Here is a 55,877-nt window from a genome sequence, read left to right on the forward strand (position 1 = left end):
GGCCCGTCGACAGGCGGGTCATCGCCTGGCTGGTCATGGCCGCTGCCGAGTTCGAAGCGGCAGTGGCCTGAAGGGCGTTCACGTTGGTGTTGATAACAGTCATGGTCTACTCCGTTCGAAACCCGTTGGTGTTCTGTTCAGCCTGCCGACCCGTTTCGACCTGGCTGCCAGCCCCTAGAGCGGATGGCCGGGAGAAAATTTAAGGGCCCTGTTTCGCTCCGGGATCGAGATCGCCTGTCGAGCGTTGCGGCGACCGGTGCAGCCATGGGCCCAATGGCCAGAGACTGCCGGACATGCTCCGCCGGTCATATCGTGCCGGTCATACCCTGCCGGCCATCGTCTGCCGGTGGTCATGTGCAGGCCATTCCCCGGTCAGGTCTTGCCGGTCACCCTTTGCCGATCCTCTCAGGCAGCATCTGGCCGGGCAAGGCACGGGCCCATCGGCAACCGCGCAGAGTTCCCATGAAGCTCCAAAGGTTGGTGAAGTGGCGCCGCGCCCGAAGCGGCAGACGCAGTGGCAAGGTCTGGCCGGCAGGGTCCAGCCGCCCATCCGGAATCACGGCAAACGATTGCGTGACGATTCGTGCAGGGGCTTCCGGATGATTCTTGCCGCGCGAAAAAAGGGATCGATTCGCCCCGGACCTTTCCGCGGCGTTAACGATCATTACCCGTTCAGCCCCGCTTTACCCCCTCTCACCCCCGGCCCTCGCGGCGCGTACACACCTGAAACGGCAGGTTCAGGGGTTTTTTAAGGGCTAAAGTGAAAAAATTTCTCTTTGTTTTTCAGATAGATATAAATTTTTACATCTGAATCTTCGGCGCCCCGGGCAAAATCTGTAGTTATACGAGTATTTAATTTTCCGGCTCCTTGTGCGTTTCCGAGCGAAAAGACCTTCACTGAGATGGTTAATCAGGGGGCACACCGAACCATGGACGCGATCGAGTTCACCACGGCTACCGCAAAGGCGCATGCGCCACTGGTCCAGCGCGCAGCTGCGATCATCGCAGCGGTGGGCCGGGCACAGCCGATCTGGCTCGCCGACGCCGGTGAAGCCGCCACCATGGCCCCTGCCGGCCATCACCGCATCCTGCTGGACCGCAGCGCGCAGCCGGCCATCGCCGCCCTGCCCGCGCCGCGCGGCGAACGCCATTTCGCGCTGAGCTACACCGACCCTGTCAGTGACTCCAGCCTGGCCGCCCTGATCGCCTGCGCCACCCGCCCCGGCGCCCCCATCGCGGCCGATCCCGAAAGCATCTCGATCCTCGCCCTGGCCGAGCGCCTTGCCGCCAGCGACATCCCTGTGCTGATCGGCGGCCCCACCGGCACCGGCAAGGAAGTGCTCAGCCGCTTCATCCATGACCGCAGCCCGCGCGCCAAGGGGCCCTTCGTGGCCGTCAACTGCGCCGCCATGCCCGAGGCCATGCTGGAAGCGCTGCTCTTCGGCCACACCAAGGGCGCCTTCACCGGCGCCACCCAGGCCACCGAGGGTTTCTTCCGCGCCGCTGACGGCGGCACGCTGCTGCTCGACGAGATCGCCGAAATGCCGCTGACGCTGCAGGCCAAGCTGCTGCGCACCCTTCAGGAAGGCGAGGTCGTCCCCATCGGTTCGACCCAGCCGATCAAGATCGATGTGCGCATCATCGCCGCCGCCAACCGCGATCTGCCCACCGAAGTGGCCGAGGGCCGCTTCCGCGCCGACCTCTTCTACCGCCTCAATGTCTTCCCCCTGACCCTGCGCGCCCTGCGCGAGCGTCTGGACGACATCGCCCCGCTGGCTTTCGCTCTGGCCCTGCGTCACACGCCCAAGACCGCCACGGCGATGCCCTGGATCAGTGACGGCGCTCTGGCCATGCTGCGCATGCATGGCTGGCCCGGCAATGTCCGCGAGCTGGAGAATGTGGTGCGCCGCGCCCTGCTGCTGGCCGACAACGGCAGCAAGGGTGGCCGCATCGAGATCCGCCCGGAACACATCCACTTCGACAGCCCGGCCCGTCTGGTGGCCATGCCTGCCGCCGTGGCTGCTCCGGTTGCCGCGCCCGTCGCGCCGGAAAGCGCCTCGGTCACGCCGATCGAGGATGGCCGCTCGGGCCGCCGTCTGGCCGGCATCGTGCAGGCTTCGGAAGCCAAGGCGATCATGGAAACGCTGGCCGCCTGCAACGGCAGCCGCGTCGCCGCCGCCCGCGCGCTGGGGATTTCGGAAAGGACGCTGCGCTACCGCCTCGCCTCCTTCCGTGACGCCGGCATTCCCGCCACCGCCTTCGCTGGAGGCCGCCGGTGAGCAGCATCTCTCCCGTCGGCGGCGTCAGCTATAATGGCGGCGGCATTGCCGAGATCATGGCCCTGCGCCAGCAGATCATCTCGCGCTCGACCGTTCTGCAGCAGGTGCATGCCCCGCAGGCGGCATCGAATGTGCAGGCGGCCACCGCGACCAACGCCAATGGCTCGGTCAGCGGTTTCGCCAATGTGCTGAACAATGCGCTGGGCGGCGTCAACGCCACCCAGATGCGCGCCGAAACCCTGTCGTCCGATTACGAGCAGGGCAAAACACAGGACGTCGCCAAGGTGATGCTGGCACGTCAGGAAGCGCAGGTCGGTTTCGAAGCCACCCTGCAAGTCCGCAACAAGCTGCTGTCCGCGTACCAGGACATCATGAAGCTGGGGGTCTAAACCATGGCCGAGGCCATTCCTGCCAATCCCGGTATGGCGCTGGTTCCAGCGCAGCCGCAATCGCTGATGGGTACGCTTACCGATCCAGCGGGCGGCACGCCGCTGGAACGAGCGCGCGGCTTCCTGGCTCAGGGACCGGTGAAAAAGGCTCTGCCCTGGTTCGCCGGCATGGCCGTGCTGGGCGGCGCCGCCGTGGCCTGGTCCACGCTGGCCCCCGCGCCGCAGCGCGTGCTCTACGCCCAGCTTGACGATGCCGAACGCGCCAGCGTGGTCGGCGCGCTGGACAAGGGCAACATCCATTACCGCATCGACAGCAGCACCGGCGCGCTGACGGTGGATGAAGGCGATGTTTACAAGGCCCGCATGCTGGTCGCCCAGAATGGCGCGCTGGCCCTGCCCGACACCGCCAGCGACAGTCTCGACAAGCTGCCGATGGGCGCCTCGCGCGCTCTGGAAGGCGAACGTCTGCGCGCGGCCCGCGAACACGAACTGATGCTCTCGATCAAGGAGATCGACGGGGTTCAGGCGGTGCGCGTCCATCTGGCCGAGGGCGAGAAATCGGTCTTCGTGCGCGATCAGATCGCTCCTTCCGCCAGCGTGATGCTGCGTCTGGCCGATGGCCGCCAGCTTTCGGAAAATCAGGTTTCGGCCATCGTCAATCTGGTCGCCGGTTCGGTGCCGGGCCTCACGCCCGACGCGGTGAAGGTGGTGGATCAGCGCGGCCATCTGCTCTCGCAGAAGGGCAGCGTCGACTCCGACCGCATGGATATGCAGTCCCGCATGGAGGAAAAGCTGCGCGGCCAGGTCGCCACGCTGCTGACCCCGATGCTGGGCGACGGTAATTTCACCAGCGAGATCCAGGTCGATCTCGACATGGATCAGGTCACTTCGGCGCGCGAAAGCTACGACAAGCAGGGCGCGGTGCGCAGCGAGACCAGCCAGCAGAGCCAGCAGCCCGCTTCCGCAGCGGCCATCGGCGTGCCCGGCACCCTCTCGAACACGCCGCCGCCCTCCACCACGCCTTCGCCCGGTGCGCCCGGCGCGCCGCCGCCGCCCGCCCCCGGCACGCCGCCGCCTGCTGCCGGCGCCGCCGGCGCTGCGGCCCCCGGCGCCGCGGGTGCGACGCCTGCCGCCACGCCCTCGCCCACGGCCAGCGAAAGCTCGGCCACCAAGAATTACGAGCTGGGCCGCGAGGTCGCCGTCTCCAACACCGGGCCGGGCAAGATCAAGCGCCTGTCGGTCGCGGTGGCTTTGTCCGCCTCGGCGATGGCCAAGTTCAAGCAGAGCGACATCGACCAGATCAAGCAGCTGGTCTCCGCCGCTGTGGGCGCCGACACCTCGCGCGGCGACCAGATCGCCGTGGTGGCCCGCGCCTTCGACACCACGCCCGTCGCCAAGACGCCTTTCTATGAGACGCCATGGTTCGCGCAGGCCCTGCATTATGGCGGGGCGCTGATCGGCCTGCTGATGGTGCTGCTGCTGGCGGTCCGCCCGCTGATCAACGCGCTGAAGGGCGGCAAGCCCGCGAGCGGCAAGAAGGGCAAAACCTCGGCTGTCGAGGAAGCGCTCGCCAATGCGCCGATGGCCGCCCTGCCGCTGGCCGCCGGCGCACCGCCCATCGTCAACATTTCGGGCGCCGCCGCCGCTGCCGGTGAAGGCATGCCCGCCCTGCCCGGGCCCAGCATGGGCAACGGGGCCGAAGCGCTCAACCGCCATGTCGGTCTGGCGCAGCAGATCGTGACCGAAAAGCCTGACAGCGCGGTGATTGCTCTGCGCCAGATGCTGCAACCGCCCGCCGAGAAGGAAGACGCCTGATGAGCGCGATCGACGATGAGGCCCTGCTGGAAGAGGGCCTCGAAAACCTCTCCGACGCCGAGGCCGCAGCCATTCTGGTGATGCTGCTGGGCGACGATCAGGCCAGCGGTCTGCTGGGCCAGCTGACCCCCGCCGAACTCAAGCTGCTTGGCGAAAAGATGATGGCGCTGGGTGACATTGGTCCTCAGGCGATCATGAAAGCGGTCGAAGGCTTTGCCGCCAAGACCGAAAAGCTGGGCATCGACGGCTATGGCCGCCAGAAGCGCGTCCACGATATGATGGCGCGCGCGGTTGGCGGGGTGAAGGCCGACAATCTGATGCAGCGCATCGTGCCCGATGCGCCGCCCGCCTCCAGCCTGGAGATCGCGCGCTGGCTCAACCCGCCCGCGATCATTCCGCTGATCAAGGGCGAGATGCCGCAGCCCATCGCCGTGCTGCTGGTGCAGCTTGAGCCGGAAGTGGCCGCGCAGGTCCTGCATTCGCTGCCGCCCGAGGTGCAGACCCAGGTGGTGCATCGCGTCGCCACCATGGGGCCCGTCGCGCCCGAGGCGATCGTCATGCTGGAAGAGCTGCTGACCCGCCGCATCGACGAGCATCATGGTGCTGCCGCGCTCCATCTGGGCGGCGCGCGCAATGCCGCCGAAATCATCAACAATTCCGGCAAGGTCGTGGAAAAGCGGATCATGCCCGAGATCACCAAGATGGACAAGAATCTGGCCAAGGCCATCGAGAACGAGATGTTCAAGTTCGAGCATCTCTTCGTGCTGGGCCCCAAGGATATGGGCACGCTGCTGCGCGAGGTGGAGAACGATACGCTGATCAACGCCCTGAAGGGCATTCCGGAAGATCAGCGCGACGTGTTCTTCGCCGCCATGTCCAGCCGCGCCGCCGATGGCGTGAAGGACGAAATCGCCGGTCGCGGCCGCCTGAAGATGGCCGAATGCATCGAGGCGCAGAAGATCATCGTGAACGCCGCGCGCCGTCTGGCCACGGAAGGCACCATCTCCTTCGGCGCGGGTGACGACGAATATGTCTAAGGCTCCCATTGCCAAAGCCGCCGCCAAACCCGCTTCGCCCAAACCGGCTGCCGCGAAACCGGCGGCGGCGAAGAAAGCCGCTGCCGCCGCGCCCGAACCCGAACGCCGCGCCGATCTGGCCAGCCTGTTCGCCCGCCCCGGCGGCGGTTTCTCGCTCGACCAGCGCTATATCGCGAACCCGGTCGAGACGACAGCGCCGACAGGCTCGGGTCTGGCCTATTCCGATCTGCGCCCCACGCGGGTGATCGATCCGGCGCTGCCCTCCATGCCCTCGCTGCCCGAGGCGCCCCCGGTCGATCCGGTGGCTCAGGCTCGCGAGGAGGCCCATGCGCAAGGTTACGCCGAGGGCCATGCCGAAGCCGAGCATGATTTCCTGCAGCGGGAAGCCCTGCGCGCCCGCTTCGCCTTCTCCTTCGACCGCATCGACGGGCAATGCGCCGAGCAATTGCGCAACCGCCTGATGGATACGGTGATGGCCCTGTGCGAGGCCACCCTCGCCCCGCTGGCGCTGGACAAGGAAGCACTGGCGGCGCGGGTGAAGCGTGCGGTGGCGATGTTCGCGCGCGCCGATGACGAGCGCGTGATCCGCCTCAACGCCGAGGATCTGGAGCTGGTGCGCGAGCATCTGCCCGAGGACTGGACCTTCGTGGTCGATCCGGCGTTGGAACCAGGAGCGCTGCGGGTGGAAACCAGCAGCCGCGGCATGGAAGGCGGCGGCGTGGAAGACGGCCCCGCCCAGTGGCGCCGCGCCATCGCCGAGGCGCTGGACCTGACTTTGCCCGAGAACGACTAAAACAATTCAGTCGAAAGAGACGTTACCATGTTGAAACTCTTCGACGGGCTGCTGGCCGATACCGCAGCCAATCCCATCGATCTTACGCCGCGCCGCTATGGCACGGTGTCGAGCTGCGATGGCGGTTTGCTGGAAGTCTCCGGCCTTTCCGTTCCGGTGGGATCGCTGCTGCGCGTCTCGCATGGCATGTCGGACCGGGGCGGCAAATCCTTGCTGGCCGAGGTGATCGGCTTCCGCAACGGACGCACTTTGGCCATGCTGCTGGGCGACACGGTGATGTTGCGCCCCGGCGCGCGCGTCCGCCCCGAAGGCCGCCCCGGCATGCTGCCGGTGGGCGAGGCCTTTCTGGGCCGCGCGGTGGATGGCGAAGGCCTGCCCATCGATGGCCTGGGGCCGATCCATGCAAGGCATTTCCATCCGGCGGGCGGCGTGCGCGCGGGCGCGCTCGATCGTTCCCCGGTGCGCGTGCCCTTCGATACCGGCGTGCGGGCGCTCAACGCCATCACCACCTTTGGCGTGGGCCAGCGCATCGGCATCATGGCGGGGTCCGGCGTCGGCAAATCGGTGCTGCTCGACATGATCGCCCATGGCGCATCCGCCGAGATCATCATCGTCGGCCTGATCGGCGAGCGGGCGCGCGAAGTCTCCGATTTCGTGGAGCGCCATATGGTCGGGCCCAAGCGCGCCTGCACCGCCGTGGTCGCCGTGCCTGCCGATCATGCGCCCAATCTGCGTCTGCGCGGGGCGATGCTGGCCACCTCCATGGCCGAATATTTCCGCGCGCAGGGCAAGCGCGTGCTGCTCATCATGGATTCGCTCACCCGCGTCGCCCATGCCGGGCGCGAGATCGGGCTGCTGCTGGGCGAGCCCGGCGCGGCGCGCGGCTATCCCCCATCGGCGCTGGCCACCATCACCAAGCTGGTGGAACGCGCGGGCAATTCGGCGCAAAGCGGCGGCTCCATCACCGGCATCTATACAGTGCTGGCCGATGGCGACAGTCAGGACGATCCGGTGGTGGATACCGCCCGATCCATTCTGGACGGCCATATCGTGCTCAGCCGCGATCTGGCGCAGCGCGGGCAATATCCCGCCATCGACATCGCCGCCTCGCTCTCGCGCGTGATGACCGACATCACCAGCCGCGAGCATGAAGGCGCCGCCCGCGCCTTCCGCGCGCTGGTCGCCGCTTATGAGGCCAACCGCGATCTGGTGCTGATGGGCGCCTATCGCGCCGGGGCCGATCCGCAGCTCGATCGCGCCATCGCCATGCATCCGCATCTCGTCGCCTTCCTCACGCAGGAGGGCCGCAATCTGGTGCCGCTGGGGGAAAGCATCGCCCAGTTGCAGCAACTGATGGGAGGATAGGGCGATGAAAGCCGAACGCGCCAAGCTGGCAAGGTTGCAAAGGCTGGAAAAGCTGCGCGCCATCGCCAAGCAGAATGCCGTGACCGAAGCCGCCCGGGCCGAGACCACCCTGTCCCAGCTCACCACGCTGGTCGAGCGCACCCAGTCGCTCACGCAGGAATATGCCGCGCGGCGCGATATGGCCGATGGCGGCGATCTGGCGCGGATGCAGCGTTTTATCATGGGGCTGCAAGGCATTGCCGCCACCACCACCGCCGACCGGCAACGCGCCCATGCGCTGGCCGACCGGCGGCAGGCCGAACTGGTCGCTGCCGAGCGCCGCCGCGCCGCCGTGGAGGATCGCGCCAGTCAGCAGGCCCGTTTTATCGCCGCCAAGCTGCGCAATGCCGGTTTTTCCGGCAATTCTTCAGGGCGTGTCCCATCTGGGGACGATTCTGGCACGGACCATGCATAACTCCTGAGGCGATTGCCGCACGGAGTTTTGTTCATGTCCGATACCGCTGCCCTCTCTTCCATTCTTGCCGGTTCCGGCCTGACCTCGGGCAATGTTTCGGTAACCGCCAAGGGCAGCGTTGCCACCGCGAATTCCAACGGCAAAAGCAGCAAAGGCACGGATTTCGGGGCTGTGATGGGCCGCCAGAACGCTGGCGCCAGGCAAACCGTCGCAAAAGCGAACACATCCGCCAAGGCCGACAGCAGCGCCAACGACACCACCGCTGACGACGATCAGGACGACGACAAAGCGGCAACCGGCAAGAGTTTGCCGCTTGCCGGTCTGGTTGCCGCCGCCTTGCCGCTGCCGGTCTCGCTGGCGGTGAATGCGGTGGCCAATGTCGTGGCCCCCACCAATCAGTCCGCGAGCAGCGCTGCGGATCAAACAACCGCCGCGTCCACCGGCACCGATGCCGCCAGCGCACAGGCCGCCGCTTTGGCCGCGCTGTCGCAGAACGCCGCTCAGCCTGCCCCCACCCTGCCGCAGGTCGCCGCCACGACGACGACCGCCCAGCCGGTGGCCGCTGTGACGGCCCAGCTTCCTCAGCAGACCGCCTCGGACAATGCGCGTCTGTCGGCCCAACTGGCCGCCCGCCTGTCCACCGGCAACGCTGCCGCCCAGAGCACCACCTCCGCGACTGCGGCGCTCACGCTGAATGTCGGCGGGATCAACGCCACGGTCGATCCGGCCAGCCTGCCCGCCGCCACCGATGCGACGGCTGCCGCTCAGGCCGTCGCCACGGCGCAGGTGCCCGCCACCCCCATCCATGCCGTGCTGGCGCTGAACAACACGCCTGCCACCACGACTGCGCAGCCCACCACCACGCAAACGACCGGCGCGCAGACGACCGCTGCCGTCGCCCCCGTGGGCCAGACCGCTGTGGCTCAGGCCGCCGCCGTTCAGGCCGGTGTCGCCACTCCCGCTCTTTCCCAGACCACCGGTGCGCAGGCCGACGCCTCCGCCGATGCCGACACGCAGGTCGATGCGGCCAACGCCAAGCTGGCCGCCCGCACCGTGACCGCGCAGGGCAAGACCGCCAACGCCCAGAACACGGCGCCCGCCCGCGGCGACGCCGACAGCAACAATGACACCACCGGGCAGGACGCCTCGCAGAGTGGCGCACAAGGTGACTCCCAGCCCCTTTCCTCCTCCCGTCTGCCGGTGAGTGCATCGGCGGATGGCGTCAGCCTGCCGGACAACGCTCCCAATCATGTCCAGCTGCTGGCGTCGGCGGGTACTGTGGCCGCACAATCCACCGCAGCGGCAGCCGGTCCCGCCACCCCTTCCGCCACGCAGGCCCAGCCCGATATGGCCGCGCTGGTCGATCGCCTGGTCGAGGCGCGCGCCGCCGCCCGCTCGGGCCTTGGTTCGCAGAGCGTGCAGGCCGCGATCACCCATGCCGATTTCGGCAAGGTCTCGCTCAGCTTCAACCAGAATGAGGACGGGATGAGCGTCTCCATGGCGAGCAGCGATCCCGCCTTCGCTCCCGCCGCGCGCGCCGCCATGGCGCAGGCCTCCACCGTTTCGGCGGCGGGCAGCAGCGCTCAGGGCAATGCCACGGGCCAGCAGAGCAGCGGCCAGCAGCACAATCAGCAGCAGCAGGCCCCCACGCACAGCTGGGCGCAGAACAGCAGCCGCAGCGCCGACGCCAACACCGGCTTCACCGGGCAGCAGGGCCAGAACGCCCAGCAGGATCAGTCCGCCCGCAGCAACCGCCCCGCCTCGCAGGGCGCCCGTTCTTCCAAGGCCAGCAGCGACACCACCGTGCAGACGCCCGGCGGCATTCTGGCCTGATCGCGCCGATCCGGCACCTTCTACGGGTTTCGCGCCCGCCACTCCTTTTGACAGAGACCGACCATGAGCAAGGCTGAAGCAGCGACCGAAGAAAAACCCGCCAAGAAGGGCAAGAGCATGGTGATGGTGATCGCCATCGTGGCCGTGCTGATGCTGGCGGTGGGCGGAGGCGCTGCCTTTGCCATGGTCAAAATGGGCATCATCGGTGGCGGTGGCGCCAAGGTGAAGGAAGAGCTGGGCCCCAAGCTGGTCAAGAAGGGCGAGGTCGATCCCTATGCCCCCAAGGCCGAGGGCGGCAAGGAAGGCGATGCCGGCGCCGAAGTGGAAGGCGAAGGCGGCAGCCCCTACAAGACCAGCTATTACAACTTCAGCGAGGATTTCACCTCCAACCTGAAGGGTTCCGCCCAGCTGATCCAGGTCAGCCTCGCCTGCTCCACCCATCGCGATGGCCGCGTCCTGATGTGGCTGAAGAAGCATGAGCTGGCCGTGCGCTCCGCCATGCTCAGCGTGCTGGCCGACACCCCCGCCGACGATATCGAAACCATCGAAGGCAAGGAAAAGCTGACCAAGCGCCTGACCGCCGCCATCAACCAGGTGCTGGTCAAGGAAGAAGGCTTCGGCGGTGTCGACGATGTCTACTTCAAGACCTTCCTGGTCCAGTAATTCTCTTCCGCCGCCCCTTCCTCTTCTCTCGATAGCGACGGTCTGACCTGTATGAAACCCGAACGCGCCTTTATTGCCGAACGCACTCTGGCCCAACACGCACCCGAACTGCTGCGTCAGGGCCCGGGCGCCAGCGAACTGCTGCCCCTGCTCAACCGCCTTGGCGACCGTCTGGCCCGCCGCATGGCCGCCGCTCTCGCCCCGCTGCTGGGCGGCGAGGCCCCGCTGGTCAAAGCCACGCAGGCCAAGGAGGGCGACCTCTCCACCCTGCATGGCTCGATCGCCACGCTGGCGGCCAACAGCATCTTCGCGGTGGGCGGCAATGCGCCCCTGTTTGTCTCGGTCGAGGCCGAGCCGGTGCTGCGCATCGTCGACCGCGCCTTCGGGGGCAAGGGCGAGGCCCCGGCCCCCCTGCCCGAAAGCTTCCCCATGGCCGCCGAGCTGATGATCGGCCGCATGGAGGTGCTGATCGGCGATCACCTCTCTTCCGCGCTCACCGCCACGGCGGGCCGCGCGGCGGGCATGCCGGTGCCCAGCATCACGCCGCTGCGCCGCGACGGCAATCTGGCAATGCTGGCCCCCTTCCCCGAGGATCAGACGCTGGCCGTGCTGACGCTGGAAGTGGACGATGGCGGCACGCTACCCTGGCAGATCACCTATGCCATGCCCATCGGCACGCTGGCCCGCCTCTTCGGTTTTGCGGAAGGGTCGGAAGTGCTGTCGATTGGCCGCACCCACCCGCTGGGCAGCCCTTCGGACATGCCTTTCAGCGATCTGCCGATCGAGGTGCGCGCCATCGTCGTGGATATGCGTATTCCTTTTTCCACCATCGCCAATATGGCGCCGGGGGATGTTTTGCCGGTGTCTGTGGCGCGCGCGGTGCCGCTGCGCGTGGGCAACGCCACCTTCGCGCAGGGCACGATCGGCGCGGTGGACGAGCGCGTTGCCGTGCAGATCACCAAAGCCTTTGACGACACGATCTGAATTGACGATCTAGTTATCTAATTTTCCGGGAGCAAATGACCATGAACCTCAATCCCCGCGGCTTCGACTTCCTCAAGGATGTGGATGTGCGCCTCTCGGTCGAACTGGGCCGGGCCGATATGAAACTGCGCGATGTGCTGTCGCTGGGCGAAGAGAGCGTGGTGATGCTCGACCGCCTGACCGACGAACTGCTGGATGTTATGGTTAACGGCAAGGTCATCGCCAAGGGCGAGATCGTGGCCCAGGGCAACCGTTTCGGCCTGCGCATCGTGGAAATGGCCAATGGCGATGCCGCTCTGGACAGCGCCGCATAATGGTTTGGTACGTCCTCAAGCTGTTGATCCTGCTGCCGATTATTGGCGGCATGGTCTGGGGTAGCCTCAAGCTGTCTCAGGTGATGCAGAACCGCATGCAGGGGGGCGATGGGCGCCGCCGTTCGGTGAAAGTGGTCGAGACGCTGATGCTCTCGCCCACGATGAAGCTGGCGGTGCTGGAATTCCACGGGAAGGAGATCCTTGTCTCCACCTCGCGCCACGGGCTGACCCGTCTGGCCGAGGCTCCCGCACGGACCGCCACGATCATCGACCATGAACCCGATGACGGTTTCGACAGCGACTTTGACGGCGATTTTTCGGGCGACCATGATGGCCCCAGCTTCGCCCGCACCCTGCGCCGCACGCAAAGGTAAGATGATGCGCAAGTTTCTCGCCCTGCTGACGCTGCTGGCAGGTTCGTTCATGTCGGGCACCGCTTTTGCCCAGAGCGCGGCGTCCGCCGCCGCCTCTGCTGGTCCTGCCATGCCCAGCGCCATCCCGGGAGCGATGGACCGCGCCTTCCAGTCTATGAACGGCGGGCCGGGCGGAGGTTTAACCCTCTCGCTGCAACTTCTCATCATCATGGGCCTGCTGACGATCCTGCCCAGCCTGATCCTGATGATGACCAGCTTCACCCGCATCCTCGTGGTGCTGTCGATCCTGCGTCAGGCGCTGGGCCTGCAGCAGAGCCCGCCCAATCAGGTGCTGATCGGTCTGGCGCTGTTCCTCTCGCTTTTCGTGATGGCCCCCACGCTGGACAAGCTGAACACGCAGGCCATCGCGCCCTATTCGGCGGGCACGATCAACGCCCAGCAGGCGATCACGGCGGGCGGCGCGCAGTTCCATGATTTCATGATCCGCCAGACCCGCAAGACCGATCTGGGCATGTTCGCCGATATGGCCAAGGCGCCCAAATTCGCCAATGCGCAGGACATTCCCTTCTCGATCCTGCTGCCCGCTTTCGTGACCAGCGAGCTGAAGACCGCCTTCCAGATCGGCTTCATGCTGTATCTGCCGTTTCTGGTGATCGATCTTGTGGTCTCTTCCGTGCTGATGTCGCTGGGCATGATGATGATGAGCCCCACGATCATCTCGCTGCCGTTCAAGCTGCTGCTCTTCGTGCTGGTCGATGGCTGGGCGCTGTTGATGGGCTCGCTCGCCTCGAGCTTCGGTTAAGGAGCCGCGCGCCATGGACGACACATCGCTGATGCTCAGCCTGGCGGACCGGATGCTCTGGGTGGTGACGCTGTGCGCCGCCCCCGTGCTGCTGGGCTGCCTGGCTGTCGGCCTCATCGTCGGCATCTTTCAGGCCGCCACCTCGATCAACGAGCAGACGCTGACCTTCCTGCCCAAGATCGCCATCACCGTGCTGCTGCTGATGCTGCTGGGCGCCAGCATGATGGGGCTGATCGGCGACTTCACGAAAGACATCTTCGCCGCCATCGCCCGCCTCGGCGCGGGCACCGGCAACGTGGGCTAAAGGTTCATGCTGGGCCTCAACTTCGGCTTTGGCGACCTTGAGGTCGAATTCTGGCGTTGGGCCTTTCTGATGACCCGCATCGGCGCCGCGCTGGTGGCGGCACCCTTCTTCGGCACCGGCAATGTGCCGCCGCAGGTGCGTGTCATCATGGCCGGGGCCATCGCCCTGCTGGTGGCCAACAGCACCAAGGTGGCCGCCCCTGCCGACCTCATGTCGATGTCGGGCTATCTGGCGATCATCGGCGAGGTGGCCATCGGCACGATGCTGGGTTTTGTGCTGCAGCTCAGCTTCGCCACCCCGGCCATTGCCGCCGAACTGATCGGCGGCGGCATGGGCCTGAGCCTTGCCGCGACCGTCGATCCCAATTCAGGCGCGCGCTCGCCCATTCTGGGGCAATATTTTGCCGTGGTGCTGACGCTGATCTTTCTGGGCCTTGGCGCCCATCTGCAATGGCTGGCGCTGGTGGTGAAAAGCTATGAGGCCTTTCCCCCCGGCCATGTGCTGGGCTCGGCGGTGATGTCGGCCCCGCGACTGGGCGTGGTGCTGGGCTTCGCCTCGACGATGTTCGCCACCGCCGTGATGATGGCGCTGCCCGTCACGCTGATCCTGCTGCTGGTGCAGATTCTTGCCGGTCTGCTCAGCCGTTCGGCTCCGGCGCTCAACCTGTTCTCGCTGGGCCTGCCCGCCGGGATCGTGGCCGGGCTGGCCGCGCTGCTGGCCACCGCGCCGATGATCAGCGACCGCATGACCGACCTCTCGGCCGCGGCCATCGAGCAGGTCACGCAGGCGATGGCCCAGTGAGGGAGCACTGAGATGGCCGAGACCGCCGGTGAGAAAACCCAGGAACCAACCGACAAGCGCCTGAAAGACTCCGCCGAGGGTGGCGACGTCCTGCGCTCGCGCGAGTTGGCCGTGGCCGCCACCGCGCTGGTCGCCGCCGCCTTTATGAAAGCCTTCGGGCCCTGGCTGCTCTCGGGCATGACCAGCGCCATGCGCATGGGTCTGGTGTGGAACCGCGCCGACCTGGAGGATTTCCGCCCCGGCCTGCTGATGCTCAAGCTGGGCAGCGCGGTGGTGGCGCCTGTGGCGATCCTGGCGCTGATGGTGATCGCCGCCACGCTGTTCGTGCAATTGGGCATGGCCGGGAAATATGGCCGCTTCGTCGCCACCAACCTGCTGCCCAAGGGATCGCGGCTCGATCCGATCAAGGGCATGAGCAAGGTCTTCGGCCCGCAGGGCTGGATCGAGGTGGGCAAGGGTCTGCTGAAACTGGCGCTGCTGGGCACCATCGCCTGGTTCTGGGGCAAATCCCGCATCGAGGGCCTGCAAGAGCTGGCCGATGTGGGCCTGTCCGGACAGCTGAACTTTGCGTGGGAGGCGATCACCTCGCTGATGCTGCAGCTGTCGGTCGGCTTCGTCATCATCGCCATGTTCGACTGGCCGGTGCAATGGCTGCGCCGCCGCAACCGCCTGCGCATGAGCCTGCAGGAGGTGAAGGACGAACATAAGGAACAGGAAGGCAGCCCCGAGGCGCGCGCTCACCGCCGCCGCCGCCAGCGCCAGATCGCCATGGGCGCGATCGGCGCGGCGATGCGCAAGGCGGATTTCGTGGTGACCAACCCGACGCATTTCTCGGTGGCGCTGGTCTATGACCCGGATCTCGCCCCGGCTCCGGTGGTGGTGGTGAAGGGCAAGGGCGAAAAGGCGCTGGCGATCCGCGAACTGGCCGCCGAGCGCGAGATCCCCTGCCTTGAATTCCCCGGTCTGGCCCGTGCGCTCTATTACACCACGCGTGACAATCAGATGATCCGCGAGGAACTCTATGTGGCGGTGGCCGGCGTGCTGGGCTTCGTGATGTCGCTGAAACGCGGCGAGAAACGCGATGCCCCGATGGTGGACGTGCCGGTGGAACTGCGCTTCGACGCCGATGGCCGCCCCCAGCCCGAAGAGCCGGAAGAAGACGAAGGCTGATGGAGAGGTGGCGCACACGGATTGGGCGCCACTGCCGTAGCCTCGACGTTATCGGAGCGCGAGGGGGTAACACCCCCGCATTTATCTCCTTCCTTCCTGCCTCCCGCCAAAAGTTAATCCGCTTTCATCCTTAAGCCCCGGCGACAGGAGCCGTTCTAACCGTTATGACCACGACATCAGCCACAAGCTCCTCGACAGGGTCCACGGCAGCGACCACGACCACGTCGACGACGAGCACCTCCGCGAGCAAGTCAACGATCGGGTCCCAGATCCTGTCTTCGCTCGGTGTCAACACTGGGGCCAGTCTGACGGGTTTGGCGTCAAGCATCGCGGCGGCGCAATATGCCAGCCAGAACGATGCCTTGAACACGCAGCTTTCCACCGTGCAGCTGCAGATTTCCGAGGCTGGTCAGCTGAAAAGCGATCTGCTGTCGTTTCAAAGCTCGCTGTCGTCGCTGATCGACGGCGGCAATCTGCTGCCTTCGCCCAGCGTGGCCAACAGCTCGGTGGCCACGGCCACGCTGCCTTCGGGCAGCTCGGGCGCGACGAGCAGCTATTCGCTTGAGGTGACCCAGCTCGCCAAGCCGCAGACCATGGCGTCGAGCAGCATGGCCAGCAGCACGACCGTTCAGGGCGGCACGCTGACCTTCAACTTCGGCACGGTGACCAACGGCACCTTCGCCGCCGATTCCACCCATGCCGCCGCCACGATCACCATCCCCGACGGCTCTTCGCTTTCCGCGGTGGCCAGCCAGATCAACAGCGCCAGCATGGGCGTCACCGCCTATGTCACCACCAACACGGATGGTACGCAGCAGCTGGTGATGAAGGGGGCCGAAGGGGCCGCCAACGCCTTCACGATCAGCGCCAGCGGCACCGGAACCACCGGCACCACCAGCCTGTCGGCCCTGGCCTATGATCCCTCCACCGCTTCGGGCAATTATTCGGTGACGCAGCCGGCGACCAACGCCGCCTACACGCTGGACGGCGTGGCGCGCACTAGCACCAGCAACACCATCGCCAATGCCGCCCCCGGCCTGTCGCTGAAGCTGACGGGCACCAACACGGGCAATCCCACGACGGTGAGCTTCGGCGACGCCTCCTCGGGCATCACCACGGCGATGCAGAACATCACCTCGGTGCTGAACCAGCTGGTGGGCGAGATGAACACCGACACCGCCGCCGGGGCCGGTCTGGCCAATGACAGCGGCGCCAAGGCCATGGCACGCCAGTTCTCGCAGCTGGCCGGCACGGTGATCATGCCCAACGCCGCCGCAGGTGCGCCCAAGACGCTGGCCGATCTGGGTCTGGCCACCAACAAGGACGGCACCTTCACGCTGGACACCAGCAAGCTGGCGACCGCGCTGCAGAACAACCCCAGCGCCGTGGCGGCCATGTTCACCAAGAGCGTGAACGGCGTCTATGCCACGGTGAACAAGATGGTCAGCGCGCTGACCACCTCGGCTGACATCAATCCGGGGTCGCTGGCGGGTTCGGTGGCGCGCTACACCACGCTGCAAAGCTCGATCACCACGCAGCAGAGCAATCTGGCCACGTTGCAGAGCCAGTTGCAGACGCGCCTGACCACGCAATACGCCGCCACCGACGCCACGGTGGCCACCTACAACTCGACGTTGTCGTATCTCAAGCAGCAGATCGCCGCTTGGAACAACACGAACAGCAACAACTGAGGGCGATGAGTGATGCTCGCCCTGCGTGATCCTGCTCAGGCCTACCGCCGCGTCGATTTCGAGGCGCGCGTGTCTGGCGCCGACCAGCGAGAGCTGGTGCGGATGTGCTATGAGCGGGTGATCTCTTCGCTGGGCAGCGCCATTCACGCGCATGGCAAGGGCGACAATTCGGTCAAGAGCAAGGCCTTGACCCAGGCCCTGTCGGCCCTCACCGCGCTTCAGGTGGGGGTGAGCGGCGAGGATACGATGGCGGGCGCTCTGGCGCATTTCTACACCGCCGCGCGCCATGCCGTGCTGGACAGCGTGTTGGAGTTCGATGGACGCACGCTGCGCAATGTGCGGCAGGACATCATCGACATCGCCGCGCATCTGATGGGCGGGGACCACTAACAAGGTTTTTGGACCATGCGCTGTCGCGCATGATCGGCGCGGTGTGCCCGGCTTTCGCCGGACCGGTGTTCGCAGGGCTCTGGCGCTCTCGCCGGAATGGTTGGAAGCCGCCCTTCGCCGCAGTGCCACAAGGGGCAGCAGCCCTTGCGCAGCGCGGCATTCCGCGAGTCCCAGGGCCGTCAAGCCGCATGATGCGGATATTCCACAGGATTGGCCGGGCGTGAGTCGCCGCAGCCGCGAATTTTACATGCTGCGCCTGCAAAAATTCAGTCTTTGTTCATGGCTGATGCTGTCTAAGGCCCTCATCCACAGCGCCGCCGCCCCCCTCGGCAGGCAGGAGATAGCCCCATTATGGTAGGAATACCTCGGGGATTTTACTCAGATCTGGATCAAAACGGTTCAAAAAAGGGCCGATATGGGTATTTTTCCATAGCAAGCCCTCAACCCTTCAGTTTCGGACTGAAATGTATTCCGAAATGGAGGAGTTTACCGTCCAAAACCTAGGCAGAACTTGCTAGGCGTTAACCATGAACTCAGGGGGAGCCATCATGACCAACGGGACCAGTCTGTTTCTTGTCGATGGGGATGTTCGGCGTCGCGCGGCGATCTCGCATCTCCTCGCCGGCAGTGACATCCACGTTGAACCGTTTGAAGACGCTTCGGAATTGATCGCACGCTGGCCCAAGAACGGCCTGCTGCTGGTGCATGACGATGGCCGCTCCATCGCCGCTCTGCTGGCCCAGATGGGCCGCTCGGGGCAGTGGCTGCCGGTGATCGGCTTCGCTCAGGCGCCCGAAACCCGCATGGTGGTCCGCGCCGTGCTGGATGGCGCCATCGACTACATCGCCTGGCCCTTCACGCGTGAGGAAATCGGCCATGTCGTGTCCGAGGCGGAGGCCAAGGCCGAAACCTTCGGCAGCGCCAAGCTGCGCGAGGCGCTGGCCCGCAGCCGCGTCGACCGCCTGACCAAGCGTGAGCGTGAAGTGCTGGCCGGCGTGGCCGGTGGCCTCTCCAACCGCATGATCGGCGAGAAGCTGTCGATCTCGCCGCGCACGGTGGAAATTCACCGCGCCAACATGCTCACCAAGATGGGTGCCAATCACACCTCCGAAGCGATCCGCATCGCCATCGAGGCGGCGCTAGTCGACTGAGCCCGGAGCTGTTCGGCGCCGCTGCGGCCATAGCTGCAGCGGACTGCCGATCGCCCGGAACAGCATACAGAACACACTTTGCCATACGTGCTGAGCGTCCTCCCCCTGGGACGCCGGCCGCTGGCATCGGCAAAGCAGAGGCTTCCCTCATTGACCCCACGATGGGCCCGGCAACACCCTGTCGCCCCCATCGCCAAAGCTGTCCCATTCGCTTGCGACACGAATGGGATCACAGAACGGCACAGGCCTGATGGGGTCCATATGGGATGGGGCAACCCTTCCCTTTTCGCCCTTCCGGAAGCCATCCGCTCCGGGAGGGCGTTTCGTGTCCAGTTCCGTGGGCCCTGCCCGTTGCTTCCATAAGCGGGGGCAACCGGCGCGCGCCCGCTCGGCCCGATGGGCAGAACGCCGATCTCAAGCGGAGGGGCCTGCTGATCGCGAGCCCGGCATCAGGGATGATCCAGTCGCTCCAGTTTATTCCGCCGCGCCAACAGGCCCGATCCCTAACGCTGGTGGCACCCTGCGACAATCGCCTCACCCAGCGCGTCGAGCGGCAGCACCGTCTCCACCGCATCCGCCGCAATGGCCGCGGCAGGCGCCTCGCCCACGGTGGCGCTGGCCGGGTCTTCGGCAAAGGTGTGGCATCCCGCGTCGCGCATCAGCTTGAGCCCGCGCGCGCCATCGCTGCCCATCCCCGTCAGCACCGCGCCCACCGCCGGAACCCCGGCCCGCGCGATGGTGCCGAACAGCAGCGTTGCGGAGGGGCGTGCGCCATCCAGCGGATCGCGCAGCACCATGCGCAGATGCGGGAAAGGCGAAGGTTCGAACACCGCATGCTGCTCCGAATCGGAAACGATATGGATCGTGCCCGGCTCCAGCCGCGCGCCATCGGATGCCAGCATCACCCGGCCCGGCATGATCTCTTCCAGACTGTCCAGAAAGACCTGGATCAGCCCCGCCTCGCCCGGCAGCACGATCACCGTGGGCGGGCCATCCTCGGGAAAGCTTTCCAGCAGGTGCGGCAGCGCGTCGATCCCGCCCATCGAGGCCCCCAACGCAATGATCTGGCTGTGCCAGACCGACACCTCGGCGCGCGGCGTGGGCGCGGCGCGCGGACTCGTGCGACGGCGGCGGTTCACATTGGAATTGGCCGCGCTCAGCACCACCTTGCCCAGATGGCTGATGGTTTCGGCAAATTGCTCCAGCGTGGTCTTGAGCGGCTTGGGAAAGCATTCCACCGCGCCCAGCTCCAGCGCCCGCAGCGCGATCTGCGACCCCTCCTGCGTGCGCGAGGAGAGCATCACCACCGGCAACGGGTTGGTGGCCATGATCTCGGCCAGAAAAGCGATGCCGCTCATGCCGGGCATCACCACATCCAGCGTCAGCACATTGGGCTGCAGCAGGGCGATCTGCTGGCGGGCCTCGTCGGCATTGGCCGCCGTGCCCACCACCGTGACCTGCGGCGCGCGCTCCAGCACGTCGCAAAACAGCGCCCGCATCGCGGGGGAATCGTCAACCACCAGAACCCTGGCTTCCTTCATGCCCTGGTCTCCTTCATGGATGCCTATCCTCAAGTCGGCGCCGTCTTATGGCTCTCAAATGGCTACAACAGGGCGCCTGAACCTCTCCTAAACCGCAAGATCACAGTAAATAGCTGTCAGAGATTACGGAGTTCAGCGTAGGCAAGCCCCAAACAAAAACAAGCCACCGCATGGTTGACACCGAGTGACCAAAAGAACCTCAACCAACCGGCATCCATTCCGCAAACCTACGGAGGTACCCACAAACAGGACGTTGCGGCTCAGGCCTTAGGATTAACCACAAGTCATGGGCAGGATTCCGCCACGCATGCCCCGTGATCGTGGAGTATCGAATGTTCGACCGGTTCGAGAAAGACACCCCGCTCCCCGCCAAGCTGCACAGCCTGGCCTGGGCGGTGGTGGCCTGCGCGGCGCTCGGCTTGGCCGGCGCGATCGCTGCATGGCAGGAGATGGTGCCGGTGATCGGCGCCGTGGCGGTGTCCGGCGCGGCGCTGGCGGCCATCGGGCTGATCATGGGGTTGGGCGTGCGGATGATCGCCGCCCCCATCCCCGAGATGGTCGAACGTTTCGAGCTGCTGGCGCAAGGCGATCATGCCGCGCTGGTCGAACACACCGGGCGCGAGGATTGCATCGGCCGCCTCGCCCGCGCCTGCGAGACACTGTGCGGCCACGCCCGGCAGGCCGCCTTGCGCGCCGCTCAGGAAGAGCAGGCCGCCGGCATCCTGCGCGACAGCCTGCGCCAGCTGGCCGACAACCGGCTCGATTGCCAGATCACCGGCCAGCTGCCGCCGCATTACGAAGATCTGCGGCAGGATTTCAACGGCGCCATCGATGCGCTGACCCGGCTGGTGCTCAAGCTGCGTTCGGGCGTCGAATCCCTGCTGAACGGCGCCGACGAGATCCGCGTCGCCACCGAAGATTTCGCCCGGCGCAACGAGCAGCAGGCCACCACGCTGGAAGAAACCGCCATCGCCATGAACCAGACCACGCATGCGGTGCAGCAATCCACGCAGGACATCGCCCAGGCCAAAGGCTTCATGCAGGCCTGCGGCGGCAAGGCAGCGGAAGGCGTCGACGTCATCACCAAGGCGATCAGCGCCATGGTGGGGATCGAGGACTCCACCCGCAAGATCAACGATATCATCGCCATCATCGATGGCATCGCCTTCCAGACCAACCTGCTGGCGCTCAACGCCGGGGTGGAGGCCGCGCGCGCGGGCGATGCCGGGCGCGGCTTCGCAGTGGTCGCCGCCGAGGTCCGCGCGCTGGCCCAGCGCAGTGCGGATGCCGCCCGCGACATCAAGGGGCTGATCAGCACCTCGACCCAGCAGGTGTCGAGCGGTTCGCAGCTGGTGCGCCAGACCGGCGACGTCTTCGACAGCCTGATGGAGCTGGGTGACAAGATCACCGGCCTGATGACCGGGATCAGCACCAATGCCGAAACCCAGGCCAGCAATCTGCATCAGGTGAACAGCGCCGTAGCCGATATGGACCGCACCACCCAGCAGAACGCCGCCATGGTGCAGCAATCCACCGCCGCCGCCCGCAGCCTGGCCGATGAGGCGCGTGAGCTGACCACCACCGTCGCCCATTTCCACACCGCGCCCGGGGCGCAGGCGCCCTTCGCGCTACCCCGGCGCAATGTGCCCCGCGCAAGGCCCCAGCCTGTCACGCAGCCGGCCCCGCTGGCCGCCCCCGCGGCGATGCGCGGCAATCTGGCGCTGAAGGTCGCCGCGCCGCTTCCCGTTTCCACCGCCCAGAGCGCGCCCAATCCCGACGACTGGTCGGAATTCTGACGGCGCCCGAGGAAGGATCGACCATGCGCATCATCCAATTGCCAGCCCGCTGCGACAGGGCCGCCGCTCAGGCGATCCTGCCCGAATTGCAGGCCGCGCTGGGCTCCGGTCCGCTGCAGATCGATGCCAGCGCCACCGAGCAGGTGGGGCAGGCGATGCTTCAGGTGCTGCTGAGCGCGCGGCGCACCGGGGAAGGCGCGCAGATCACCCCCTCCCCCGCCCTGTTGCACACCGCCCAGCTGGCGGGGCTGGACGTGGCCCTTTTCGACCGGAGCGAGGCATGACCCCAGAGGACATTCAGGCGATCTTCTTCGTCGAATGCGAGGAAGCCCAGAGCGCCGCCGAAGCGGGGCTGGCCGCCTGCCGCGCGGGCACGCAGGATGCCGATACGATCCATGCCGTGTTCCGCGCCATCCACTCGATCAAGGGCGGCGCGGGGGCTTTCGGCTTTGCCGCGCTGCAGACCTTTGCCCATGGCTTCGAGACCCTGCTCTCCGAGGTGCGCGAGGGCAATGCGCCGCTCAACCCGCCGCTGGTGGATTTGTTGCTGCGCGCGCTCGACAAGCTGGCCGACCATGTGACCGCCGCGCGCGAGGGGGCGGCCTCGCCTCAGGATTCGGCGCTGCTGATGGAGCTGGAGGCCGCCGCGCGCTATGATGCGGCGGGGCGTTTCGATGCGCCTGTGGCCAAACCCAAGGCCAAGAAGGCCACCCCAAAGGCCGCCGCCCCCTCCCCGACGGACAGTGCGCGGGACGACAGCGCCCTCGATGCCTTGCTGGCCGAACTCTCCGCCCCCTCGCCTGCGCCCGGCGATCAGCCGCGCGAACAGGGCTGGCAGATCTGGCTGCGCCCGCTGGCCGGCGCCATGCGCAATGGCGGCGAACCCTTGCTGCTGCTGCGCGAGCTTTCCGAACTGGGCGCCGTCTGCCTGCAATGCGACACCAGCGCGGTGCCGGGCCTCGACGATCTCGATCCCGATCAGGCCTATCTGGGCTGGACCTTCGTGGTGCCCAAATCGGTCTCCGAAGCCTCGGTGCGCGAGATCTTCGATTTCGCGGGCGACGACTGCCCCATCACCATCGGCGAGGGCGACACCAAATGGGCCGATATGCCCTATCGCCCCGCAGCGCTGTCCCCGCCTCCGCCGCCGCCCGCCGCGGAAGCGCCGGGCGAGGCCCCGCAGATCGACACCGTGCCGGCCAAAACCCCGGCGGCTCCGCCTGTCGGCCAGTCGATCCGCATCGATCTGCTCAAGCTCGACAAGCTGATCGACACGGTGGGCGAGCTGGTGATCGCCCAGGCCATGCTGGCCCAGCGCCTGCACAATGACGGCGTGGCCGCCAATGAAGAATTCAACATGCTCGAGGGGCTGACGCGCGACATTCAGGACAGCGCCATGTCGATCCGCGCCCAGCCGATCGGCAGCGTGTTCAGCCGCGTGCCGCGCATCCTGCGTGAACTGGCGGCCAGCACGGGCAAGCATGTCACGCTGAAAACCTCGGGCGAGGCCACCGAACTCGACAAGACCGTCATCGAGCGTTTGGGCGAGCCGCTCACCCATCTCATCCGCAACGCCGTCGATCATGGCATCGAAAAGCCCGATGAGCGGCTCGCCAGGGGCAAAAGCGCCGATGGCACGCTGACCCTCTCCGCCGAGCATCGCTCGGGCCACATTTTGATCCGCATTGCTGACGATGGCGCGGGGATCGATCATACCCGCGTGCTGGCCAAGGCCGTGGAAAAGGGCATCGTCGCAGCTGACGCGGCACTGACCAAGGAAGAGATTGAAAGCCTGATCTTCGCGCCAGGCTTCTCCACGGCGGCCAGCATCACCAATGTCTCGGGCCGGGGCGTGGGGATGGATGTCGTCCGCCAGAATGTGAAGGAGCTGGGCGGGCGCATCACCATCGATTCCACGCTGGGCAAGGGCACCACCTTCACTCTCACCCTGCCACTCACCCTCGCCATTTCCGACGGCATGATCGTGAAAGTGGGCGACCAGACGCTGGTGGTGCCGCTGGCCCATGTGGTGGAAAGCCTGCGCCCCGCCCCCGCCGATGTGCAGGGCATGGGGGTGGAGAGCATGATGCTCAACGTGCGCGGGCGCTTTATCCCGGTGGTCTCTGTGGCCCATGCGGTGGGCGCGCTCGGCGCCGTGGAGCGGCCAGAGCAGGGCGTGCTGATCGTGGTGGAGACCGAAAGCGCCGGGCAGGCCGCGCTGCTGGTCGACAACATCTGGGATCAGCGGCAGTTCGTCATCAAGAGCCTCGATACGCATTACCGCAGCGTGGAAGGCGTGGCGGGCGCCACCATTCTGGGCGACGGGCGCGTGGCGCTGATCCTCAATGTCGACACGCTGGTGGCACGCGCCGCAGGCCCGCGCCTGACGCTTGAACCCATCGGTCTGGAGGCGGCATGACGGGCGAGACCGCCCCTGCTGTTCCCAAGGCCTCCACGCCGCCTGCGCCTCTGTTCGAGGCGCTGCCCGGCGTGAGCCCGAACGTCTATGGCGAGAAGGACTTCCTCGCCATGGCGCAGATGATGCGCGCCGAAGCCGGGATCATGCTGCCGCCCGGCAAGGCCATTCTGGTCTATTCGCGGCTGGCACCGCTGGTGCGCGCCAGCAATCTGGGCACCTTCGCGGCCTATATCGTGATGATCGGCAAGAATGCCGAGGAGCGCCGCAAGGCCGTCTGCGCGCTGACCACCAACCACACCTTCTTCTACCGCGAGGCCCATCACTTCGAGCATTTCGCCCGCGAGGTGCGCCCGCAGCTGGTCGAGATGCTCGACGCCGGGGAAGCGGTGCGCCTGTGGTCGGCGGGCTGTTCCAGCGGCGAGGAGGTGTTTTCGCTGGCCATGGCCATGCTGGGGCCGGACCGTTCCGAGGGGCGGCGGCTGGCGAAACTCGATCTGCGCATTCTGGGCAGCGACATCGCCGATCCGCCGCTGATCAAGGCGCGGCAGGGGCGTTACGATCTGCGCGATGTCACCCATCTGCCGGGAGCGCTGCGCACCGCATGGGCCAGCGCCGACGCCACCCATCTGGAGGTCGGCCCCGAACTGCGCGAGATCGTGCAGTTCAAGCGGCTCAACCTGCATCAGGACTGGCCGATGCGGCGCAGCTTCCAGCTGATCCTGTGCCGCAATGTGATGATCTATTTCGACCAGCCCACCAAGCAGAAGCTGGTGACGCGGCTGGCGCAGCAACTGGTGCCCGGCGGCTTTCTCTACATCGGCCACAGCGAGCGGGTCAGCGGCCCGGGCGAGGCGCTGCTCGAACATGTTGGCCCCACGATCTACCGCAGGAGGGAAACGTGACCATCCGCGTGCTGATCATCGATGATTCGCCCACCATGCGCGCCGTGCTGGGCGCCCGCCTGTCGGGCCTGCGCGACATTCATGTGGTGGGCGTGGCCTGCAACGCCACCGAAGGGCGCGCCGCCATCAAGGAGCTGGAGCCCGATGTCGTCACGCTGGACATCGAGATGCCCGGCATGAACGGCCTCGATTTCCTCGACAAGATCATGACCTTGCGGCCCATGCCGGTGATCATCGTTTCGGGCCTGACGCGTGAAGGATCGGATGCCACGGCGCGCGCTTTGGCGCTGGGCGCGGTGGATTGCTACTGCAAGAGCGACCATGCCGGCTCCGCGCTGGAAGACGGCGGCAGGCTGGCCGAGATGGTGCGCAATGCCGCCAAGGTGCGGGTGCGGCGGCATGATACGCCCGCCATCTCGCAACCGGTGCGCCGCGCGGCCCATGCCGCCGAGACCGATCTGATCGCCATCGGCTCCTCCACCGGCGGGGTGGAGGCGCTTCAGGTGCTGCTGCGCGGCTTCCCCGAGGATTGCCCGCCCACCATGATCGTGCAGCATGTCGACAGCCGCTTTGCCCCGGCCATCGCCCGCACGCTGGATGCCGCCTGCCCCGCCAGCGTGCTGCTGGCCGAGCCCGACATGCCGCTGCGGCGCGGCCACGTCTATCTGGCGCCGGGCAATGACCGGCATATGATGATGGCGGGCAAGGCATCGATGTATATCAAGATGCGGCCCGGCGACCCGGTCTCGGGCCATCGGCCTTCGGTCGATGCACTGTTCCATGCGGTGGCGCAGCATGCCGGATCGCGCGCGGTGGGCATTTTGCTGACCGGCATGGGTGCCGATGGCGCCAAGGGCCTGCTGGCCATGGCCCGCGCGGGCGCGCTCACCATCGCGCAGGATGAGGCGACTTCCACCGTCTTCGGCATGCCGCGCGCGGCCATCGCGCTGGGTGCGGCCCAGGTGGTGGCGCCGCTGGCGCGCATCGCCCAGCATGCGTTGACGTGAGGGGGGGAGCAGCGATGTCGATGCATTTCGCCCCTCCGGTTTCCTCCATCACGCGGATCAGCATTCTGCAGGGACAATCGCAGATCTCGGACCAGCCGCTGGCGGAGTTCTCCACCCTGCTGGGCAGCTGCGTGGCGACCTGCCTGTTCGATCCGGTGGCGCAGGTGGGCGGCATGAACCATTTCCTGCTGGCCGAACCGCCCGCCTCCGCCTGCCTCGCCGATTTCGACGAGCATTACGGCGTCTATCTGATGGAAGTGCTGATCAACGACATGCTGGCCCATGGCGCGGCCAAGGCACGGCTGCGCGCGCATCTCTATGGCGGCGCCAATCTCAACGCCGGGCTGGAGCGCATCGGCCTGCGCAACGCCGAGTTCGCCCGGCAGTTCCTGACCCATGAAGGCATCACCATCGCGCGCGAGGATCTGGGCGGCATTCACGCCCGCCGCGTCGATTTCCGCCCGGCGCGCGGTCAGGTGCGCTGCCGCATCGTTGAAAACACGCTGGTTTCTCCCACCACTCCAACCCCGCGTCCGCAACGTGCGGACGGCAACGTCGAACTTTTCTAGAAAGCGAGCCATCCATGACCACCCGAATTCTGACCGTTGATGACAGCGCCAGCATGCGCGCCCTGTTGAACCATGCCCTGACCGGCCATGGCTTCGACGTGGCGCAGGCCGAGGATGGCGAAGTCGCCCTCGAATGGCTGGCGATGAACGAGGTCGATGTCGTCATCACCGATATCAACATGCCCCGCCTCGACGGCTTCGGCCTGATCGAGCGCCTGCGCCAGGGCAGCCGCCACCGCGACCGGCCCATTCTGGTGCTGACCACCGAAAGCAGCGAGGAAAAGAAGGCCCGCGCCCGTCAGGCCGGGGCCACCGGCTGGATCATCAAGCCTTTCGATCCGGAAAAGCTGGTCGCTGCGGTTCGTCGCGTCGCTCACTGAACCGGGGCATTCATCGCCTCGCTCACCGAATCGCAAACTTTTGCAGGGCAGGATAGCATCCCATGCAGCGCGAACTCATCACCTTCGAAGTGGCCGGGCAGGTCTTCGGCCTCGACATCATGGCGATCCGCGAGATCCGCGCATGGACCCCGACCACCCGCCTGCCCCATGTTCCCGCCTATGTGGCGGGCGTGGTCAATCTGCGCGGCACGGTGCTGCCGGTGGTCGATCTTGCCGCAAGGCTGGGCTGGGAGCCCACGGCGCCCACTCCGCGCCATGCGATCATCGTCACCCAGCTGGGCGGCAAGTCCTGCGGGCTGATCGTCGACGCCGTCAGCGATATCGTCACCATCGATGGCGACACGCTGCAGCAGCCGCCCACCACCAGTGGCGATCCCATCGTCAGCTTTCTGGAAGGACTGGCCGCCATCGACGAGCGGATGGTGATGGTGCTCAATCTGGCGGCGCTGGCCGAAGACCATCAGGCAGGTGAAGCGGCATGACCGATGAACGCCATATTGCGGCGCATCTGACCACCGTGGCCGATGTGCTTCACGAACTGGCCGCCGAGATCGAGGATCTGGGCACGGTGCTGTGCATCGACCCCGCCGTGATGAGCAGCCATCTGCGCACGCTGCAGTCGATCGATCTGATTGCCCAGAAGCAGCGCTGGCTGGCCACGCTGCTACAGGCCGACTGCCCCTTGTCCGCCGTGAACACCATCGGGGTGGAGGCGCTGAAGGCGCGCTTTTCGCCGCCCAGCGGGCCGAACTAACCAGCCATCAATGCAGGGCAATGCCTGCGGGGCGGCGATAGGGATCGTCCCGCAGGGGATCGGTCGCGGCCAGAGCCGTGTCGCCGGCCAGAGGGGCATCGCCAAAGGCAGAGGCCTCGCAGCGAATCATCGGCGCCTCAACCTCCGGGGCGAGCGAGGCCAGCGCCGCAGCCAGCGCCGAAACCAGCGCCAGCGCGGGGGTCGTGCCCTCGCTGGTCATTTCCTCTTCCAGTCCGGGCAGCAGCACCGAGGCCAGGCAGGTGCCATCGCCATTGCGGCTGAGCAGGAAGCTGCCGCTTTCGGGAATCAGCGCCAGCGCCGCCGTATCATGCGCGCCGGCGGACAGCAGCGTGTCGAACTGAGCCAGCGGCGGCAGGTGATCGCCCAGCAGGCTGTCGGTCTCGGGCAGGCAGGCCAGCAGGTGATAGGCCATGCGCAGCATCGCATTCTCATCCTGCACGGGCGCCAGAGCGCTCATCCGGCACAGATCGGTCAGGCGCAGCCGCCATTCGCGGATGGTGATCGGCATTCTGGTCAGCAGCGAAGCGGTCATGAGCATATTCCTTGTCGTCACGACAAGCGTGCGCCCGCACAGTGCAGGCAATCAACACTGCAGTAACGACGACCCGACAAGAAAGTGTCCCAAAAAGGGGAAACCGGCGAATCCCCGCAAGCCGATTCCGCCTCCCGTGCGAAATCGGCACAATGTCTGGCGCAATTCTCGCAGTTGCAACATCCGTAGAATCCCGTGAAATTTAGGTCTATTTCCGTAAACGATTGCAACTGCTTGCCTACTTTCTGGCCACAACTTAGCCTTTTCTATGCGCCGACTGCCACGCCGCCTCCCGGCGACTCGGCGCGCTTCAGGGACAGCCCAAGGACACTCATGCCGCAGCTCTATTTCAACCACCTTCAGACCGGCTTCCTGCGCGCTCTGGCCGAAGCGCTCTTCGACGATTTCACCGAGATGGCGATCACCACCGATCAGGTGGTGGACAATCTGCAGACCATCTTCAGCATGATCGGCGGCACCAAGGCGCAAGAGATCAGCACCGCCGTCACCCTGGCCGATATCGCCATGGGCCCGCTGTTCACGGCGCTTTCCATCGAACACCGCAAGGAGCGCATCGAACACCGCATGCGCGACACAGAGTTCTATCTTTTCAAGGATATGGCCCGTCTGCGCGCGTTGCTCTATTTCAGCTATTACGGCTATTGGCAGGACGCCGAGGACGGCGACGCCATGATCGAGGGGCAGAAGGCCAATCAGGACAATCCGGTCCATCGCCAGATCGACTTCACCCTGCCGCTGTATCGCGAGCGCACGCCGGAAGAACGCCCCCTCACCCGCATCGCCGGGCGCGACATCAACCCGCGCCATGTCATCAACCGCGAGATGGTGGCCGATGATATCGACATCATCGTGATCGGCTCGGGATCGGGCGGATCGGTTTCGGCGCGCAATCTGGCGCGGCGCGGCTACAAGGTGCTGATGGTGGAGGCCGGGCCTTTCTACCCCTCCTACAACATCACCCATGAAGAACGGGCGATGGCCTCGCATCTTTTCAAGCATGGCGCACTGCAATCCAGCAAGAACGATGAGTTCATCGTCTTTCAGGGCCGCAATGTCGGCGGGTCGCCCACGATCAACAATGGCATCTGCATCCATCTGTTCGACGATCCGCTCACCCATCCGGATGCCCCCAACCCGCTCGACCTGTGGGACACAATGGGCGCCTCGCTCGACCGCAAGCGGATGAGCGCCAGCTTCGATGCGGTGCAGGATTACCTCCAGATCCGCCCCATCGAGCCGCAATCCTCGCGCAGCAACGGCCCGCATCTGCTGCGCGGCTGGGGCAAATTCGTCACGCAGACCGATGAGGCCTGGGCGCAGCGCGCCAAGGCCGGCTGGTTCTCCAAGAATTTCGGCCCCTCGGGCACGGACGACGCCTGCGCCTATTGCGGCTATTGCAACACCGGCTGCGGCTATGGGCGGCGCAACGGCATGGGGCAAAGCTATCTGCCCGATGCCTGCGCCAACCACGGCATGCGCATCCTCGACCGCACCCGCGTCGAGCGCATCCTCTGGCAGAAGCTGCCCCATGGACGCCGCCGCGCCACCGGCGTGGAAATCATCGACGAGGATGGCGTGAAGCAGACCATCGCCGCGAAAAAGGGCGTGGTGGTGGCCTGCGGCACCATCGCCTCCTCGCTGCTGCTGGACCGTTCGGATGTGGATGGCACGGGCAAGGGCATTTCGCTCAACATCGCCTCGCCCATCCCCTGCCTGATGCCCGAGGGCACCAGCCCGGCGTGGGACGAGGACCAGATGGCCACCATGGTCGATTGCGGCGATTTCCTGCTGGAAAGCCATTTCCAGCCGCCGCTCTCCATGGCCTCGCTGATGCCGGGCTGGTTCGGCGAGATGGACCGGCGAATGCGCAACTACAGCCGGATCTGCTCGGCGGGCGTGCTGTTCCCCGGCGACCGGCGCGGGCATATCTCGGGCGGCAAGCTGGATTTCCAGCTGGAGGAGTGGGACCGCGCCCTGCTGCGCCGCGCCGCCGCCACGCTGACCAGGGTGCATTTCGCCGCTGGCGCGCTGGAGGTGTGGCCCGCCACGCTGAAGGGACAAACCCTTTACCCCGGCGACGATATCGACGCCTTCTTCGAGGAAGCGATCCGCGCGCCGGGCGATGTCACCCTGTCATCCTCGCACCCCCATGGCGGCAATCCGATCCATTGCGAAGCCGATGAGGGCGTGGTTGACACCGAATTGCGCGTGCATGGCACGGAGAATGTGCTGGTCACCGATGCCAGCGTCTTCCCGTCCTGCATTCGCGTGAATGCGCAATTCTCGACCATGGCCATCGCGCATTACGCCACCGGCTTTGGAGATCCCTTTGCAGGCTGCTGAAAGAAGGCACAAAATCGAAACGCGGGCGTTCTTTTAGAACCCTGACAGGCAGGAGGAGAAAGGATCGTGATCCAGTCCACTCCATCGGGCGCAGCGCAGCCTGCGCAACGGCCACGCCTGTCGCTGCTGCGCATTCTGGAGATGAATCTGGGCTTCCTCGGCCTGCAGTTCAGCTTCGGATTGCAGCAGGGCAATATGGTGCCGATCTACAGCTGGCTGGGCGCCGATCCCGCCCATATCCCGCTGCTGCAACTGGCAGGCCCCGTCACGGGCCTGCTGGTCCAGCCGCTGATCGGGGCCCTGTCAGACCGCACGCTCAGCCGCTTCGGGCGGCGCACGCCCTATTTCCTGATCGGGGCGATCACCTGCAGCCTGTGCCTGCTGGCCATGCCCTTTTCCACCTCGGTGCTCATGGCCGCCAGCCTGCTCTGGCTGCTGGACGCGGGCAACAACATCTCCATGGAGCCCTACCGCGCCTATGTCGCCGATCGGCTGAGCGAAGACCAGCACGCCAGCGGCTTCCTGATGCAGAGCGCGCTCACCAATCTGGGCCATGGCTTCGCGCATCTCAGCCCCTCGATCATGGTCTATCTGCTGGGCGTGGACAGCCATGCGATCGACGCGCACCATATTCCCGCCGTCACCCATCTGGCCTTTGTGATCGGCGCGGTGCTGTCTCTGACGACGATCCTGTGGTCCGTGCTGCGCGTGCCCGAACTGCCCTTGAGCCCGCAGGAACAGGCGGGGATCGCCGCGGCCTCCCACTCCCCCCGCGCCACGCTGGCGGAGATCGCGGAAGCGATGCGCGCCATGCCCAAACCCATGCGCCAGATGCTGGGGATGAGCCTGTTCCAGTGGTACGCACTATGGATCTATTGGTCCTATGCCGCGCTTTCCATCGCCCGCTCAGCCTACGAGACTGCCGACAAAACCGGCCAGCCCTTCCGCGAGGCCGTGCTGACCCAGCAGCAGATGGGCGCGCTTTACGCCTTTATCGGCGTGGGCGCGGCGCTGGCGATGATGCCGCTGGGCCGCCGCTGGGGCCGCGCCCGCCTGCATGCCGCCTGCCTGACGCTCGCCGGGCTGAGCCTGCTGTGGCTGCCGCTGGTGGGCCCCGCGCAGGCCGATCCCGCCAGCCTGACCGCGCGATGGTTCTCGGCGCTGGCCATGCCCGGGCTGGGGCTGCATCCGGGGCTGATGCTCACCGCGCTAGGCATGGGGCTGGGCTGGTCCAGCATCATGGGCAACCCCTATGCCATCATCGCCCGCGCCATCCCGCCGCAGCGCAACGGCGTCTATATGGGCATCTTCAACATGATGGTGGTGACGCCCATGATCCTCAATTCGCTCACCTTCGGCTGGATCTACAACCATCTGCTCGGCAGCGACCCGCGCCGCGCCATCACCCTTGCCGGCGCGCTGATGCTCTGCGCCGCGCTCAGCATGATCCCCCTTTGCCGGGCAGAAGCCACCACGCGCCATTGAGCCCTGCCCCGCCCCCCGCTACACCAGCCCACGAAAGAGAGGTCCCATGGCAGACTTTGGCCTGATCGAGGCAGGCGGCACCAAATTCGTGCTGGGCATCGCGGATGAAACCCGCACCATCCACGCCCGCCACCAGATCCCCACCACCACGCCCGCCGAAACGCTGGGCACGGCCGTGGCCTGGTTCCGGGATCAGGGACTGATCCCCGAAGCCATCGGCATCGCCAGCTTCGGCCCGCTCGACCTCAACCGCGCCTCGCCCACATGGGGCCAGATCACCCGCACCCCCAAGCCGCACTGGACCGGCGCCGATCTGATCGCCCCCTTCACCAAGGCCTTCGCCTGCCCCGTCGCCCTCGACACCGACGTCAATGGCGCGGCCCTCTCCGAATATCGCTGGGGCGCGGGCGTGGGGCACCAGTCGCTGCTCTACCTCACCATCGGCACCGGCATCGGCGGCGGCTTCGTGAGCGCCGGAGGCCATGGAGGCACCCTGCTGCACGGCCTCTCCCACCCCGAAATGGGCCATATCCGCATCGCCCGCCACCCGCAGGATCAGAACTACCCCGGCTTCTGCCCCTTCCACGGCGATTGCCTCGAAGGCCTCGTCGCGGGCCCCGCGGTGAAAGGCCGCTGGGACGCATCCCTGTCCGACCTGCCCACAGACCACCCCGCACACGCCATCATCGCATGGTATATCGGCCAGGCGATCTGCACCTTTCAGGCGATCATGGAACCCGCCCGCATCGTGCTGGGCGGCGGGGTGATGCATGCGCCGGGGCTGATCGAGATGGTGCGCGAAAGCGCGGTGTCATGGGGCGGCGGCTATTTTACCGGTGATCCTGCGGGGATCATCGTGCCGCCCGCTCTGGGGGATAATGCCGGGCTGCTGGGGGCCTTGGCGCTGGTTCTGGATGAAGAAGGGTAAAGAGAGAAAGGCGAGGGCCACCGCCCTCGCGCTCCCTTTACTGTCTACGTTGCGCGCAACCTATCCGGCAGGCGCGAATTCATAGCGCCGCAGGCTTTAAGCCCTCCGCAGCGCTTGGTTTATGGAGAACTGCCTGCGGCGCTTCACCTTGCGCAGGTGGAGAGCCAGGGCGCAACGATCGGGCGCCACGGCCCATGCAGCGGGAGACGTCATGGGAGCGCGAGGGGATAACCCCCTCGCATCTTCCTTCTTGCTTAACTGGAAAGCCTGACCACCAATTCCGGCTGCATCACCACGCTCTGGGTCTCCTCGCCAGCGATGCGCCGCAGCAGCATATCGACCAGATGCTCCGCCCCCCGCGTCAGTTCCTGCGCCACGGTGGTGAGGCGCGGCGAGGTCTGCTCGCCCAGCGCCAGACCGTCATAGCCGACCACCCGCACATCGCCCGGCACCGAAAGCCCCTGCTCGGCCAGCACGCGCAGGGCGCTCATGGCGATCACGTCCGAGGCCGCGACGATGCCCTGAGGGCGCTGGCCTTCCTGCGACAGGAAGCGCGCGATATCCGGGTGCGCCGCTTCCGCCACCAGATGCGCGGGCAACACGGTCAGTTGGTCGGCCAGACCGGCGCGGGCCATGGCGTCGCGCGCGCCTTCGAGACGCTGGGAGATTTCCGGTGCGCCAGGGTCACCGAAGAAGGCGATGCGCTGGCAGCCGCGCTCGATCAGGTGGCTGGCGGCCAGATCGCCGCCCTTGCGGTTGTCCGAACCGACCGAGCAATAGCTCTGTCCTGGGGTGTGGCCGCCCCAGACCACCAGCGGGCGGTAGTGGCCCGCCACCAGATCCAGCGCGGCGGACTGGTCGGACTGGCCGATGACGATCACGCCGTCGACGCGGCCCGAGCCGGTGATGCGGTCCAGCCAGCGGTCATCGGTGGGGATCACGCGGCTGAGCAGCAGGTCATAGCCGCGCTCGGTGAGGGCGTCGGCCAGCAAGCCCAGCATGGTGATGAAGAAAGGATCGGAGATGTGCTGCCCGGTCTCGTGGCCCAGCGGGATCAGCACGCCGATGGCGCCGGTGCGCTGGATGCGCAGGTTGCGGGCCAGCACATTGGGGCGGAAGCCATGTTCATCGGCCAGCGCCTGAATACGGTCGCGCGTTTTCTGGCTGATCAGCGCCGATCCGGCCAGCGCGCGTGAAACGGTCCCTGTCGATACGCCGGCCAGTTCGGCCAGTTCCTTGATGTTCTTGATCCGGTTCATATTGTTTTTTGCCGCTGCCGGCCCCCTCTTGGCGCGCGTTGTTTTCTGCGACTTACAAACAATTGCAAGGTATTTCTTCATCGTGGGTTCAGGCAAGGGTGCGGCGCAGTTGCCCCATAGGCGCCTGCGATGGAATTAGGGCGCGGAAACAGGGCGATACCGCACCATATCGTTTCATCGCGGCGGTCGGTCATTCAGGCGCGGCGCGACGCTGGCGTTCACCCTTTGCTCACGATAAAAGAGTCATAAAAACGCCCGGACGTCCGCCCGTGGAAGGCGTCATAAGGCAAACCGCCCCATGTCGATAACACGCTCGATGAACACCGCACTGATCGCCACCAGCCGCTTTGGTCTGGGCGCCGGCCCGCAGGACGCGCGCATCGATGATCCGCGCCGCTGGATCGAGGATCAGTTCGTGCGTTACCAGGCCGCCATCGGCGGTGCCGATCTGCTGGCCAGCGCCACGCAGATCTCGCAGGATCTGATGGATTATCAGGCGGCGCAAAAGGCGTTCAATCAGGCCAAGACGGCGCAGGCCAAACTGGCGGCGAACGGCGCTCCCGCGATGCCGCCCCCTGGCGCCTCCGCCATGCTGCCCATCACCGCGCCCCCGAAACCGACAGGCTTCACCCCGCCCCCGCCGATGGGCATGGCCCCCGCCGCGATGCCCGCGGCAATGCCAGCCCCGCCCGGCGCCTTGCCGCCCGCACCCAAATCCATCGTTCAGGCGCAATATTACCTTCAGGCCGGTCGCCGCATCCGCAATGCCGTGACCACCGACACGCCTTTCGTCGAGCGGATGGTGCATTTCTGGTCCAACCACTTCGCAATCTCCACCGAACAGATGGCGGTGCAGGGCCTTGGCGGGCTGATGGAGTTCGAGGCGATCCGCCCCCATGTGCTGGGCCGCTTCGAGGATATGCTCTTTGCGGTCGAGCGCCATCCGGCCATGCTGCTCTATCTGCAGCAGGCGCAATCCTCGGGCCCGGGCAGCAAGGTGGGGCTGGATGCGGCGAAGCATGGCCGCAAGGTGGGGTTGAACGAAAACCTCGCGCGGGAAATCATGGAGCTGCACACGCTGGGCGTGCGCAGCGGTTATACGCAGGCGGATGTCACCGAATTCGCCCGCGCGCTGACCGGCTGGACCGTGACCGGCATCGCGCGCGGCGGCCTGCCCAAGGCGCTGACCGATCCGCTGCCGGTGGGCAGCTTCGTCTTCGTCGACACAATCCATGAGCCGGGTGCGCGCAAGATCCTTGGCAAGACCTATGCGCCGCAGGGCGAGATGCAGGGCCGCACCATTCTGGCCGATTTCGCGCGCCACCCCGCCACCGCTCACCATATCGCCACCAAGCTGGCGCGCCATGTGGTGGCCGACGATCCGCCGCCCGCGCTGGTCAAGCATCTGGCGAAGGCCTATCTCTCCAGCGACGGCGACCTGCCCACGCTCTATCGCGCGCTGATCGAGGCCAAGGAGGCGTGGAAACCGAGCCCCGCCAAATTCCGCGATCCATGGCTGTGGACCATCGCCGTGTACCGCGCGCTGGGCCCGGCGGGCGCCGAGGCGCTGGGCAAGACCAACGACCATGCGCTGGTCGACAGCCTGACCGATCTGGGCCAGACGATCTGGCGCCCCGGCTCGCCTGCCGGTTACGATGACATCGCCGCCAGCTGGGCGGCCCCCGATGCGCTGCTGCGCCGGGTCGAGCTGGCCAGCCGGGTGGCGGGGCAGGCCGGCGCCTCGATCCGCGATCCGCGCGCTTTGGCGCAGCATCTGTTCAGCAGCGACCTCTCGCCCGCCACCGCCGCCGCCGTCGCCGGGGCGGAATCGCCGCGGCAGGGGCTGGCGCTGCTGCTCGTCTCGCCTGAAATGCTGAGGTGCTGATATGATCGAAGGCCCCCGACTCAACAGGCGTTCCCTGCTCGCCCGTTCCGCTGCCGCCGTGGCGCTCAGCGCGATCCATCCCGCCCTGCTGCACGCCGCCACCGCCAGCACCGAGAAGCGCTTCATCTTCATCATCCAGCGCGGGGCGGCGGACGGGCTGCACACCGCGCCGCCATTGGGCGATCCGGGCTTCAGCGCGCTGCGCGGCGGTTTTCAGGATGCGCTGAAGAACGCCCACAAGCTCAACGACACCTTCTCGCTGCACCCCGCGCTGGGCAAGCTTGCGGGGATGTATGAGCGCAAGCAGGCCATCGTGGTCCATGCGGTGGCCTCGGCCTATCGCGACCGCTCGCATTTCGACGGGCAGAACATCCTCGAATCGGGCGGCACCCAGCCCTATGCGGAAAAGGGCGGCTGGCTGAACCGGCTGCTGCCGCTGCTGCCCGACGGCAAGGCGCTGGCGCTCTCGCCCGATGTGCCGATGGCACTGCGCGGGGCCGCGCCGGTGTCGTCCTATGCCCCCTCGGGCCTGCCGCAGGCGCAGGAGGATATGATCGGGCGGGTCAGCCGCCTCTATGCGCAAGACCCGCAACTGCACGGCCTGTGGCAAAGCGTGATGGAAACCCGCGACAGTCTGGGCGCGCTGCCGGTGCGGCGTGGCATGTCGCCCGCCGATCTGGGGCGCATGGCCGCGAAACTGATGCAGGGCCCGCAAGGCGCGCGCGTGCTGATGATCGAGACTGGCGGGTGGGACACGCATAACAACCAGATCGCCCAGCAGAACAAGGCGCTGAGCGATCTCGACGCGCTGATCGATGGCGCGGCTCAGGCGCTGGGCCCGGCGTGGAGCGAGACTCTGATTCTGGTCGCCACCGAATTCGGGCGCACCGCCGCGATCAATGGGACGGGCGGCACGGATCATGGTACGGGCAGCGCCGCATTGCTGGCGGGCGGCAGTCTGAACGGCGGGCGGGTGATCGCCGACTGGCCCGGCCTGTCGCAGGGCGCGCTGTTCGAGGCGCGCGATCTCAAACCCACGCTGGCCACCGAGGCGCTGGTTTGCGGGGCGGTGGCGGGCCATTTCGGGCTCGATCCGGCACTGGTGGCGCGGCGCCTTTATCCGTCTCAACCTTTGCTTCGCAGCATCGCGGTGTAAGCGGCAGGAAAGCGCGGCTCACAATGGTTAACAGCACCCCGGTTTTCTGTGTCGCCCACCCTGTGAAAACTACCCAGAACGCGGTCAAGAAGGCACAAAGATCAGCCTGTCATAATCCGGCAAAACGGAGAAGACGGTTGCACCATAATCTGGAAAATTCGCCGAACTGGGGTCGCTGGAGCCGCGAGCTGGAACTGCTGGTGGACTGGTTGCTGGACAATGACGCCATGAGCGACGGCGATGCCCTTCGCCGTCTGGCCGAGTTGATCCGCCATGCCCCGCATCCCGATCTGGCCGAGGGCGTCCTCGCTCTTGAGCCCACGGTGATCGAGCATCTGCTGGCCGCCGGGGCCGCCGAAACGCTGGCGCTGCGCTTCATCAGCGCGGACAGCGGCTTCTTCGTCTCACGCGGGGCGGCAGGGGAATATCTCGTTTCGGTGGTGCTGGCCGATCGCGGCGAGACCACGGCGGCGGGCACCTCTCTGGCCCGCGCGGTGGTTTGTGCTCTGGCCATGGCGCTCTCGCGCCCGGCCCAGCCCGCCGCCACCCCGTTGATGGCGCAGGCCACCGCCGGGGCGACTCTGCACTAATCGGGTTTCATCAGGCAGCGAGTGGAAGCAGGCGCCCTTTGCGGGGCGCCTGTTTTCAGTTCGGCTCGACCAGATTCCACGCCGAGCCCGGTTCGGCGGCCGGGAAGCGCTCGGCAGGAATGCTGCGCGCGTTCAGGGCGCGGGCGAGGTCTTCGCGGGGGGTATCGCGGCCCTCGTCGCTGAGCGGGAAGACGCCCCAATGGATGCCCAGCGCCCGGCGCGCGCCCAGATCCTGCATGATCTGCACCGCCTCATCCGGGTCGGTATGCTGCGGCCCCATAAACCAGCGCGGGCGATAGGCGCCGATCGGCAGCAGCGCCAGATCGGGCGCGCCAAACCGCGCGCGCAGATCGCGGAAGATGCCGCCATTGCCATAGGCGGTGTCGCCCGCGAAATAGAGCAGCCCGTCACGCAGCCTGAGCATAAAGCCGCACCACAAGGCATGGCGACGATCCCGCAGCCCCCGCGCCGACCAGTGCTGCGCGGGCACGATCACCGCCTGCATATCCTTGCCCAGCCAGTGCTGGCTCCACCAGTCGCCCGCCTCGGTGCGGGCGCGGGGGATGGATTTGCGCACAATGGTGTCATTGCCCAAGGGCGTGACGATGCGCGGATCGTCACGCGCCACCAGCTTCTTGAGCGTCACCACATCGAGGTGGTCATAATGATTGTGGCTGAGCAGCACGATGTCGATCTTGGGCAGATCCTCGAAACGCACCCCCGGCGGGCAGACGCGGCGCGGCCCGGCGAAGCTGAACGGGCTGGCGCGCTGCGAAAACAGCGGATCGGTCAGCATGTTCACCCCGCCGCTCTGGATCAGCAGCGTGGCATGGCCGACGATGGTGATGCGGGTCTCCTGCTCACGCGGATTGGGCACAGCGGGGGTGATCGCCACGCTTTGCGGCCAGCGTTCGCGCTGGGAGGTCCAGCTCCAGCGCAGCACCTCGCCGAGGCTTTTGTCGGGCGTGGGGATCGGGCTGGTGAAGCACTCGCCGTCGAAATGATCGGTGACGGGGCCGGAATAATAGCGGTTGCGGGTCAAGGAGATACCTGAAAGGCGAAAGGGGGGGCTTCCTCTATGGGAATGCCTCAGGGTTCTGCCAAGGGGTGGTCACGCCATCTCCGCCACCAGCCGGTCGAGCGACACCGTGGCGAAGCGCGTATAATCATCGGCCACCGCATAGGGCAGCAGCAGGTTGCGCCCCCGCACCAGCGCCCCGCAGCTGTAGACCACATTGGGCACATAGCCGTCGCGCTCGCTGTCGCCCGGCTCGATCAGCGGCTCGGCCAGCCGCCCGATCAGTTTCGAGGGATCGTCACGGTCGAGCAGCATCGCGCCCATGCAATAGTTGCGCATCACCCCCACGCCGTGCGTGAGCAGCAGCCAGCCCTCCTCAATCTCCAGCGGAGAACCGCAATTGCCCAGCTGGATGCTTTCCCAGGGATAGGTGGGCGTGGCCAGCTTCGTGCCGCCATCCCAGGTGAACAGGTCTTCGGAGGAAGCCAGCCAGAGGTTCTCATTGTCCTGCCGCCCGATGGCCAGATAGCGCTCGCCAAACTTGCGGGGGAACAGCGCCATGCCCTTGGCGTTGGCCAGATCACCCGCCACAGGATGCATCTTGAAGGAGCGGAAATCGTCGGTCTGGATCAGCTCCTGACAGGCGCGCTCCGGCCCGACGGCGGTGTAGGTGCCGACATAGGTGGTGCGATCGGGGAAGGTGAAGCGGGTGAGGCGCAGATCCTCGATCCCCCGGCTCTGGCTGGCCAGCACCGGGAACAGCACGGCCTCGGACGGGTCGCAGGCGCCGGTGCAGTCGATCTGGATGGTCTGCGCATCCTTCCAGCCCCGCACCTCGCCCAGCACAGGGGGCACGCCGGTCGGCCCCGGCGCATCGACGCTCACCGATCCATCCTTGTGCCATGTGCCGGTGCGGAAGGTGACCGAGGAGAGATGCCCCTCCCCGATCCCGCGCAGCGAGAGGATAAAGCGCGTCTCGCCATCCTCATCCTCGGGGTGATCGGGGTGGCGCACGATGCTGGGGTTGAACAGGGCGGCGGCCTCGAAGGCATATTCCGCGCTGAAATAGGCGCCCAGCAGCAGGCGCCGCGATTCCGGCAGGCCCGCAACGCAGCCAAGCATCTCGTCCAGTTCGTCGGCCCGGCGCAGCAGCGCGGCGCGCGTGCCGCTGTGCCGCGCCTCCAGCGAGCGCCATGTCCGGTCGAGCTGGCGCACCAGCGCGTCATCGTCGAAGGCCATGATGCGCTCGACCGTGGCCTTGATCCGCGCCCTGCCCGCCTCATCCGATCCCCCGGGCCAGAAAGGGCGGATCACCGTGCGGGTGGGGTCGGGATGCAGCTCCAGCTTTTGCAGCGAGACCAGCGGCAGGGGGCCGGTCATGGGTGGGGCTCCCGACTCAAAGCGGAGACTCGATTCGCGCCTGTGCAGTTCATGGCTTGCGCCCTCCTTGCCCCCTCTTCGCCATCACCCCACCTGTGCAAGACGCTTCGCGAAGGGGATGAGTTCCCTGAAGAACTGCCCCTGGACTGAGAAAACCTCGCGAAAACAGGCACGCCGCCCGCCCCTTGCCCCAAAGGGCACACCACACGCGAAAATGCGGATCAGCGTAGCTGCGTAACAGCACACTGTTAAGGCGATCACGGCTATGCAAACGATCATGGTCGACCGCACAAGCCTTGGTTACAGCCCTGCTCCCCTGCCGCCCACCGAGGCGGAGCGGATGGCGATTCTGGAGCATCTGGGCCTGCTCGACACCCCGCCCGAGCGCGAATTCGACACCATCGTGCGCATGGCCAGCCATCTGCTGGGCTGCAAGATCGCGCTGGTCTCGCTGGTCGACAAGGACCGCCAGTGGTTCAAGGCCAAGACCGGGCTGGACGTGAGCCAGACCCCGCGCGAGGTGGCCTTCTGCGCCCATGCCGTGGCCGCCAATGACGCGCTGGTGGTGCCCGATGCCACGGCGGACGAACGCTTCGCACGCAACCCGCTGGTCACCGGCGCTCCGGGCGTGCGTTTCTATGCCGGCGTGCCCCTGCGCGCCGGCCAGAACGAGGGCGAGGCGCAGCCCATGGGCACGCTCTGCGTCATCGACGACAAGCCCCGCAGCTTCGGCGCGCAAGAGCTGGAATTGCTGAACGAACTGGCCGAACTGGCCGAAGCCCTGATGGAAGCCCGCGCCACCACCGCCGACGCGCTGCGCCTCGCCGACGAACGCGGCCATGCCCTGCGCAAGCTGGATCAGTCCAATCGCAAGCTGCGTCAGGCCGAGCGCATGGCCAATGTCGGCTCATGGCGGCTGACTCTGGACGACAATCGCGCCGAATGGTCGGAACAGACCTATGCCATCCATGGCGTCCCCGTGGGCGACGGCACGCCGCTGGCCGAGGCGATGGAGTTTTTTCCGCTGGCCTCCCGCACGATCATCGAGGCGGCGATGCACCGCTCCATCAGCACCGGGGCGCCCTTCGATTTCGAGAGCGATTTCATCAACGCGCAGGGCCAGTTGCGCCGCGTGCGGAGCATGGCCGAACTGGAGCTGGCGGACGGCAAGCCCGTCGCCCTGATCGGCGTGTTTCAGGACGTCACCGAGCGCTACCAGATGGAGCAGGCCCTGCGCCGCACCGCCAACACCGATGCGCTGACCGGCCTGGCCAGCCGCGGCCATTTCAACCATCACCTCGACGAAAAGCTGTTGCGCGCCAGCCAGGATGAGAGGGCGGGCGATCAGGATCCCATGGCGCTGCTGCTGATCGACCTCGACAATTTCAAGGCCGTGAACGACCGCTGCGGCCACCCCGCTGGCGACGATCTGTTGCGTTTGATGGCCTCACGCCTGCAGGCCTCCTACCTTGAGGGCAGCTTCGCGGCGCGGCTGGGAGGCGATGAATTCGTGCTGATGGTCAGCGACCGCACCCTGCTGGCGGATTTGCCCGGGCTGATGCAGCGCCTGCTTCAGGATCTGCGCCATACGGTGAGCAATGCGGTGGAAAGCGTCCACGTCTCGGCCACCATCGGCGCCTGCTGGCTGGAAACCGGCGACGAAAACCGCAGCGACCTGCTCCACCGCGCCGACACCGCCTTGTATGAGGCCAAGCGGGTGCAGCGCGGGACGGCCAAGATCGATGGTCTGGCACGGTTGATCATGCCCAAGGCGATCCGGCTTTCGGCTTAAGGCAGACGATGCGAGGGGGAGTCTTTGTTGGCCGCATCCCTGCTCAATCCCCTTGGGACATCAAGCAAACAACCCCGTTCCCACCGGCCCCGGCTGCAGGACCGGCAGATCGTCAGGCACCAAAGGCGCGGACACAGGCTGCTCTTCCAGCAAGCGGTCCAGCAGCAACCGCAACCATCGCGCATCGGCCCCGGCGCGGTGGCGCTCGGGGCACAGCAGGTCGGCATGGGTTTGTGCCGCCATGATCTGGCCATGGGTCGCGCCCATTTCGTCGAAGAGCGTATCCACATGCCTGATACGGACCGCCGCGCCCTGCCCTGCCGAGGCTTCGCTCAGCGTGGCCCACCAACCGGCATCGATGCGGCTGTCGGCAATCACCCGCGCAGCGCCGATCGCCCGCAGGGCCTGCGCCATCACCAGATCGGGGGCGAGGCCTTCCCGCTCCAGCTGCTCACGCGTGATGCCGTGGACGGCGAAGGCTTCCTCGGTCCAGTCCCAGCCCTGCCAGCTGTCATGCGGGCGGATCAGCCAGGAGAGCGTGCCTTGCGGGCCGGAAATCCCCAGCTCGATCGGGAAAGACCGCCCATGGCGGGGCAAGCAACTGGCTTCGAAATCGATCGTGACAAAATCCATCGCGCAAGACTCCGCTGACCGGGCTGGCCTGCATTCGGGTCATCACAAGCTGTCATGCCTTCTTACGCTTGGCGGGGCCGCCATGCGCGATAGAATTTCTTCCAATACCTAGTTATTTGGTAGAGATAGAAATGTGACGGTCCTGACGATCCAAGGCCTAAACCATCGGGCCGGCGATTTGCTCCCGACAAAGGCTCCGCGATGGACGCGATCCGGCGCAAATTCCGCAGGATCGGCGCTGAACGGCTGGTCGCAATGTCAGCCCGGCAGGCTGCCCGTCTGGCGCAGCGCCTCGCCCAGCGCCAGCGCCGCCGAGGTGGCCAGATTCATCGAACGCACCTCGGGCCGCATCGGGATGCGCACTCTGGCCTGACAGGCATCGGAGACCGCCGCGGGCACGCCTGCGCTTTCCTTGCCGAAGATCAGCACATCGTCGGGCCGGTAGCTGAAGCCATAGGCGGACTGGTCGGTCTTGGTGGTGAACAGCACCAGCCGGGCAGCGCCGATTGTTTCCTGGAAAGCCGCGAAACCGGCGTGGCGGGTGACGGAGACATGGTCGATATAATCCATCGCCGCTCGGCGCACGCGCCGGTCATCCCAGAGGAAGCCCATGGGCTCGATCAGATCGACCGCCGCGCCGAAACAGGCGCAAAGCCGCAGCACAGCGCCGACATTGCCAGCGATTTCCGGTTCGAAAAGAGCAATACGCATGGCAGGCTCCTAGGCGTTGGTCGCCCCGCGATGCAAGCCGAAGCATCGCGCGAACAAGTGGGCACCGGTTTTTCGCTAAAACGATGCGACAACAAAAGCCCGATCAGCGCAGCCGCTCGGCCAGAAAATCCACGAAGGCGCGGATGCGCGTGGGCGTGCCCGCCCCACCGACGAAGACCGCATGGATCGCCTCGACATCGCCCGGGTTGAACTCTTCCAGAATGGGCACAAGCTGGCCGGAAGCCATCTCCTCCTCCACGCTGAAGCGGCCCACCCGCGCCACGCCCACGCCCGCCGCCGCCAGTTGGCCCAGCGTCTCGCCATTGTTGGCCTCGATGTTGCCTTTGACCGAGAGCGCGTAATCGCGCCCGTCCCGCCGGAAGGGCCAGACCGGCTCAACGCGGCGGAAGTTGAAATTCAGGCAATTGAAGCGGTGCAGATCCTCGGGCGCCTGCGGCGTGCCATGGCGCTCCAGAAAAGAGGGCGCGGCCACGATCACCCGCCGCGTCTCGCCCAACCTGCGCGCCGTCAGCGTGCTGTCGGCCAGCGGCCCGAAGCGGATCGCCACATCGGCCTGCCCGCCCGCCACATCGACCAGCGTATCGGTCAGCGCAATGTCCACCAGAATATGCGGATAGAGCGCCGCGAAATCCCCCAGCAGCGGCACCACGCAAAGCCGCCCATGCGACAGCGCCGCGCTGACCCGCAACCGCCCGCGCGGCGCGCCCTGATCGGCGATCTGCTGCTCGGCATCGTCGAGATCGGCCAGAATGCGCCGCGCCATCTGAAGATAGGCCTGCCCCTCGGCGGTCAAGGTCAGGGCGCGGGTGGTGCGCAGCAGCAGGCGCACACCGAGCCGCGCCTCGATGCGGTCGATGGCGCGGCTCACCGCCGAGGGGCTGAGGTCCAGCAAGCGCCCCGCGCCGGAAAAGCTGCCCTGCTCCACCACGGCGGTGAACAGGGTCAGGGCGCGGGCCCGGTCTCCGCCGCCTGCCAGCGAGTTCTCCATCTTTGCTCCTGATGCAAAAATCCTTCGCGTCCAGCCCGGCTACCGCTTGGGGCCAACAAAGTCCATCTATGCGCTGCGATAGCAGGGCATGGGCCCTCCCCCCGTCCTACCCTCTCCCCCCTTTCGCGTGAGGACACAGCGATGAAGATCAACCCCGGGCTTCTGGCCCTGTCTGTCGGCGCCTTCGGCATCGGCGTCACCGAATTCGCGCCGATGGGCCTGCTGCCGGTGATCGCCGGGGATCTGGGCGTCTCCATCCCCACCGCCGGTCTGCTGATCAGCGCCTATGCGCTGGGCGTGGTGATCGGCGCCCCGCTGATGACGCTGACCACGGGCCGCGTGCCAAGGCGCAGCCTGCTGATCCTGCTGGCGGGCATTTTCACGCTGGGCAATCTGCTGGCCGCCGTCTCGCACGGCTATGCCATGCTGCTGGCGGCGCGCGTGCTCACCTCCTTCAACCATGGCGCGTTTTTCGGCGTCGGCTCGCTGGTGGCGGCCAGTCTGGTGCCGCCGCAGAAGCAGGCGGGCGCCGTCGCCACCATGTTCATGGGGCTGACCATCGCCAATGTGGTGGGCGTGCCGCTGGCCACCTGGGCAGGCGAGCATATGGGCTGGCGCGCGTCCTTCTGGGGCATTGCCGCGCTGGGCGGCGCCACGATGATCGCCCTGCGCCTCACCCTGCCCACCCTGCCCGCACCCGAAGGCGGCGACGCTGGCGCGGAACTGCGCGTGCTGACCCGCAAGCCGGTGCTGGGCGCGCTGGCGCTGACGGTGATCGGTTCCAGCGCGATGTTCACCGTCTTCACCTACATCACCCCGATCCTGCGTGAGGTCACCGGCGCCTCGCTGGGCTTTGTGACCGCCATGCTGGTCACCTATGGCGTGGGGCTGACGGTGGGCAACGGGCTGGGCGGCAAATTCGCCGACCGCTCGGTGGACCGCACGCTGATGGTCACGCTGGCCTCGCTGGCGGCAATCCTGGCCGCTTTCGCCCTGACGATGAGCCATGCCGCGCCGACCGCCGTGCTGGTCTTCCTGTGGGGCATCGCCAGCTTTGCGCTGGTGCCACCGCTGCAGGTGCGGGTGATGAAGGCGGCGAAGGATGCGCCAAATCTGGCCTCGGCCATGAACATCGGCGCGTTCAATCTGGGCAATGCCGTGGGCGCGGCGCTGGGCGGCGGGGTGATCTCGCTGGGTCTGGGTTATCCGGCGGTGGCGCTGGCCGGGGCTGTCGCCGCGGCTTCGGGGCTGGTCTGTGTGGTGGCGATGCGCGGCGAGCCTGCGCAGGAGCCTGTCGCGGTTGGCCAAGCCTGCTGAACCGGAGGCCGGGGCGCAAGACGCTCCGGTCTTTTCGCATCAGCGCTGGCGCAGTGCCGCCAGCTTCGCCTTTACCGCCTGAGTCAACGCGGGCAGATCGGCGACCTGCTGCACGCCGTAACGCTCGGCGGTGATATCGACATTGCCCTTGCGCCAAAACCCTTGCGGACACAGCACGATCAGCTTGCCGGAGCGGGCATGCAGGCCCATCTCCAGCAGGCTGATCGGGCTTTGTGAGCCGGGCGCCAGATAGAGCACGATCACATCGGCGCTCTCCAGGGCCGAGAGTTCCCATTCCACTTGGCGGCGGAATTCCGGCTCATTGGCCTCTGGCCGCCATGCGGGGTTCCAATCGGGGCGGCGGGGGTTGAGGATCTCCACATCGTCCTGCGCCAGCGCCGCGATCATATCCTTCTGCCAGTCTGGCGCGTGCCCCATATCGATGCTGCCACCCAGAAAGACGCGCAGGCGCTGATGCGCCGCGGGCAGTTTGGCAGGCAGGGGCTCCGGCGAGGTGATGACGATGGAGCGATGCTCAGCTGTTTCAGCCTGAGCCGAAGCGCCATTCAGGGCGGCAACGGCCAGAGCCACTGCGGGGAGGACAGGTTTGCGGATCATGCCCGCATCCTAGCGCGATCCGGCGCTGTTTCATAAGGCATTTGCAGTCCACCGCGGCATCCGCTACACTCTATGGGCTCGGCCATTTCGCTAGCGGCTCGCAGGAGGATGACATGGACCGGAAGACGCGCTGATTTTCGCTCGTCTCTCAAGTTGTTCCGGTGCTTGTCATGTCTGCTTTTCTGACCCTCGATGCTATCGCGTTGGCGACGCCTGCTGGCCGCCCGCTGTTTTCCTCTTTGTCGCTTGCTGTCGGGCGGGAGCGCATTGGCGTTGTCGGCCGTAATGGCACGGGCAAATCATCGCTGCTGAGGGCCATTCTTGGCGAGATACCGCTTCAGGCGGGCAGCCTTGCCATAGAGGGCACGGTCGGCCTGCTGCGGCAAACCACCCAGGCCGATAACCAGACCGCCTGCGAAGCGCTCGGCCTGGCCGAACACATGGACATCCTGCGGCGCATCGAAACCGGCATCGCCGACGACGTGGATTTCGAGCAGGCCGACTGGTCCCTGCCCCAGAGGCTTGAAAAGGCGCTGCTGGCCGCCGGTTTGCCGGTGATCGATCTGGAACGCCCGCTGGGCAGCTTCAGCGGCGGAGAACGCACACGCATCGCCATCGCCGGATTGCTGCTCGATCCGCCCGACCTGCTGTTGCTTGATGAACCGACCAACAATCTCGATCAGGATGGCCGCAACGCCGTCATCGCCTTGCTGGCCAGTTGGCGTGGCGGAGCGCTGGTGGTCAGCCATGATCGAGACCTGTTGGAGGGCATGGATCGCATCCTCTCGCTGTCCCCCACCGACGTGGCGATCCACACCGGCGGCTGGTCAAGCTGGGCCGCCAAACGCGATGCCGCCGCAGCGCGGGCCGAGGCAGAGCTGCAAAACGCCACCCGCCAGCTCCGCTCGGCCAGGCGCGAGGCGCAGCAGGCCCACGAAAGGCAGGCCCGGCGCGATTCGGCGGGCCGCGCCTATGGCGCCAGCGGCAGCGCGCCCGCCATCCTGCTGGGCCGCCAGCGCGAAAGGGCCGAAAACAGCGGCGCGCGCGGCGCTGTCCTCTCGGAGCAAAAGGTCGCGATGATGGCCGGATCACTGGCCTCCGCACGCGAGAAGGTGGACGTGATCGCGCCCCTGACCATGGCGATGTCGCCTTGCGGATTGCCCTCGCACAGGCTGCTGATCGCCTTCGAGGATGTCTGCTGGCAGGCAGGCGAGCGCAAGGTGATCGACACCCTCTCCTTCGAGCTGCGCGGCCCCGAACGCGTGGCGCTGAGCGGGCGCAACGGCGCGGGCAAGACCAGCGTGTTCAAACTGGCCGCCGGCCTGCTGACGCCCACCTCGGGCCGCATCCAGCGCAGCGACAGGCTGGCATGGCTGGATCAAAGCGTGGGCATGCTGGACCGCGCGATGACACTGGTGGAGAACATCCGCCACCTCAACCCCGCGCTGGACGAGAATGCCGCCCGCGCCGCGCTGGCCCGCTTCGCTTTCCGCAACAAGGAGGGTGAAAGGCTGGTACGAGACCTGAGCGGCGGCGAATGCCTGCGCGCCGGTCTGGCCTGCGTGCTCTCCGCCCAGCCCATCCCGCAACTGCTGATGCTGGACGAGCCGACGAATCACCTCGATCTCGACTCCATCGAGGTGATCGAACAGGCGCTTTGCGCCTATAACGGCGCTCTGCTGGTGGTCAGCCATGACCCTCGTTTTCTCGAAGCCATCGGCGTGACACGGCACATCGCGCTATAGCCCGCGCCAAGAAAAAGGCCCCCGGTCCGCCAAGGGACAGGGGGCCTTTTCAAACCTTCAGGCGATGCGCGGGTTTATTCCCACTCGATCGTGCCGGGGGGCTTGCTGGTGTAGTCGTAAACGACGCGGTTGATGCCCTTCACCTCATTGATGATGCGGGTGGCCACGCGGCTCAGGAAGGCGGCGTCAAAGGGGTAGATGTCCGCCGTCATGCCATCGGTGCTGGTCACCGCGCGCAGGGCGCAGACGTTATCGTAGGTGCGGCCATCGCCCATCACGCCGACCGTCTTCACCGGCAGCAGCACGGCGAAGGCCTGCCAGATCGCGTCATAAAGGCCCGCGTTGCGGATTTCCTCAAGATACACCGCATCGGCCTTGCGCAGGATGTCGCAGCGCTCACGCGTCACCTCGCCGGGGATGCGGATCGCCAGACCCGGCCCGGGGAACGGGTGACGGCCCACGAAGATCTCCGGCAGGCCCAGCTCGCGGCCCAGCACGCGCACCTCATCCTTGAAGAGCTCGCGCAGCGGCTCGACCAGCTTCATGTTCATGCGCTCGGGCAGGCCGCCGACATTATGGTGGCTCTTGATCGTGACGCTCGGCCCGCCCGTGAAGCTGACGCTCTCGATCACATCGGGGTACAGCGTGCCCTGCGCCAGGAAATCGGCGCCGCCGATCTTCTTGGCCTCGCCCTCGAACACATCGATGAAGGTCTTGCCGATGAACTTGCGCTTGGCCTCGGGATCGGTGACCCCGGCCAGACCGTTCATGAACAGCGTGGCGGCATCGACATGCACCAGCGGAATGTTGAAGTGGCCGCGGAACAGGCTGACGACCTGCTCGGCCTCACCCTGACGCAGAATGCCGCCGTCGACGAAGACGCAGGTCAGCTGATCGCCCACCGCCTCGTGGATCAGCAGCGCGGCCACTGCCGAATCGACGCCGCCCGAAAGACCGCAGATCACGCGCGAGGAGCCGACCTGCTCACGGATCTCGGCGATCTTGGTCTTGCGGAATTCGGCCATGGTCCAGTCGCCCGACAGGCCGCAGACATGGCGCACGAAGTTCTTCAGCAGCTTGGCGCCATCGGGCGTATGCACCACCTCGGGGTGGAACTGCATGGCGTAGATGCGCTTCTCGTCGTTCGCGATAACGGCGAAGGGCGCGCCCGGGCTGGCCGCCACCGGGCGGAAGCCGGGGGCCAGCTTGGTCACCTTGTCACCATGGCTCATCCAGACCTGATGGCTCTCGCCGACATTCCAGAGGCCGTTGAACAGCGCGCAGCTGTCGTTGATCTCGATAAAGGCGCGGCCGAACTCGCCGGAGTCGCCCAGCACAACCTCACCGCCCAGCTGATGCATCAGCGACTGCTGACCATAGCAGATGCCCAGGATCGGCAGGCCGCTCTCCAGAATGGCCTCCGGGATCGCCGGGCCGCCTTCCAGCACCGAGGCCGGGCTGCCCGAGAGGATGATGCCCTTGGGGCTCATACGCTCGAAAGCGGCTGCTGCGGTGGTGAAGGGGGCGATCTCGGAATAGACCCCGGCCTCGCGCACGCGGCGGGCGATCAGCTGGGTCACCTGGCTGCCGAAATCGACGATGAGAATCGAGTCGGAATGATCCGGGGCGGAGGGTGTGGAGATGGGGTGCTCGCTCATGGCCACCCGTTAGTCGCGAGGGGGCAAGATGTCCAGATCATGGGCGCTGGCGGACGCGACGGGCGCGATTTTTGCTGCATTGCACCCAAACTGCGCCATTTACCCCATTGAGTTGCAAAAAACGCAAGAAATATTGTTGCTATCGCACGTGATTGGTCGGCGAAACGGTGTATAGGCACGTCCAACGGAGACTTCGCACTTGCACAAAATCAAGCGCGACCTCCTGAACTCAAAGGAGATAACGCCATGATCGCACGTAACCTGGTCGCCCTCGCCCTCGCGCTCGGCACCAGCGGTCTGATGTTCGCCGCCACGCTCGCCTAACCAGCCGCGATGCGGCGGCCACTCAGCCGCCTGACCCAAGAGCCGCCCGCCGCAAGGCAGGGCGGCTCTTCGCTTATGCGCCTTTAATGATTCGCGTAATCCTTCACCAGATCGCTCAGGAAATCGCGCTCGATATAGACCGAGGCGACCGCGCGCTTCTCATTCAACCCATGCGCCCCGCTGCCATCGGGGTCGACGAAAGCCCCCGGCGGCCCGTAGGACGGGATCCCCGCCGCCTCCAGAAAGATGCCATCGGTCGCCCCGGTCGACATGGTGGGCACCAGCGGCACGCCGGGATAATATTGCGCCACCAGCCGCTCGACCGGGCCAAGAATCTGCGGGGTGAGCGGCGGCGCCTTCGCCACCGGGCCGCGCAGCTTTTCCATGGTGATGGTCAGGCGCGGATCGCCCATGATCTCTTTCAGCTTCTCCTGCACCGATTCGACGCTGATGCCCGGGAACACGCGGCAGTTGATGTTGGCCGTGGCTTTCTGAGGCAGCGCATTGTTGGCATGGCCGCCCTCCTCCAGCGTGCCGACACAGGTGGTGCGCAGCATCGAATGGAACGAGCGGTCGGTGTTAAGCGTGGCCTCGGCCGCCTTCGATTCGGGGCTGCCGATGGGCGCGCTGGCAATGGTGCGCATCGCGGCACCCATCGCGTCATTGCGGCTGGCGCCCAGCTTGCCGAAATAGGCCCTGGTCGTGTCGGTGAGCATCAACGGGAATTCGTAATCCCGCACCTTCAGCAGCGCCTCGGCAATCTCGTAAATGGCGTTGTCGCGGATGGGGATCGAGGAATGGCCGCCCGGATTGGTGGCGGTGATCTGGTAATTGACCGCGAATTTCTCCCCCACATGCAGCGATTGCTGGACGATGTTCCCATGGCCATCGGTGCGCCCGCCACCGCCTTCGTTCAGCGCGAATTCGGCGTCGATCAGATCGCGCTTGTTGCTGGCCAGCCAGTTGGCGCCGTTGAAGGCCCAGCTGGTTTCCTCGCCGCAGGTCAGCGCCAGCTTCACCGTGCGCTTCGGCGTATAGCCCGCCTTCTTCCAGCGTGAGAGCAGATCGATCCAGGTGGCATCCATCGCCTTCATATCGGCGGTGCCGCGGCCATAGAAATAGCCATTTTCCTCGATCAGCGTGTAGGGATCGCGGGTCCAGTCCTCACGCTTGGCGACCACCACATCGAGATGGCCCAGCAGCAGGATCGGCTTCAGCGTCTTCGAACTGCCCGGCAGCACGGCAACGATCCCGCCCTCCTTGGGGTGATCGGGCACAGCGAAGCGGGTGATCTGGGCATCGGTGAAACCGGCGGCGCGCAGATGCGCCTCCACCTTGTCGGCCACCAGCGTGCAGCTGCCGGTGGTGATCGAACTGTCGGTCTCCACCAGATCCTTGTAGAGCGCGCGGAAGGCCAGCTGATCGGGGCGGGTGCCCTTGCCGATCTCCATGGCCTGCGCGGACAGGCCATTGCCCACCGGCGCCGCCTGCGCCCCCGTGGCCATCACGCCGCAGGCCACCGCGCTGCTCAAAAGCTGTCTTAACGCTTTCACATCTGCCCCCTATCGTCATTTTGCGCCAATTTGTTGTGGATGGCCGACATCCCGCGCGCGCGATAGTGGCAAAACGCCTTTCTTCCGCTCGCCACAACGCCTATTAGCCCCAGGATGAGCAGCAACCCCGAGAACACCCAGCCCGTCCCGAACACCAACGCTTACGGGGCGGATTCGATCAAGGTCCTCAAAGGGCTGGACGCGGTGAGAAAGCGCCCCGGCATGTACATCGGTGACACCGATGACGGCTCGGGCCTGCACCACATGGTGTTCGAAGTCTCCGACAATGCCATCGACGAGGCGCTGGCCGGCCACTGCGATCTGGTGCTGATCGAACTGAACCCGGATGGCTCGGTCTCGGTGGAAGACAATGGCCGCGGCATTCCCACGGGCATCCATGCCGAGGAAGGCGTCTCCGCCGCGGAGGTCATCATGACCCAGCTGCACGCGGGCGGCAAGTTCGAGAACACCAGCGACGACAATGCCTATAAGGTCTCGGGCGGTCTGCATGGCGTGGGCGTCTCGGTGGTGAACGCCCTGTCGGAATGGCTGGAGCTGACCATCTGGCGCGACGGGCAGGAACACTGGATGAAATTCGCCAATGGCGATGCCGTGGCCCCGCTCAAGGTGCTGGGTGACGCCCCGATCGCCGAGCGCGGCGGGCGCAAGGGCCAGCCCAAGAAGGGCACCCGCGTCACCTTCCTGGCCAGCGACGAAACCTTCAAGAATGTGCTGACCTATGATTTCGACAAGCTGGAGCATCGCTATCGCGAGCTCGCTTTCCTGAACTCGGGCGTGCGCATCCTGCTGCGCGACCTGCGCGGCGAAGAGGTCAAGGAGCATGACCTCTATTACGAGGGCGGCATCGGCGCCTTCGTGCGCTTCCTCGACCGCAACAAGCAGGCGCTGATCCCCGATCCCATCGCCATCCATTCCGAGCGCGACGGCATCGGCATCGATGTGGCGTTGGAGTGGAACGATTCCTACTACGAAAACGTCCTCTGCTTCACCAACAACATCCCGCAGCGCGATGGCGGCACCCATCTGGCCGCCTTCCGCGCGGCTTTGACGCGTACCCTGAACGGTTACGCCGAACGCTCGGGCCTGCTGAAGAAGGAAAAGGTCTCGCTTTCGGGCGAGGACATGCGCGAGGGCCTCACCGCCATCGTCTCGGTCAAGCTGCCCGATCCCAAGTTCAGCAGCCAGACCAAGGACAAGCTGGTCTCCTCCGAGGTCCGCCAGCCGCTCGAAGCCCTGATGGCCGACAAGATGAGCGAATGGCTGGAGGAAAACCCCGCCCACGCCAAGACCGTGATCCAGAAGGTGATCGACGCCGCCGCCGCCCGCGAAGCCGCCAAGCGCGCCCGCGAACTCACCCGCCGCAAGGGCGTGATGGACATCGCCAGCCTGCCCGGCAAGCTGGCCGATTGCCAGGAGCGCGATCCTTCCAAATGCGAACTCTTCCTGGTCGAGGGTGACTCGGCAGGTGGCTCGGCCAAGCAGGGCCGCGACCGCCACTATCAGGCGATCCTGCCGCTGAAGGGCAAAATCCTGAATGTGGAACGCGCCCGCTTCGACCGGATCATCAGCTCCAAGGAAGTCGGCACCCTCATTCAGGCGATGGGCACCGGCATCCGCGACGAGTTCAACCTCGACAAGCTGCGCTACCACAAGATCGTCATCATGACCGACGCCGACGTCGACGGCGCCCACATCCGCACCCTGCTGCTGACCTTCTTCCACCGCCAGATGCCCGACATCATCCGCGCCGGGCACCTCTTCATCGCCCAGCCGCCGCTCTACAAGGTGACCAAGGGCCGCAGCGAGGTCTATCTGAAGGACGCCGCCGCCTATGACCGCTATCTGATCGAGGCGGGCATCAACGGCCGCGTGCTGGAAGCCAGCGGCGGCGCGCGCAGCGGCCCCGATCTGGTCGAACTGGTCGAGCATGCCAGCCGCATGCGCAATCTGATGGCCTTCGCCCCCCGCCGCTACAACGCCGCCGTGATCGAGGCGCTGGCCCTGGGCGGCGCGCTGGAGCATGATCTGACCCCGGCGGAACGCGGCGAGGCCCTGCAGAAGGTGGCAGGCATCCTCAACATGGGCGACCGCGAGGCGAAATGGACCGCCGCCCTCACCGAGGATGGCCATGTCGAGATCCGCCGCTTGTGGCGCGGCGTGACCGATTATCACAAGATCGAGGCGCCCTTCCTCGTCAGCGCCGAAGCCCGCAAGCTGGCCAAGCTGGCCGCCGAGCAGGCCGAGGCCTATGGCAGTCCTGCCCGTCTGGTCCGCACCACCGCAGCCGCCGCCGAACCCGAAGCCGATGTGGCCGAGGATGAGGACGCTCCCGCCCGCGCCCGCCCGGCCAGCGGCAATGACACCATCACCCGCCCCAGCCAGCTGCTGGATGCGGTGCTGGAAGCCGGTCGCAAGGGCCTGTCGATCTCGCGCTACAAAGGCCTGGGCGAGATGAATGCCGAACAGCTCTGGGAAACCACGCTGGACCCCAACCACCGCGTGCTGCTGCAGGTGAAGGTGGAAGACGCCGACGTGACCGACGAGATCTTCACCCGCCTGATGGGCGACGTTGTGGAACCGCGCCGCGACTTTATTCAGGAAAATGCCCTGAACGTGGCGAATCTGGACGTTTGATCGCGGGTTTTGCAGAAGGTTAAAAGAGAAGATGCGAGGGCCATCGCCCTCGCGCTCCCTTTAGTGTCTTCGCTGCGTACAACCTATCTGTCGGGCACGCATTCCAAGCGCCGCAGGCTTTAAAGTTCGCAGGGCAGCGGGTGGAGCAAAACATCACTGCCTGCGACGCTCCAGCCAGCGCAGGTGGATAGTCTGACCGCCACGGTCGGGCGCCCCTGCCCCATCGCCGGGAGACGGAATGGGAGCGCGAGGGGGTAACCCCCTCGCATCTTCCTGCTTCCCCCCTTATATTGGCCGGCGCAGCGCGAAACAGCGCAGGGGGGACCGACAATCAAGGACGAGATCGAGATGAGTGAAGACAGCAAGCCCCAGCACCCCGATTACACCTCGGTGGAGGCCTATGTCGGCGCAGATCAGACCCATGGGGCGGAACCGCATGTGAAGGCCACCGTGGCGAACATTCCGTGGGATCAGCCCGCCACGATGATTGATCTGGAGGGCCGCACGCCGATCATCGGCGTGATCCGCGAATGCGCGCTGCATTTCTCGCTCTACAAACCGCATGCGCGGGAGCAGGCGCGTATCCTCCTGACCGTTCCTGTCCACCGCGAGGGCCGCAAGACCCGCACCTGGATTCTGGAGCCCGGCGAGATCGCCGCTCTGGCGCAGAGGCTGGCTGAAGAAGGCTAACGGCGCTCAGGCCGCGAAACCGGCCCCCGGCGGCCAGCCTTTGCCGGCCAGCCCCAGCACCATGAACAACGTGCCCATCTGGTCGGGGCTGACCAACCGTTCAAGCGCCCCGGCGATCTCCCCGGATCGCTCGGGCGAGGCTTTGGCCAGAGCCCCAGCCCGCTGCGCAATGCCCAGAGCGCCAAGGAAAGCCCCCTGCCCCACCGGCCCGGCGACCTGAGCGCCCGCCGCCTGCGCCGCAGCCATGGCGGCGGAAAAATCGACCAATGTGGTCAGGTCCGCCTCGCCGGGCGTGGCGAAAGGATCGGCGGCGGCATGGCCCTTCAGAGCCTGAAGCGTCGAGCCGGTCCGGGGCGCGGTGTAGCCATAATCGACCACCAGCCCCGCCCCGCCCTGCGCCGCCAGCATCCGGGCCAGTTCCCCCATCACCGCGCTCGCGGCGGGGGAGACCTCGACGATGGTCTGCGCATCGGCCTCGCGAAAGGCCTCGGGCACGGCAAGGTCCAGCGGCATGGTGCCCGCCATCGGCACGAAGCGGTCATCCTGCAGGCCCACC

Annotated in this window: 53 protein-coding genes (1 of these 53 running past the window's edge); 39 read left to right on the plus strand and 14 right to left on the minus strand. The window is 66.3% G+C overall.

Annotation, left to right across the window (positions count from 1 at the left end; translation table 11 throughout):
- Positions 1 to 386: 386 nt before the first annotated feature.
- A complete protein-coding gene (locus SR3_RS31415; protein WP_157098949.1) occupies positions 387 to 665 on the minus strand; it encodes a hypothetical protein in 279 nt (92 codons plus the stop codon).
- A 264-nt stretch (positions 666 to 929) separates the two neighbouring features.
- On the opposite strand from SR3_RS31415, the gene SR3_RS18445 reads away from it, so the two are divergent.
- From SR3_RS18445 to SR3_RS18520, 16 genes are all read left to right on the plus strand, one after another.
- Positions 930 to 2,279 carry a sigma-54 interaction domain-containing protein gene (locus tag SR3_RS18445; protein WP_068089614.1) on the plus strand — a complete coding sequence of 450 codons (1,350 nt, stop codon included), beginning with the start codon at positions 930 to 932 and terminating at the stop codon, positions 2,277 to 2,279.
- Positions 2,276 to 2,668: a flagellar hook-basal body complex protein FliE gene (gene fliE, locus SR3_RS18450; protein WP_068089617.1), complete on the plus strand. Its 393-nt coding sequence runs from the start codon at positions 2,276 to 2,278 to the stop codon at positions 2,666 to 2,668. Before SR3_RS18445 ends, fliE begins: the two co-directional genes overlap by 4 nt.
- A gap of 3 nt (positions 2,669 to 2,671) precedes the next feature.
- Entirely contained in the window at positions 2,672 to 4,483 is a 1,812-nt protein-coding gene (gene fliF, locus SR3_RS18455) for a flagellar basal-body MS-ring/collar protein FliF (RefSeq protein WP_068089620.1), read from the plus strand.
- Positions 4,483 to 5,520: a flagellar motor switch protein FliG gene (locus SR3_RS18460; protein ID WP_068089623.1), complete on the plus strand. Its 1,038-nt coding sequence runs from the start codon at positions 4,483 to 4,485 to the stop codon at positions 5,518 to 5,520. Before fliF ends, SR3_RS18460 begins: the two co-directional genes overlap by 1 nt.
- Positions 5,513 to 6,313 carry a FliH/SctL family protein gene (locus SR3_RS18465; protein ID WP_068089626.1) on the plus strand — a complete coding sequence of 267 codons (801 nt, stop codon included), beginning with the start codon at positions 5,513 to 5,515 and terminating at the stop codon, positions 6,311 to 6,313. Before SR3_RS18460 ends, SR3_RS18465 begins: the two co-directional genes overlap by 8 nt.
- A gap of 27 nt (positions 6,314 to 6,340) precedes the next feature.
- Entirely contained in the window at positions 6,341 to 7,678 is a 1,338-nt protein-coding gene (locus SR3_RS18470) for a FliI/YscN family ATPase (protein ID WP_068089629.1), read from the plus strand.
- A 4-nt stretch (positions 7,679 to 7,682) separates the two neighbouring features.
- Complete coding sequence (locus SR3_RS18475; RefSeq protein ID WP_174549164.1) at positions 7,683 to 8,132, plus strand: hypothetical protein; 450 nt, start codon at positions 7,683 to 7,685, stop codon at positions 8,130 to 8,132.
- A gap of 33 nt (positions 8,133 to 8,165) precedes the next feature.
- Positions 8,166 to 9,965 (plus strand): hypothetical protein, encoded by a 1,800-nt coding sequence (locus SR3_RS18480; RefSeq protein ID WP_157098950.1) that lies wholly within the window; start codon positions 8,166 to 8,168, stop codon positions 9,963 to 9,965.
- A 63-nt stretch (positions 9,966 to 10,028) separates the two neighbouring features.
- On the plus strand, positions 10,029 to 10,628 hold the full coding sequence (locus SR3_RS18485; RefSeq protein ID WP_068089635.1) for a flagellar basal body-associated FliL family protein: 600 nt from the start codon (positions 10,029 to 10,031) through the stop codon (positions 10,626 to 10,628).
- A 51-nt stretch (positions 10,629 to 10,679) separates the two neighbouring features.
- Entirely contained in the window at positions 10,680 to 11,612 is a 933-nt protein-coding gene (locus SR3_RS18490; RefSeq protein ID WP_068089637.1) for a FliM/FliN family flagellar motor switch protein, read from the plus strand.
- A 41-nt stretch (positions 11,613 to 11,653) separates the two neighbouring features.
- Positions 11,654 to 11,926, plus strand: a complete 273-nt coding sequence (gene fliN / locus SR3_RS18495) for a flagellar motor switch protein FliN (protein WP_068089732.1) — start codon at positions 11,654 to 11,656, stop codon at positions 11,924 to 11,926.
- Complete coding sequence (locus tag SR3_RS18500) at positions 11,926 to 12,300, plus strand: flagellar biosynthetic protein FliO (RefSeq protein WP_084455701.1); 375 nt, start codon at positions 11,926 to 11,928, stop codon at positions 12,298 to 12,300. Before fliN ends, SR3_RS18500 begins: the two co-directional genes overlap by 1 nt.
- A gap of 1 nt (position 12,301) precedes the next feature.
- A complete protein-coding gene (gene fliP, locus SR3_RS18505; RefSeq protein ID WP_407668179.1) occupies positions 12,302 to 13,102 on the plus strand; it encodes a flagellar type III secretion system pore protein FliP in 801 nt (266 codons plus the stop codon).
- Positions 13,103 to 13,115: 13 nt separating this feature from the next.
- Positions 13,116 to 13,406 carry a flagellar biosynthesis protein FliQ gene (gene fliQ / locus SR3_RS18510; protein WP_068089644.1) on the plus strand — a complete coding sequence of 97 codons (291 nt, stop codon included), beginning with the start codon at positions 13,116 to 13,118 and terminating at the stop codon, positions 13,404 to 13,406.
- Between the two features lie 6 nt (positions 13,407 to 13,412).
- Positions 13,413 to 14,207 (plus strand): flagellar biosynthetic protein FliR, encoded by a 795-nt coding sequence (gene fliR, locus SR3_RS18515; protein WP_068089648.1) that lies wholly within the window; start codon positions 13,413 to 13,415, stop codon positions 14,205 to 14,207.
- Between the two features lie 12 nt (positions 14,208 to 14,219).
- Complete coding sequence (locus tag SR3_RS18520; RefSeq protein WP_068089651.1) at positions 14,220 to 15,377, plus strand: EscU/YscU/HrcU family type III secretion system export apparatus switch protein; 1,158 nt, start codon at positions 14,220 to 14,222, stop codon at positions 15,375 to 15,377.
- 130 nt (positions 15,378 to 15,507) lie between these two features.
- Here the strand turns inward: SR3_RS18520 and SR3_RS32460 are convergent, their stop codons facing one another.
- Entirely contained in the window at positions 15,508 to 15,747 is a 240-nt protein-coding gene (locus SR3_RS32460) for a hypothetical protein (protein WP_245653981.1), read from the minus strand.
- Here SR3_RS32460 and fliD point away from each other — a divergent pair.
- The 3 genes from fliD (at position 15,740) to SR3_RS18540 (ending at position 18,609) form a co-directional block, all read left to right on the plus strand.
- Complete coding sequence (fliD, locus tag SR3_RS18530; protein WP_245653982.1) at positions 15,740 to 17,068, plus strand: flagellar filament capping protein FliD; 1,329 nt, start codon at positions 15,740 to 15,742, stop codon at positions 17,066 to 17,068. The two genes, SR3_RS32460 and fliD, sit on opposite strands and share 8 nt — an antisense overlap.
- A 12-nt stretch (positions 17,069 to 17,080) precedes the next feature.
- A complete protein-coding gene (locus SR3_RS18535) occupies positions 17,081 to 17,458 on the plus strand; it encodes a flagellar export chaperone FliS (RefSeq protein ID WP_068089660.1) in 378 nt (125 codons plus the stop codon).
- A gap of 548 nt (positions 17,459 to 18,006) precedes the next feature.
- Positions 18,007 to 18,609 (plus strand): response regulator transcription factor, encoded by a 603-nt coding sequence (locus SR3_RS18540; RefSeq protein WP_068089663.1) that lies wholly within the window; start codon positions 18,007 to 18,009, stop codon positions 18,607 to 18,609.
- A 503-nt stretch (positions 18,610 to 19,112) separates the two neighbouring features.
- Here the strand turns inward: SR3_RS18540 and SR3_RS18545 are convergent.
- Positions 19,113 to 20,150 (minus strand): chemotaxis protein CheB, encoded by a 1,038-nt coding sequence (locus SR3_RS18545; RefSeq protein WP_068089666.1) that lies wholly within the window; start codon positions 20,148 to 20,150, stop codon positions 19,113 to 19,115.
- A gap of 332 nt (positions 20,151 to 20,482) precedes the next feature.
- Between SR3_RS18545 and SR3_RS32465 the strand changes: the two genes are divergently transcribed.
- The 9 genes from SR3_RS32465 (at position 20,483) to SR3_RS18590 (ending at position 27,998) form a co-directional block, all read left to right on the plus strand.
- Positions 20,483 to 21,946: a methyl-accepting chemotaxis protein gene (locus tag SR3_RS32465; protein ID WP_068089668.1), complete on the plus strand. Its 1,464-nt coding sequence runs from the start codon at positions 20,483 to 20,485 to the stop codon at positions 21,944 to 21,946.
- Positions 21,947 to 21,969: 23 nt separating this feature from the next.
- Positions 21,970 to 22,230, plus strand: coding sequence for an STAS domain-containing protein (locus tag SR3_RS18555; protein WP_068089675.1), 261 nt, complete (start codon positions 21,970 to 21,972; stop codon positions 22,228 to 22,230).
- Positions 22,227 to 24,365: a chemotaxis protein CheA gene (locus SR3_RS18560; RefSeq protein WP_068089677.1), complete on the plus strand. Its 2,139-nt coding sequence runs from the start codon at positions 22,227 to 22,229 to the stop codon at positions 24,363 to 24,365. The genes SR3_RS18555 and SR3_RS18560 overlap by 4 nt, the downstream gene beginning before the upstream one ends.
- The gene (locus SR3_RS18565) at positions 24,362 to 25,267 is read left to right on the plus strand and encodes a CheR family methyltransferase (protein ID WP_068089679.1); all 906 of its coding nucleotides are present in this window, start codon (positions 24,362 to 24,364) and stop codon (positions 25,265 to 25,267) included. Before SR3_RS18560 ends, SR3_RS18565 begins: the two co-directional genes overlap by 4 nt.
- Complete coding sequence (locus tag SR3_RS18570; protein WP_084455703.1) at positions 25,264 to 26,274, plus strand: protein-glutamate methylesterase/protein-glutamine glutaminase; 1,011 nt, start codon at positions 25,264 to 25,266, stop codon at positions 26,272 to 26,274. Before SR3_RS18565 ends, SR3_RS18570 begins: the two co-directional genes overlap by 4 nt.
- 14 nt (positions 26,275 to 26,288) lie before the next feature.
- Entirely contained in the window at positions 26,289 to 26,843 is a 555-nt protein-coding gene (locus SR3_RS18575) for a chemotaxis protein CheD (RefSeq protein ID WP_245653983.1), read from the plus strand.
- Positions 26,844 to 26,857: 14 nt separating this feature from the next.
- The gene (locus SR3_RS18580) at positions 26,858 to 27,223 is read left to right on the plus strand and encodes a response regulator (RefSeq protein WP_068089681.1); all 366 of its coding nucleotides are present in this window, start codon (positions 26,858 to 26,860) and stop codon (positions 27,221 to 27,223) included.
- Between the two features lie 62 nt (positions 27,224 to 27,285).
- Positions 27,286 to 27,726 carry a chemotaxis protein CheW gene (locus SR3_RS18585; protein ID WP_068089683.1) on the plus strand — a complete coding sequence of 147 codons (441 nt, stop codon included), beginning with the start codon at positions 27,286 to 27,288 and terminating at the stop codon, positions 27,724 to 27,726.
- Complete coding sequence (locus SR3_RS18590) at positions 27,723 to 27,998, plus strand: hypothetical protein (protein WP_068089685.1); 276 nt, start codon at positions 27,723 to 27,725, stop codon at positions 27,996 to 27,998. The genes SR3_RS18585 and SR3_RS18590 overlap by 4 nt, the downstream gene beginning before the upstream one ends.
- Positions 27,999 to 28,005: 7 nt before the next feature.
- Here SR3_RS18590 and SR3_RS18595 read toward each other — a convergent pair whose 3' ends face one another.
- Positions 28,006 to 28,551, minus strand: a complete 546-nt coding sequence (locus SR3_RS18595; RefSeq protein ID WP_068089687.1) for a hypothetical protein — start codon at positions 28,549 to 28,551, stop codon at positions 28,006 to 28,008.
- Between the two features lie 333 nt (positions 28,552 to 28,884).
- Here SR3_RS18595 and SR3_RS18600 point away from each other — a divergent pair, with 333 nt between their 5' ends.
- The 3 genes from SR3_RS18600 to SR3_RS18610 all read left to right on the plus strand — a co-directional run bounded on the left by SR3_RS18600 (position 28,885) and on the right by SR3_RS18610 (position 33,328).
- Positions 28,885 to 30,915, plus strand: coding sequence for a GMC family oxidoreductase N-terminal domain-containing protein (locus SR3_RS18600; protein ID WP_068089688.1), 2,031 nt, complete (start codon positions 28,885 to 28,887; stop codon positions 30,913 to 30,915).
- Between the two features lie 66 nt (positions 30,916 to 30,981).
- Positions 30,982 to 32,400: an MFS transporter gene (locus tag SR3_RS18605; protein WP_307562617.1), complete on the plus strand. Its 1,419-nt coding sequence runs from the start codon at positions 30,982 to 30,984 to the stop codon at positions 32,398 to 32,400.
- A gap of 46 nt (positions 32,401 to 32,446) precedes the next feature.
- Positions 32,447 to 33,328: an ROK family protein gene (locus SR3_RS18610; protein ID WP_068089690.1), complete on the plus strand. Its 882-nt coding sequence runs from the start codon at positions 32,447 to 32,449 to the stop codon at positions 33,326 to 33,328.
- A gap of 254 nt (positions 33,329 to 33,582) precedes the next feature.
- Here the strand turns inward: SR3_RS18610 and SR3_RS18615 are convergent, their stop codons facing one another.
- Positions 33,583 to 34,587: a LacI family DNA-binding transcriptional regulator gene (locus SR3_RS18615; protein ID WP_068089692.1), complete on the minus strand. Its 1,005-nt coding sequence runs from the start codon at positions 34,585 to 34,587 to the stop codon at positions 33,583 to 33,585.
- Between the two features lie 298 nt (positions 34,588 to 34,885).
- Between SR3_RS18615 and SR3_RS18620 the strand changes: the two genes are divergently transcribed.
- The 3 genes from SR3_RS18620 (at position 34,886) to SR3_RS18630 (ending at position 38,218) form a co-directional block, all read left to right on the plus strand.
- Positions 34,886 to 36,472, plus strand: a complete 1,587-nt coding sequence (locus tag SR3_RS18620; protein ID WP_245653984.1) for a DUF1800 domain-containing protein — start codon at positions 34,886 to 34,888, stop codon at positions 36,470 to 36,472.
- A 1-nt stretch (position 36,473) separates the two neighbouring features.
- On the plus strand, positions 36,474 to 37,628 hold the full coding sequence (locus SR3_RS18625) for a DUF1501 domain-containing protein (RefSeq protein WP_068089695.1): 1,155 nt from the start codon (positions 36,474 to 36,476) through the stop codon (positions 37,626 to 37,628).
- Between the two features lie 137 nt (positions 37,629 to 37,765).
- Positions 37,766 to 38,218: a hypothetical protein gene (locus SR3_RS18630; protein ID WP_068089697.1), complete on the plus strand. Its 453-nt coding sequence runs from the start codon at positions 37,766 to 37,768 to the stop codon at positions 38,216 to 38,218.
- 55 nt (positions 38,219 to 38,273) lie between these two features.
- Here SR3_RS18630 and SR3_RS18635 read toward each other — a convergent pair whose 3' ends face one another.
- Positions 38,274 to 39,260 (minus strand): MBL fold metallo-hydrolase, encoded by a 987-nt coding sequence (locus SR3_RS18635; protein WP_068089699.1) that lies wholly within the window; start codon positions 39,258 to 39,260, stop codon positions 38,274 to 38,276.
- 69 nt (positions 39,261 to 39,329) lie between these two features.
- Positions 39,330 to 40,616: a glycoside hydrolase family 130 protein gene (locus SR3_RS18640; RefSeq protein WP_068089701.1), complete on the minus strand. Its 1,287-nt coding sequence runs from the start codon at positions 40,614 to 40,616 to the stop codon at positions 39,330 to 39,332.
- Positions 40,617 to 40,893: 277 nt separating this feature from the next.
- On the opposite strand from SR3_RS18640, the gene SR3_RS18645 reads away from it, so the two are divergent.
- Positions 40,894 to 42,408 (plus strand): diguanylate cyclase domain-containing protein, encoded by a 1,515-nt coding sequence (locus SR3_RS18645; protein WP_084455704.1) that lies wholly within the window; start codon positions 40,894 to 40,896, stop codon positions 42,406 to 42,408.
- A gap of 60 nt (positions 42,409 to 42,468) precedes the next feature.
- Here SR3_RS18645 and SR3_RS18650 read toward each other — a convergent pair whose 3' ends face one another.
- From SR3_RS18650 to SR3_RS18660, 3 genes are all read right to left on the minus strand, one after another.
- Entirely contained in the window at positions 42,469 to 43,041 is a 573-nt protein-coding gene (locus SR3_RS18650; RefSeq protein WP_068089703.1) for a 3'-5' exonuclease family protein, read from the minus strand.
- Positions 43,042 to 43,299: 258 nt separating this feature from the next.
- The gene (locus tag SR3_RS18655; protein ID WP_068089705.1) at positions 43,300 to 43,752 is read right to left on the minus strand and encodes a tRNA (cytidine(34)-2'-O)-methyltransferase; all 453 of its coding nucleotides are present in this window, start codon (positions 43,750 to 43,752) and stop codon (positions 43,300 to 43,302) included.
- Positions 43,753 to 43,855: 103 nt separating this feature from the next.
- Positions 43,856 to 44,761 carry a LysR substrate-binding domain-containing protein gene (locus SR3_RS18660; RefSeq protein ID WP_068089707.1) on the minus strand — a complete coding sequence of 302 codons (906 nt, stop codon included), beginning with the start codon at positions 44,759 to 44,761 and terminating at the stop codon, positions 43,856 to 43,858.
- Between the two features lie 141 nt (positions 44,762 to 44,902).
- On the opposite strand from SR3_RS18660, the gene SR3_RS18665 reads away from it, so the two are divergent.
- Entirely contained in the window at positions 44,903 to 46,078 is a 1,176-nt protein-coding gene (locus SR3_RS18665; RefSeq protein ID WP_068089709.1) for an MFS transporter, read from the plus strand.
- Between the two features lie 39 nt (positions 46,079 to 46,117).
- Here the strand turns inward: SR3_RS18665 and SR3_RS18670 are convergent, their stop codons facing one another.
- The gene (locus SR3_RS18670) at positions 46,118 to 46,696 is read right to left on the minus strand and encodes a nucleoside 2-deoxyribosyltransferase domain-containing protein (RefSeq protein ID WP_068089712.1); all 579 of its coding nucleotides are present in this window, start codon (positions 46,694 to 46,696) and stop codon (positions 46,118 to 46,120) included.
- 170 nt (positions 46,697 to 46,866) lie between these two features.
- On the opposite strand from SR3_RS18670, the gene SR3_RS18675 reads away from it, so the two are divergent.
- Complete coding sequence (locus tag SR3_RS18675) at positions 46,867 to 48,441, plus strand: ATP-binding cassette domain-containing protein (protein WP_068089740.1); 1,575 nt, start codon at positions 46,867 to 46,869, stop codon at positions 48,439 to 48,441.
- Positions 48,442 to 48,515: 74 nt separating this feature from the next.
- Here the strand turns inward: SR3_RS18675 and guaA are convergent, their stop codons facing one another.
- Both guaA and SR3_RS18685 read right to left on the minus strand, forming a co-directional pair.
- Entirely contained in the window at positions 48,516 to 50,099 is a 1,584-nt protein-coding gene (guaA, locus tag SR3_RS18680) for a glutamine-hydrolyzing GMP synthase (protein ID WP_157098951.1), read from the minus strand.
- Positions 50,100 to 50,506: 407 nt separating this feature from the next.
- Positions 50,507 to 51,928 carry a M20/M25/M40 family metallo-hydrolase gene (locus tag SR3_RS18685; protein WP_068089746.1) on the minus strand — a complete coding sequence of 474 codons (1,422 nt, stop codon included), beginning with the start codon at positions 51,926 to 51,928 and terminating at the stop codon, positions 50,507 to 50,509.
- 162 nt (positions 51,929 to 52,090) lie between these two features.
- On the opposite strand from SR3_RS18685, the gene gyrB reads away from it, so the two are divergent.
- Both gyrB and SR3_RS18695 read left to right on the plus strand, forming a co-directional pair.
- A complete protein-coding gene (gene gyrB / locus SR3_RS18690; RefSeq protein WP_068089715.1) occupies positions 52,091 to 54,631 on the plus strand; it encodes a DNA topoisomerase (ATP-hydrolyzing) subunit B in 2,541 nt (846 codons plus the stop codon).
- 483 nt (positions 54,632 to 55,114) lie between these two features.
- Positions 55,115 to 55,321 (plus strand): hypothetical protein, encoded by a 207-nt coding sequence (locus SR3_RS18695; protein ID WP_068089748.1) that lies wholly within the window; start codon positions 55,115 to 55,117, stop codon positions 55,319 to 55,321.
- A 6-nt stretch (positions 55,322 to 55,327) separates the two neighbouring features.
- Here SR3_RS18695 and SR3_RS18700 read toward each other — a convergent pair whose 3' ends face one another.
- Positions 55,328 to 55,877: the 3' portion of a class I SAM-dependent methyltransferase gene (locus SR3_RS18700; protein ID WP_068089717.1), read on the minus strand. Its footprint extends 506 nt past the window's final position; the window shows 550 of its 1,056 coding nt (coding positions 507-1,056); its start codon lies off the right edge, out of view; it ends in the stop codon at positions 55,328 to 55,330.

This window comes from Novosphingobium rosa NBRC 15208, assembly GCF_001598555.1.
Lineage (GTDB): Bacteria > Pseudomonadota > Alphaproteobacteria > Sphingomonadales > Sphingomonadaceae > Novosphingobium > Novosphingobium rosa.

What these genes read in the sequence shown, in the direction of transcription:
- SR3_RS31415 (WP_157098949.1), bottom strand. Translation starts at nt 665, where the DNA reads ATGATCGTTAACGCCGCGGAAAGGTCCGGGGCGAATCGATCCCTTTTT.
- SR3_RS18445 (WP_068089614.1), top strand. Translation starts at nt 930, where the DNA reads ATGGACGCGATCGAGTTCACCACGGCTACCGCAAAGGCGCATGCGCCA.
- fliF (WP_068089620.1), top strand. Translation starts at nt 2,672, where the DNA reads ATGGCCGAGGCCATTCCTGCCAATCCCGGTATGGCGCTGGTTCCAGCG.
- SR3_RS18460 (WP_068089623.1), top strand. Translation starts at nt 4,483, where the DNA reads ATGAGCGCGATCGACGATGAGGCCCTGCTGGAAGAGGGCCTCGAAAAC.
- SR3_RS18465 (WP_068089626.1), top strand. Translation starts at nt 5,513, where the DNA reads ATGTCTAAGGCTCCCATTGCCAAAGCCGCCGCCAAACCCGCTTCGCCC.
- SR3_RS18470 (WP_068089629.1), top strand. Translation starts at nt 6,341, where the DNA reads ATGTTGAAACTCTTCGACGGGCTGCTGGCCGATACCGCAGCCAATCCC.
- SR3_RS18475 (WP_174549164.1), top strand. Translation starts at nt 7,683, where the DNA reads ATGAAAGCCGAACGCGCCAAGCTGGCAAGGTTGCAAAGGCTGGAAAAG.
- SR3_RS18480 (WP_157098950.1), top strand. Translation starts at nt 8,166, where the DNA reads ATGTCCGATACCGCTGCCCTCTCTTCCATTCTTGCCGGTTCCGGCCTG.
- SR3_RS18485 (WP_068089635.1), top strand. Translation starts at nt 10,029, where the DNA reads ATGAGCAAGGCTGAAGCAGCGACCGAAGAAAAACCCGCCAAGAAGGGC.
- SR3_RS18490 (WP_068089637.1), top strand. Translation starts at nt 10,680, where the DNA reads ATGAAACCCGAACGCGCCTTTATTGCCGAACGCACTCTGGCCCAACAC.
- fliN (WP_068089732.1), top strand. Translation starts at nt 11,654, where the DNA reads ATGAACCTCAATCCCCGCGGCTTCGACTTCCTCAAGGATGTGGATGTG.
- SR3_RS18500 (WP_084455701.1), top strand. Translation starts at nt 11,926, where the DNA reads ATGGTTTGGTACGTCCTCAAGCTGTTGATCCTGCTGCCGATTATTGGC.
- fliP (WP_407668179.1), top strand. Translation starts at nt 12,302, where the DNA reads ATGATGCGCAAGTTTCTCGCCCTGCTGACGCTGCTGGCAGGTTCGTTC.
- fliQ (WP_068089644.1), top strand. Translation starts at nt 13,116, where the DNA reads ATGGACGACACATCGCTGATGCTCAGCCTGGCGGACCGGATGCTCTGG.
- fliR (WP_068089648.1), top strand. Translation starts at nt 13,413, where the DNA reads ATGCTGGGCCTCAACTTCGGCTTTGGCGACCTTGAGGTCGAATTCTGG.
- SR3_RS18520 (WP_068089651.1), top strand. Translation starts at nt 14,220, where the DNA reads ATGGCCGAGACCGCCGGTGAGAAAACCCAGGAACCAACCGACAAGCGC.
- SR3_RS18535 (WP_068089660.1), top strand. Translation starts at nt 17,081, where the DNA reads ATGCTCGCCCTGCGTGATCCTGCTCAGGCCTACCGCCGCGTCGATTTC.
- SR3_RS18540 (WP_068089663.1), top strand. Translation starts at nt 18,007, where the DNA reads ATGACCAACGGGACCAGTCTGTTTCTTGTCGATGGGGATGTTCGGCGT.
- SR3_RS18545 (WP_068089666.1), bottom strand. Translation starts at nt 20,150, where the DNA reads ATGAAGGAAGCCAGGGTTCTGGTGGTTGACGATTCCCCCGCGATGCGG.
- SR3_RS32465 (WP_068089668.1), top strand. Translation starts at nt 20,483, where the DNA reads ATGTTCGACCGGTTCGAGAAAGACACCCCGCTCCCCGCCAAGCTGCAC.
- SR3_RS18555 (WP_068089675.1), top strand. Translation starts at nt 21,970, where the DNA reads ATGCGCATCATCCAATTGCCAGCCCGCTGCGACAGGGCCGCCGCTCAG.
- SR3_RS18560 (WP_068089677.1), top strand. Translation starts at nt 22,227, where the DNA reads ATGACCCCAGAGGACATTCAGGCGATCTTCTTCGTCGAATGCGAGGAA.
- SR3_RS18565 (WP_068089679.1), top strand. Translation starts at nt 24,362, where the DNA reads ATGACGGGCGAGACCGCCCCTGCTGTTCCCAAGGCCTCCACGCCGCCT.
- SR3_RS18575 (WP_245653983.1), top strand. Translation starts at nt 26,289, where the DNA reads ATGTCGATGCATTTCGCCCCTCCGGTTTCCTCCATCACGCGGATCAGC.
- SR3_RS18580 (WP_068089681.1), top strand. Translation starts at nt 26,858, where the DNA reads ATGACCACCCGAATTCTGACCGTTGATGACAGCGCCAGCATGCGCGCC.
- SR3_RS18585 (WP_068089683.1), top strand. Translation starts at nt 27,286, where the DNA reads ATGCAGCGCGAACTCATCACCTTCGAAGTGGCCGGGCAGGTCTTCGGC.
- SR3_RS18590 (WP_068089685.1), top strand. Translation starts at nt 27,723, where the DNA reads ATGACCGATGAACGCCATATTGCGGCGCATCTGACCACCGTGGCCGAT.
- SR3_RS18595 (WP_068089687.1), bottom strand. Translation starts at nt 28,551, where the DNA reads ATGACCGCTTCGCTGCTGACCAGAATGCCGATCACCATCCGCGAATGG.
- SR3_RS18600 (WP_068089688.1), top strand. Translation starts at nt 28,885, where the DNA reads ATGCCGCAGCTCTATTTCAACCACCTTCAGACCGGCTTCCTGCGCGCT.
- SR3_RS18610 (WP_068089690.1), top strand. Translation starts at nt 32,447, where the DNA reads ATGGCAGACTTTGGCCTGATCGAGGCAGGCGGCACCAAATTCGTGCTG.
- SR3_RS18615 (WP_068089692.1), bottom strand. Translation starts at nt 34,587, where the DNA reads ATGAACCGGATCAAGAACATCAAGGAACTGGCCGAACTGGCCGGCGTA.
- SR3_RS18620 (WP_245653984.1), top strand. Translation starts at nt 34,886, where the DNA reads ATGTCGATAACACGCTCGATGAACACCGCACTGATCGCCACCAGCCGC.
- SR3_RS18625 (WP_068089695.1), top strand. Translation starts at nt 36,474, where the DNA reads ATGATCGAAGGCCCCCGACTCAACAGGCGTTCCCTGCTCGCCCGTTCC.
- SR3_RS18640 (WP_068089701.1), bottom strand. Translation starts at nt 40,616, where the DNA reads ATGACCGGCCCCCTGCCGCTGGTCTCGCTGCAAAAGCTGGAGCTGCAT.
- SR3_RS18645 (WP_084455704.1), top strand. Translation starts at nt 40,894, where the DNA reads ATGGTCGACCGCACAAGCCTTGGTTACAGCCCTGCTCCCCTGCCGCCC.
- SR3_RS18650 (WP_068089703.1), bottom strand. Translation starts at nt 43,041, where the DNA reads ATGGATTTTGTCACGATCGATTTCGAAGCCAGTTGCTTGCCCCGCCAT.
- SR3_RS18655 (WP_068089705.1), bottom strand. Translation starts at nt 43,752, where the DNA reads ATGCGTATTGCTCTTTTCGAACCGGAAATCGCTGGCAATGTCGGCGCT.
- SR3_RS18660 (WP_068089707.1), bottom strand. Translation starts at nt 44,761, where the DNA reads ATGGAGAACTCGCTGGCAGGCGGCGGAGACCGGGCCCGCGCCCTGACC.
- SR3_RS18665 (WP_068089709.1), top strand. Translation starts at nt 44,903, where the DNA reads ATGAAGATCAACCCCGGGCTTCTGGCCCTGTCTGTCGGCGCCTTCGGC.
- SR3_RS18670 (WP_068089712.1), bottom strand. Translation starts at nt 46,696, where the DNA reads ATGATCCGCAAACCTGTCCTCCCCGCAGTGGCTCTGGCCGTTGCCGCC.
- SR3_RS18675 (WP_068089740.1), top strand. Translation starts at nt 46,867, where the DNA reads ATGTCTGCTTTTCTGACCCTCGATGCTATCGCGTTGGCGACGCCTGCT.
- guaA (WP_157098951.1), bottom strand. Translation starts at nt 50,099, where the DNA reads ATGAGCGAGCACCCCATCTCCACACCCTCCGCCCCGGATCATTCCGAC.
- SR3_RS18685 (WP_068089746.1), bottom strand. Translation starts at nt 51,928, where the DNA reads ATGGCCACGGGGGCGCAGGCGGCGCCGGTGGGCAATGGCCTGTCCGCG.
- gyrB (WP_068089715.1), top strand. Translation starts at nt 52,091, where the DNA reads ATGAGCAGCAACCCCGAGAACACCCAGCCCGTCCCGAACACCAACGCT.
- SR3_RS18695 (WP_068089748.1), top strand. Translation starts at nt 55,115, where the DNA reads ATGATTGATCTGGAGGGCCGCACGCCGATCATCGGCGTGATCCGCGAA.